Here is a 57,355-nt window from a genome sequence, read left to right as displayed (position 1 = left end):
CGACACAAGTGAGGACCGCGCCCGTCTGGTCCGGGTCGACCAGGCCCTCTCCGCCTATGTCGTCGTCCACTTCGGGCCCCAGGCCGTCACCGAGAGGACCTTCCTTGAGGCGACCGGCGGCGGCAACGAGCCGCCCACCGTGAACCCCGTGCCCACGCGAATCTCCGACACCAGCCGGCTGGCGTTCGACGTCACGGATCTGCTCCCGCTGGATTTCACGGTCGACGAAGTGCTGGACTGGGCCCGCTTCTCTCCGCGACTGGTGCCCAACGCCCAGCCGCGGACGGTGCCCGACACCTTCCGCGGCCTGCCACGCCGGCCCGACGCCACCGAGACGTCCTTGGAACTGCCCTGGCGGCTTCAGCTGTCGCCGGCCGAGAGCGGCGGCTGGGCGCACAGCGCGCGGCCCGTCACCCACGGCTCGTGGACCGAGGTCTGGGAGACCCGGCTCGGAGTCAGGAAGCGGCAGAAGGACGGCAGTGGGCGGGTGGTCGAGGCGCCGGAGGCCGAACCGTTCGTCCGGGCGGTCTGGGCGAGCGACCCGGGCTTCGCGGACTGGCTCACCACGCCGGCCTCCGTACCCTCCGGCGACACGACGGACGGGCTGCGCACCGCTCTCCAGCCCCGCGAACGCTACGACATCGTGCGGCTCTCCGGTGACTACTCCCTCCGTACGGTCGGCGGCGGCCTGCCCGCGCCCATCGAGGTGGAGCGGCTCTCCCTCAGCGCCTTGGGGGCCGGTTACGACCTGCACGCCGAATGGGACCCGGTTGCGACCGCGGACTACTCCAGCAGGGTGCGGGAGTGGACACACAAGGGTGTCCTCGGGCGGGACCACTATGTGCGTGTGGTGAGCACCGGTTTCCTGTATCCGTTCGGACACCGGGCCGCCGTACTGAGTCTGACGCAGCGCAAGTCGCAGCGCCCGAGCGCCTCGAGCGAGGCGCGCGCCGCCGTTCTGCGCACGCGTCTGATCCTCGTCGTCCGTCAGCCGGTGAAGTCGTACCAGGACGACTCCGATCTGCCCAACGCCGGCCGCGGATTCCCCTTCCGGCGGGTGCGGTTGCTGACCGCGCAGACCCCGCCCCTGGAACCGGCGACCGAGTACGTGGAAGGCGGGACGGCCGCCAAGTCCTATGTGCCGCGGGTCGGCGACAGCGCGTACGGCTTCCACCTGCGCGGCACCGACTGGGCCGGCAAGGAGGCCGACTACACCTCACCGCTGGTCTTCGTGTCGGACGAAGGAGCCCGCGACGCCGGCCACCTCCGGCGCCTGCACGAGACGTACAAGGACGACAGCCGGCTGCGTACGGCCGGGTTCGGCGGACGCCCCGTCGCCCTCGCACAGCCCGGCGCGCACCCGGGTGACACCGAACTGCCGGTCAAGTCGATGGCGTTCATGGGGGAGCCACCGCGGTCCGGAGCGGACACGGCGGCCATGGTCAACGAGGGACGGGCGCCGTTCTACCCGGCGCTGGACCGGCTGACGGCCGGCCTGCCCGTGGTGCAGGAACTCCTCGGAGACGAGCTGTCCGCGGGCACCTTCTCCTACCACGACGCCGAGGGCAGCAGCTATGTGGCGGGCGGGTTCGGCTCCCAGAACCCCGGAGAGGTGTTCCTGGCCGCCACGGAGTCCGACCAGGTGGAGGTCCGTTTCCCCGCCGACCGGTCGGGCGGCGTGGTCACCCCGGTCTTCGCGATCGCCGGCATCTCCCGACTGCGCGGCCCGGTGGCGGGCGACGCCCACGATGCCGCCCGCAACCTCTTCGACCCCCAGAAGATGTATCCGCGCTCCGAAGCCAAGGTGGCCGGCGGCCTGGAACTGAAGGACCTGCTGAAGCCGCAGAGCGAGGGGCCCAACCCCGAACAGGCCCTCGAGCTGACCGCGCGGCAGGAGACGGACGCCGACGGGCGGCCGGTCATGACCGAACTGCGGTCGAAGGCGAACCCCGAACTGCGCGCCTGGCCGTCCGGCGTGAACCTCTTCGTCCCCGCGGACCCGAAGAAGTGCCTGACCGTCGACACCCGGGTGACGTCGCGAGTGGACGCGCCGAGCGAGGTGGTCGACCGGGTCGTCAAGGGGGAGTTGAAGAACTTCACCATCAACCTGTGGGGCACCCAGGCCGCCACCCGCTTCGTCAGTCTCGACGTCGCCCGCTTCCGGTTCGTGGAGCGCAAGGACGCCAAGACGGAGGTCGACTGCGACGTCCGTACGGTCTCCTTCCACGGGGCCCTGAAGTTCGTCGAGGAGCTTTCCCGCTACTGCACCTTCCTCGGCTGGGAGCCCCCGGCCGGACCTGCCACCACCGGCGGCGGCTCGGCCCGGACAGCGTCCCTCCGGCGGGCCGCCCTGGCGCCCGCCAACGCCCTCGCGGCCGCGGACGAGCAGCCGACCGCGGGCCAGGGCGACCGATATGTCGATGTGTCGCCCCAGGGCGTCGCTCTCAACAGGAGCTTCGCCGTACCGGAGATCCGGCTGGGGGCCTTCGCGCTGACCGGGCTGGCGGTCTCCGCGGGCATCATGATCCCCTTCGACGGCAAGCCGATCCGGGTGCGTTTCGCCTTCAGCTCCCGCGAGAAGCCGTTCTCCGTCGTCCTCTCCTTCCTCGGAGGCGGCGGATTCGCCGCCGTGGAGCTCGGGCTCGGCGGCGTGGAGATGCTGGAGTTCTCCTTCGAGGTGAAGGCCTCCTACGCCTTCGCCATCGGCAGCGTCGTCAGCGGTGCGGTCGAGGCCAAGGCCGGCATCTACTTCGCCGTCGAGACCGGCGAGAACGGCGACCAGGCCTGCGAACTCACCGCCTACCTGCAGTTCTCCGGCGCGGTCAGCGTCCTCGGACTGGTCACGCTCTCACTCGTCGCCTACCTCGCCCTGAGCTACTACGACACCCCGGAGCGGCTGGTCGGCGAGGCGACCGTGTCCGTCTCGGTCGACCTGTTCTTCTTCAGCTTCTCCAACAGCTACACCGTGCGACGCGAGCTGATCAAGGGATCGGGGAGCGGCGACGGCGCCTCGGCCCGGGCCAACCGGAGTTCCGCCACTGCCCGCAGCGCACCCGCCGAACTGGCCGCCGGCGCCCAAGCCGCCGGCGTGTCCTTCGGCGACACCCTCACCCAGCAGGAATGGCTCAACCAGTACTGCGCCGCCTTCGCCCCCGTGGGAGCCTGACATGCCCTTCCAGACCATCACCTGGACCGCACTTCCCGCGGGCGCCTCCGCGGGGGCGGTCCGTCTCTCGGTGCTGATCGCGCCCCGGCTCCGGACGGACGGGGCCACACAGGCACTGTCGGCGTTCCCCGACTGGTCCGACTGGCCGAGGATCGTTACCGGGATGTCCTTCACCGTCGGCTTCCCCGATCTGGGCATCACCGGGGCGCCCGTCGAAGCGGTGCGGGTCTCCACCCCCGAGTCGGCGAGATGGCGCTCCCTGTTCACCCCCAAAACCACCGTGCGCGGGCACACCTCCGCGGGGGCGGTCCGCAGACGGATCCGCTCGTACCCCACCGCGCACCTGCTCGGCTTCATCGCCGGACGGTGGGGGAGATTCGGCGCCGTCTCACCCGACGAACACCCCCGCCGTGCCGCCCTCGTCGACAGCGGCGCCTTCGGCCCCCTCGGCTTCGAGGAGAACGACAGCGGCGTCAAACGCCGCGCGCTCCTCGCCGGAAAGCTGGAGGACCGCTTCGACACCAGCGCGAACTCCACCCCCGCCACCTGGGCCATCCCCTACGACGCGGGCGACACCGGCCCGGACGGCATCGCCCGCAGCTTCCTCCAGCTCACACGGTTCCACCGGCGCCGCCCGAAGGGCAGCGGTGCCCTGCCGCCGCTGCCGGAACCCGAGTTCGACTTCCATCAGACGGTCGCCGCCACACGGCAGTACCCGGCGCTGCAACGCATGCTGGGCCTGGTGGTGGACCTGCGCATCACCGACTCCCGGGTCCTGGCCCTGCTGCAGGGACCGGTCAGGAACGGCTGGGTCACCGTGACCCCGACCTGGAACCCGTCCCTGGGCACCCCCGCCGACGTCGACGTCAGCCCCCACACGGCGTGCCTGATCGGCGGCAACCGCTTCGAGGCCCGGCCGCGCGACACCAACACCGCGGACTGGGACCACGGTCTGCTCCGCCTGGGCGACTCCCACTCCTTCCTCACCGTCCCGGTCGACGTCGACGGAGCCGCGCTCCTGGCCGGGCAGTTCGCCGGCAATGTCGCGCGGGCCCGCAACGTCCCCGACGGGCATCCGCTGCCGGCCCTGCGCACCGCCGGAATCGCGGTCGCCCGCACGGGCCGGGCGTCCGGCCTGGCCCGCGGACTCGCCCGAGGCGAGGAGCTGAACGGCGCCGCCTTCACCGAGACCGGCGAGAAAAAGGGCGGGACCGTGCGCCTGTACCTGGACGACCTCGTCCAGGGATACCGATGGGACGTGCGGGACGCCGCCGACACCGCCTGGCGCACGCTGATGGCGCGCACCGGCCACTACCGCTTCCTCGCCGACGACCCGGACGTCGCCGTCGAAATCAGCGAGGAGGCCGTGGTCACGACCGCGCCCACCAGTTCGGGAGTCAGGGGGGACACCGATCTATACCTCCAGGAGCAACTGGTCCAGTGGACCGGATGGAGCCTGGGCGTCCTGCGTCCGGGAGCGGCGGTCGGGCCCGACGGCAGCCCCCACCGCCAGCAGCCGGTCGTCCGCGAGGACTTCCCCTTCGTCGGGGACTTCGGCGTACCGCCGGGCAGCCTGCCCCGGCTCAGGTTCGGCCACTCCTACCGGCTGCGCGCCCGCGTGGTGGACCTGGCGGGAAACAGTCGCCCCGCGGCGGCCGGTGAGCTGGAGGACACCGACGAATTGCGCTCCGCGGCCGTCGTGCACCAGCGCTTCGAACCCGTCAATCCGCCCGAGGTACTGCTGCGCAAGCCCCGCACCCAGGCCGAGGGCACCGAACGACTCGTCATCCGCAGCGCCACCGGCTCGGACACCACGGCACAGGAGTCCGTCCGCCACCTGGTGCCCCCGCGCACCTCCCAGCTGATGGCGGAGCAGCACGGCTGCTTCGACGCCGGCAGCGAAGGCCACCCGATGCGCGACCTGTACGACATGATCAGGACTCGGGACGCGGCGACCCTGGAGTCACTCGAGGCGGCGCATCCCGAACCCGCCCCGTACGAGGAGTCGTTCTACTACGACACCGACTCGCTGCCCGTGCCGTACCTGCCCGACCCCCTCGCCCGCCAGATCCTGGTGCGCGGCCTGCCCGACACCACCGCCGCCACCACCACCCTGCAGGTCGAAGCGCCCTCCGGTGAGTGGCCCACCCATCGGGCGTGGCGGATCAGGCTCACCCGCGGCAGCACCGCCGGCTGGACGCGGGACGACACCAACCGCCTCCTCGAGATCCGCCTCGCGCCGGGCGACCTCTACACGCTCCGGCTGAGCAGCCGCTTCAAGGACGCCGACGTCGACCTCATGGGCGTGTGGACGTGGATCCGTGACTGGGTGGCGCAGTCCGGGCCCGGAACGGACCTCACCGCCCTGCGGAACCTGATAGCCGGGGGCCGCCACACGATGTTCACGCCCTACCGGGAGATCACTCTCGTCCACGCCGTACGCACCCCGCTCAAGACACCCTCCCTCACCACCCTGACCGTCGACCGGGCCGGCGGCCCCTCCTCGACGTGGGCACGCGTGCGGGGCACGGTGGACATCAGCCGCAAGAGCACCGGCACGGTCGACCTGGTGGGGGAGTGGATCATGCCCGTCGACGAAGGACCGGGAGGCCCCGAGCCGGAGCCCGCCCGGACCTTCCGCGCCCCGGTGGCCACGCTCCGGGTGGAGCGGGCGCCCGGCGCCTCGCCGGGCCCCGACGACCTGCCGCTCGACGTCCACCACGAGTTCGGTGACACCCGCCACCGGCGCGTCGTCTACCGGGCCGTCGCCACCAGTTCCTTCACCGAGTACTTCAGGAACGAGACCGAGCTCACCGTGACCGACGGCCAGGCGTCCTACACCGCCGACGCCGAACCCGCCGGAATCAAGATCCGCGACAAGGCCACAGGGAACCTCCTCGAACCGGCCCCGGCGAGCGCCACCGACCCGCGGACCGCGGACGGCGACTACCTCCTGGACGCCGGCAGCAGAACCGTCCGCCGCACCGCCGGCGGCCATATGCCGGAGAACGGCACGCTGGTCATGAGCTACGTGCCACCCACGACCACCAGGACCTCGGCCGCCGTCAGCGCCCGGATCGTGCACAGCACCGCCCGGCCGGCCGCACCCCGGATCCACTCGATCGTGCCGACCTTCTCGTGGACCGAGACCGCGCAGCAGAGCGTCCGCAAGGGAGGCCTGCGGGTCTACCTCGAGCGGCCGTGGTGGTCCTCCGGCCCCGACGAGCGGCTGGGCATCGTGCTCTGGAAGGGCGACACGGCCGACCCGTCGCCCCGGCTGGAACCCTACGTGACCATGTGGGGCCGCGACCCCGCGTTCGCCACCGCGGACCTGCCGGCGACCCCCACCAACACCTCGTTCCGCGGCACGGCCAGTACGGGCTTCGACCTGCCGCTGGCAGAGGCGGGCGGTGCCCAGGTGAACGTCGTCGGATACGACGTCGCCTACGACTCCGAGCGCGGCCTGTGGTACGCCGACATCGAGGTGACCCTCCCGCGAGGCGAGCGGCACACCTCCTACTTCCCCTTCATCCGGCTGGCCTTCGCCAGGTTCCAGTCCGCCTCGATCAGCGGATGCCATCTGTCCCCGGTGGTCACGGCGGGCTTTGTGCAGATCACCCCGGACCGCACCGCCACCGTCACCGGCACCGGCTCCTCCCGGACGGTGACCGTGACAGGACGGTCGTACACCGCCACGGCCACGAGCCCCGGTCCCTCCGTCCTCCAGGTCCAGGTGGAACGGGCGACACCGGGGGTGGCCGATCCCGACCTGAAGTGGCAGCCCCTCTCCGACCCCCCGCGGATACTGACGTCCTCGGTCACCCAGGGAAACCTCGTGACGTGGACCGGCACGGTCACTCTGCCCGCCGACGCGCCCGCCGGCTCGCTGCGTCTGACGCTGCGTGAACTGGAGTCCCATCCGACGGGCCTGTCCTCCCCGACCGGCCGCAGGCGCACGGTCTACCTGGCCACGCTGCCGGTCTGACCGCAGGTTCCGACGGTCCCCGAGCCGCCCGCCAGGCGGCTCGGGGCCGCCCCGGCCATGTCACCGACAAGGAGGTTCCCCCACCATGCTGTCCCGTATCGGCCCCGCCGAGCTGCTCCTCCTCGCTCTCGTGGTCTTCCTGCTGTTCGGCGCGAAAAGGCTCCCCGAGGTCGCGCGCTCCGTCGGCAGGTCGGCCCGCATCCTCAAGAGCGAGGCCAGGGCCATGAGAACCGACGACCAGGATCCGACCGATGATCAGGAGCAGCCCGTACGGCAGGAAGCCCTGCCACCGGGCCGCACCGGCTTCGCCGACGAGCCCATGAAAGCGCGCCCCGCAGGCGACCGCCATGACCGCGGCTGATCCTGTGGCCCGGCGGAAGCGGGCCGGCACCGCACTGCTGACGCTCGCCCTGCTGCTGGGCGCGCAGCCACCCGCACGCGCCGCAGCGGAGGCCCTCGCCGCACCGTCCTGCGGCCCCGGACACGTCGACGTGAGCGACTTCCACGACGGATCCGGCGACTACTCCACGGCCTTCGCCCGGGCCCTCGCCGCCCTGCCCGGCGGGGGAGTCCTCAGCGTGCCCGCGGGATCCCACCTCTTGCGACGGCACGTGGCGGTGAACACCGACGGCATCTGCATCAAGGGTGACCCCGGCGCGAGCGTCGTCGTCGACCCCGTCGAGGGGGATCCGGACATCAACCACTACGCGGCGTTCATCGTGAACAAGCCCGCCGCCTCCGGCACCGGGCTGGACGCCGTACGCGACGTGTCGGTGCAGGATTTGAGGATCGAGGTGAGGAAGGGCGTCGACGGCCCGATCAGCCAGGGCGTCGTCCAGTACAACAACTGCCGCGACTGCGCGGTCGAGCGCTCCCAGGTGGTGTGGACGGGCCCGTCCGACATCGACCTGAAAGGGCGGAGCACCGACGGCATAGCCTTCTCCCAGGGATCCAGCGGCTGGATCTCCGAGGTCCGCGTCGACGGCATGCCCAAGGTCGGCATCCTCATGACCATGGGCGCGCACGACGTGCTCATCGACGAGGTGGAGACCGTCGGCAGCGGAGCGCGCAACGGCGCGGGCGGGTACTGGGGGGCGGGCATCGCGCTCGGCGGATCGAGCCGTGTCACCGTGCGCGGCGCGGTCTCCTCGGGCAATCGCGTGGCCGGCATTCTGGTCGGAGCGGTCGGCGGCGGTGTGCTCGGCTGGCACCCGGCGCGCGACAGTGTCATCACCGACTGCACTGTCAGCGGCAACGGTACGCGGTCGCAGGAGAGCGCCGGTCTGATCGTCAACTCCGAGGCGTACGCCACCGACCATGCCGATGTGGTGCCCGAGGAAGTCGTGGTGGACGACCTGCGGTCCTACGGCAACAACGGCCACGGGATCTACGTCAGTTCCGGCAGGCACGTCACGATCCGCGCAAGCAGCGTCAGGGACAACACCGACCACGGGATCCTCGTCGCCAACGCCACCCACGGCGAGGGGCGGATCGCCGATCTCACCACCGACGTCTCGATCCAGGGGACGTACGCGCACCACAACGGCACAGTGCTCGGGGTCCACTCCGGGTCGGTCGCCCTGCGAGCGGTGAAGGACGTCGAGGTGCGCGACAGTGTGCTCTGGGGAGACGGGCAGACGGGGAACACACTGGTGCTCATGTCCGCCCTGGCCGGGGCGCCGGGCCCGGACGCGCGTTCCTCCGGCGTCCTCCTGTCCGGGATCGACGTACGGAACACGCTGAACACCTGGGAGCACGGGGAATCGGAGTCCGGCGCGTACGACATCACGGGATCCGGTTCACCGAACGCCTATCGCGGCACCGGCCTGGCAGCACCCCCGGGCTCCCACTACACGGACAGGGCCACCGGTCACCGGTATCTGAAGACGACCGGACCGCTGGTGGCCACCGGCTGGAGCTGAGGAGGATCAGGCCACCCCAAGGGCAAGGGCCCGGGAGAACGGGTGCGCACCGGGGGCGGTCTGCCCGAGGGCCCTCCTTCACAGCCGGCCCCCCGGCGAAGGCATCCACGCCCTGTCGACAGTGAGGCGGCGCGGCTCTGCCGGAGCCGCGCCGCCTCACTGTCGTGCTGGAGGTGCCGGCGCTATGCGGCGCGCCTCTCCTTGCTCAGCCAGGTGCGGTAGCGGCGCAGCGCCCGGCGCTGCTTGCGCCGTTCGGCGAACAGGGCGACCGCCGGGTGGGTGCCGGGCGTGGGGCGGCTGCCGCGGGCCATCCGGCGCATTTGATGCCGGACCTGCGCCATGCTCGCGGCCGAGGCGAGCGCTTTGTCCGACCAGGTCACCGGCCTGAGCTGCATGTCGGCCTCGCGGCCGGTGCGCCAGCGCTCGGGCAGGTCGGGTGTGACGGCAAGGGCTGTGCCCATCCCGACTGCCGCCACGCCGCTGTCGAGAACGCGTTCGGCGGTCACACGGCGGGTGATGCCGCCGGTCAGCATCAGCGGGAGCGGGCTCGCCGCGACCAGGTCCTTCGCCAGGTCGAGGAAGTACGCCTCGCGGGCCTGGGTGGAGGCGTCGGCCGCACGGCCGGACATCGCCGGGCTCTCGTAGCTGCCGCCGGACAGTTCGACCAGGTCGACGCCGAGCGGTGCGAGCATCCCGATCACCTGGCGTGCGTCGTCGGTGTCGAAGCCACCGCGCTGGAAGTCCGCGGAATTGAGCTTGACCGCGACCGCGAAGGAGGGCGAGGTGGCAGCGCGTACGCCGCGGACCACGTCCAGCAGCATCCGGGCCCGATTCTCCAGCGAGCCGCCCCACCGGTCGGTGCGCTTGTTGACCAGAGGGGAGAGGAACTGCGAGAGCAGATAGCCGTGTGCGGCGTGCACTTCTACGCCGTCGAAGCCTGCTTGCTCGGCGCGCCGGGCGGTGACGGCGAACCGGGCGACCGTCTCCTCGATCTGTTCGGCGGTCATGGCGACGGGGCGGCCGAAGCGGCCACTGTGCCTGCCCAGGTCGACGCCGATGGCGGACGGCCCCCACACGACGCCAGGCATGTCGGAACCGATCTGGCGCCCAGGGTGGTTGATCTGCATCCAGATCGTCCCGCCTCCCGCCTTGCTGGCCTTCGCCCACTCGGCGAACGGGTCCAGCGGCGCGGCCTCGTCGAGAACGACGCCGGCGGGCCCCGTCAACGCCTCGGCGTGCACCATGACGTTGCCCGTGATCAGCAGTCCGGCACCGCCCTCCGCCCAGCGCCGGTACAGCCGGAACAACTCCTGGCCGGGCAACTGGCCCTCGACCGCCATGTTCTCTTCCATGGCTGCCTTGGCGATCCGATTGGGCAGAACCGCTCCATTCGGCAGGCGAAGCGAGCAAAAGAGTGAATTCATGTAACCGACTTCAGTGAGGGGAAATCCATGACCGGCAAGTGCTCCGTCCATCACGTCACGGCTCCGCCGGCGCGTGCCTGAGTACTCGCTGCTCAATCCCTCAGCCGCGCCCGATGCGGGCAGCGCCGACGCACCGAGCCTGAACGACAATGGCCGCCTCCGGATCGGGCCGACGGCTACTTCGCGAGGAACACCTCCGCCTCGCACTTGTCGGCCCACTCGATGTTGTGATCGAGGTTGGTCCCGTCGGGGAAGGCGAGCAGACCGTCGTCCCCGACGGTCGCCACGACGTCGTGCTTGCGAAGGCACGCCACCCAGCGATCGGCCTTCTCCCGGAACTGCGGGTCCTCCCTCGCGGACCGCATCGTCAGGGTCTCGCGCTCCTTGTGCGCGCACGCTCTCTGGGCCGCCGGGTACTTCGGGTCGCCCGACCGGAAAGCCCCTTTCCAGCTGCCGTCCTCGTTCTTGAGCATCTTGGCCCCGTGCTTCGCCAGACAGTCCTGGTACACCTGGTTGAGCCTGTCCTTCTCTTCTTCGGAGGTGTCGGGCCTGATGAGGGGCCGTTCGACCTTCGCCGGGGACGACGACGCCTCCTTCGCGTCCTCGCTCGCGTCCTCCTTCCGGGAGTCCTGCGCGCTCGCAACGCCCGTGTCCTCGGCCGTGGACTCCCGCGTACACGCCGCGAGCAGCAGCGTCGCGATGAGCGCGCCGGTCGTGGCGCACCCGCGCCTCGCGCTCGACAAACGGGTTGTACGGGCAGCTTTCATGGTGTGTGTGAACCTCTCAGGAGTGGGTGCGGGCGGTACGTGGCGGGGGTCGGGGGCGGCGGCCGGCGGCGACAGCTCATGCCGACGCCAGCGCAGCAGTCGGGGACAGCCGGGAGGCACGGACGGCCGGATACACACCGGCGACCACACCGACGAGCACCGCGCCGCAGAGCCCACTGGTCACCGCGGGAAGCGGGATGACGGGAGGCCAGCCCTTGGCCACCGCGTAACCGACGGTGCCGAGGACGCCGAGGACGACTCCGGTGAAGCCGCCGAGGCCCGACAGCGCGATCGATTCGGTGAGGAACTGGCCCCGGATCTGCCGCCGGTTGGCGCCCAGCGCACGGCGCAGGCCGATCTCGCGGCGGCGTTCCAGAACGGAGATGACCATGGTGTTGGCGACGCCGATCCCGCCGACCAGCAGCGCCACACCGGCCAGGCCGAGGAACAGGCCCGAGAACGTGGCCTCGGTGGACCGTTTCGCGGCCAGGGCGTCGGAGGGACGGGTGACCTGTACCTCGCTCGGAGACTGCGGGCTGATCGTGGCGGGGAGTACGGCGTGCACATCCTCGATGGCCGCCTCGTCCGCCCGCAGGAACATCTGAGTCGGACGGAGGTCGAAGCCGAGCTGGTCGTGCGCGGCCTCCCAGCCGACCAGGACGGAACGGTCGATCTCCGGGGCCAGTGGGACGGAACGGAGGATCCCGATGACGCCGAACCACCGGTCGTTGATCAGCACGAGCGGCGGCGGGTCCCCGGGGCGCAGGTCGGGGGAGCCGAGGCGGGCCGCCGCGACCGAGCCGAGAACGACGGTGGGAAACCGCCCGGTGGCCGTGGAGAGGTAACTGCCCGAGCGGATTTCTGCGTTGATCACTTCGAGCAGATTCGACTGGGCGGCGAGCACGGTGATCCCGGCCGTCTCGAGCCGCCCCTGCCGGTCGGAACGCCGTACCTCGGCATGGGTGTTGGCCACCGCGGCCACGGCCTTCACCGGCCCGATGCGCTCGACCATCGTGACCGACTCGGGAGGGAAGGAGGCCGGCTCGTCGCCCCTCGTCCGGTCGGCGACCGCCTGCAGCCGGTCGGTGCCCAGCGCGGTCAGTTCCGCGTTCAGGGCCTTCTGGCTGGAAGCCGGAATCCCGGTGACCACGATCATCGTGGCGATGCCGATGGAGATGCCGAGCGCGGACAGCGCCGCCCGCATCCGCCGCGTGCGGATGCCGACCAGCCCCAGGCGCAGCAGATCGACGGGGGACAGCCGGACGGGCCGGTGCAGTGATCGCGCCGCATCGCGGCGTCGGGACCGGTGTCGCCGCGAGCCCGTCGGCCGGGGGTGCGCAAAGCGGCGCAACGACAGCCACTTCATCGCGCGGTCCCGGTGCGGGAAGACCCGTCGCTGGTACGGAAAGGCCCGTCGGCGGTGTCGCGGCCGAGCCCGGTGTCGGTGACGATGCGGCCGTCCTGGATCTCCACCCGTCGCGGCAGTCGCGCGGCGATGTCCCGGTCGTGGGTGATGAGCGCGATGGTGGTGCCCTCCTGGTTGAGCTGGGTGAGCAGGTCCAGCACGGCATGTCCGTTCGCGGTGTCCAGCGCGCCCGTCGGCTCGTCCGCGAGTACGAGCGTGGGCTTGTGGACCAGGGCCCGCGCGATGGCCACCCGCTGCCGTTCACCTCCGGAGAGCTGATGGGGCCGGTGATCGGCCCGATGGGCCAGACCGACCCGCTCCAGCGCGGCGATCGCGAGCGGCCGTCGCCGCTTTCTCGCCACCCCGGCGTAGAGCAGACCGGTGGCGACGTTCTCGGTGGCGGTCAGCCCCTCCGACAGATGGAACTGCTGGAAGACGAAGCCGAGCCAGCGACCGCGCAGCACGGACAACTGCCGGTCCGGCATGCTGGTGACGTCCTCGCCGGCGATCACGACGCTGCCGCCCGTCGGCTTGTCGAGGGTGCCCATGATGTTCAGCAGAGTGGACTTGCCCGAGCCGGACGGACCGACGATGGCCAGGAGTTCGCCGTCGTGTATCTCCAGACAGACCCCGTCCAGGGCCCTGACTCCGCCGGGATACTCGACCACAACGTCGCGGACCGCCAGCACCAAAGCGGGTGCGGCCGTCACGACGACGTCACCACCTTGGTGCCCTCAGCGATCCCGTCCCCCGTGATCTCGACCATTCCCTTGGCCATCAGGCCGGTCTTCACCGCGACCACCCGGCCGTTGGCGACCCGCAGCCCCTAGCCGCCTTCGCGGAGGGCGAGCAGTGCGGTGACCGGCACCACGAGCACGTTCCTGCGCGTCTGGGAGACGAAAGCCACCTGGACCGGCCCCGAATCGAGCCTCTTCACCTTCTCCGGGTGCGTGAACGCGACCGTCACGATCACCTGCGGCGCCTGTCCGGCTCCGCCCTCCTGCTCGGCGGCGTCGGTGCCGACGCCGGCGACCTTGCCCTCCGCCGAGGCGCCGTCAGGAAGGCGTACGGTCACCGGTTCACCGCGCTTGACGGAGCCCGCGTCGGAGACGGGCACCTGCACGGTCACGGCCTTCTCGGTCGAGGTCACCTTCAGCGGCGGTCCGGCTGCCGCGTCGCCCACCTGGGCACTGGCGCTGTCCACGCGGACCGGGCCGCTGAGCACCACCACGTCACCGGGCGCGAGCACCCCGGTGGACGGTGCCCCGATGTGGGCCTGCCAGCGTTTGATCGCCCTCACCAGCGCTTCCGTGAGAACGCCGTCGCCGCTTCTGACCTTCACCCGCGTGACCGGTTCGGAGCCTCGGCCAGCTCCCGAGCCCTGCGTTCCCGCTGTGCCGGGGGAGCGGGAGTCTCCGGTCGCCGGCTCCTGGGCGGCCGGACTCCCACCCCCCGCCTTCCCTGGCGCGGGGGAGGACGAGGGCCCGGGCGAGTGCCCTGTGGAGGCAGCGTCCTCGTCCGGCGCCGCATCCTGCCCGCCGCCCGTCGCAGGCGTCCCACTGACGACCTGCCCCGGCGAAGGCTGGCTGCCGACGTCGTATCCCAGGGCCTGCAGGTTCTCGAAGATCATTCTGACGTCCCGCCCGACCGTGTTGCGGCCGTCGAGGCGCCGGTAGAGCGGCACAGTGCCGTAGAAGACCGGTACCGGACGGTCGTCGACGCGGTAGAGCTCCTTGCCCCGGGACACCGTGGCGCCCGCGGCGGCGAGCCACGTCACCAGACCCTCACCGGCCCCTTTGACGGTGTGCGGCCGGGCATAGCCGAGCGTGCCGGGCAGGGACCGGCTCTCGGACAGATCCGTCCGCACGACCTTGACCGTGCCCGCCGACGGCTCAGCCGGGGACGTCTTCGCGCTGCCGTCCTCCCCCCACGGCGCCGCCACCGCGACCGCCGCGCCGGCCAGCACCAGCACGAGCACGATGGCGACGAGCCGAACGCGGCGCCGCCTCCTTCGGACACCGCCGGCAGTGCCGTCGGGCTCCTCGTCCGTCCCGGGCGCGGGCACGGCTTGCGAACGGGTCACCGCGAGAGAGACGGTGGGCTGGTCGTCCACCCCGACGACGGGCTCCTCATCCGGCCCCGTCACCGCGCGAACTCCGTGCCGTACGGACGCAGGACCGCTGCCTCGCCGTCGGACGGGAGGCCGCCGTCGGAGACGCGGGTACGGCCCCGCATGCAGCTCTCCACCCTCATCACGGTGGCTGGAGCGATGGGCAGGAACATACGGACGACTCCTGGAGGTGCGCGGACGATGCCGCCGCGAGCGCGAGCGCGTCAACGCTGCACGGACACCGGACGTGAGCGTTGACCCGGGCTCCGGTCCCGTTGCGGCTGCATGGCCGACGATGCCGCACCGGATTCAGAGCACCTTCACGAAGATGTATTCAGATTGTCAGGACGGCGTCCGTTTGAGGCGCGCATACCTATAGTCGCCGCCATGAGCTCACGGATCCTGGTCGCGGAAGACGACGTCAGGCAGGCCCAAGTGCTGCGGATGTACCTGGAGTCGGAGGGGCACAGCGCCGTGGTCGTGCACGACGGGCGTTCGGCGATCGACGCCGCCCGGCGGCAGCGGCCCGACCTGATCGTCCTCGACGTGATGATGCCGAAGGTCGACGGACTCGACGTGTGCCGGATCCTGCGCACGGAGTCGACCGTTCCGGTCCTGATGCTGACCGCCAGATCGAGCGAGGACGACCTGCTGCTCGGTCTCGATCTCGGTGCCGACGACTACATGACCAAGCCCTACAGTCCCCGCGAGTTGATGGCAAGGGTCCGCACCCTGCTGCGGCGGGTGGAGCGCACCGCGGCACCGGACGACGGCGTGCTGAAGGTGGGTGCGATCACCGTGGACGCGCGCCGGCACGAGGTACGGGGGGCGTCCGGGGAGATCGTCCCCTGCACCCGGGGGGAGTTCACCGTGCTGTCGGCCATGGCGGCCGAACCCGGCAGGGTGTTCACTCGCAAACAGCTCCTTGAGCGCACCCGGGGCTGGGATGTCTCCTCGACCGAACGCACCGTCGACATGTTCATATTGAACCTGCGGAAGAAGCTGGAACTGAACCCGCGCCGCCCCACCCATCTCCTCACCGTCCACGGGGTCGGCTACAAGCTGACCGCCGGGCCCGAACCTGCCGGGGACTGAGGTGCGCCGCTTCGGGGTCTCGCTGCGCACCAGCCTCCTCACCCGGCTGCTCGCCGCCTCACTGCTGGTCGCGGTGTGCTCGGTCGCCGCGACCACCTGGCTCGCCGTCACCATCACGACACGGGCGATCAGCACGGAACAGGACCGTTCGTCCAGGGCGGACGCCCGCATCTACGACGCGCTGATCGACTACGCGGCCACGCACACCGACTGGGGCGGCGTACAGGAGCTGGTGCGTGAGCTTGCGGCAGGGACGGGCAGGGCGATCACTCTCACCACCCCTTCCGCCCGTACTGTCATCGCCAGTTCGGAATCGGCCGTGCGTCTCCCGGACAAGCCGTCCGCCTCGATCGATCCGCTGCGCCTGGACCCGGTCCTGTCCGGCACAAGTGCGGTCGAGCCGATCGACCCTCGTGCGGTGGGCCCGTTCCTCCTCCAGGGTGAGGACCGGGGCAGGGCGCGGAAGGCCGTGAACAAGTTCATGGACTGCCTCGAGGAGTCGGGGATCGCCGCCGAGGCCCGGCCCCTGCCCAGTGGCCGGTTCACGATCGAGTTCAAGGGGCCCCAGGACGACGTCCGGTGGAAAGTCGTCAGTGCGTGCGACCTCGACTCGCTCAAAAAGCCCCTGCCGCTGGAGGAACTGCCACTGGCCCAGATCGCCGAGCTGGCATCGGCGTGTCTGAAACAGCAGGCCAGGCCACCCGTCGAGGTGTTCGCCGACTTCTCCTGGCGCTTCACCGGCGGTGCACCGCAGAACGCGGACCGCGCCGCACAGGAGTGCGTGAACGAAGGCCGCCGCCAGCAGCTGCGGGCCTATGTCTCGCCCCCCGTGCTGCTGTTCCTCTCCGACGGCGGCCGTCCCGGTACCACGTCCATCGAGCTCTCGGCGGCCAACACCCGCCGCATCGCCGGCGCGGCGGGCATCGTCCTCGCCGTCACCTGCGCCGTGACCGTCCTGCTGGGCATGCGGCTGGTCCGTCCGCTGCGTGCCCTGATCGCGGCGGCTCAGCGACCGGCCGACGAGGAGGTGCGAGTCCCGGTGCTGACCAAGGACGAGATCGGCCGCGTCGCCGTGGCCTTCAACGACCTCGCCGAACGCAGGGAGACACTGGAGAGGCAGCGCAGGGCCATGGTCGGTGACGTGGCCCATGAACTGCGCAGTCCGCTGACCAACATCCGCAGCTGGCTGGAGGCGGCCCAGGACGGACTGACCCCCGCGGACCAGCACCTGCTCGCGCTGCTGCGGGACGAGGCGATGCAGCTCCAGCACATCATCGACGATCTGCGCGACCTCGCCGCGGCAGAAGCGGGCAGGCTCGTCCTGCACCCCGAGCCACTTCCGGTCCGCCACATCCTGGAACAGGTGGCGGCGGCGCACCTGGGCGCCGCCGGTCCAGCCGGCGTCGGCCTGCTCATCGAGGCCGACGACGAACTGGAGGTGCACGCCGACCCGGTGCGACTGCGGCAGATCGTCAGCAACCTCGTTTCCAACGCCATCCGGCACACGTCCAGCGCAGGCCGCGTCGTCCTGCGAGCCCGTGCGGACGGTGATGAACTCGTCGTGGAGGTGGCCGATTCCGGGAGCGGAATGGATCCGGCGGACCTGCCCCATGTTTTCGACCGGTTCTGGCGGGCGGACAAGTCCCGCAGCCGGCAGACCGGGGGCAGTGGTCTGGGTCTGGCCATCACCCGCAAACTGACCGAGGCCCACGGTGGGACGGTCTCGGTGGACAGCACGCCGGGCATCGGCTCCGTGTTCACCGTCCGGCTGCCCGGAAGCCGGCCCGACCCCGGGCTCCCGGGCCATGGCTGACCGGTCTGGTCGGTCTGCTGCGAGGCGCCGGACTGCCGATGGCGATCGCCTCGGGATCTTCCCGGCCCGTCATCCGCATGTGCGGAACTGGCTATTGGATCGATCTAACCCCGATGGTCCGGTTCGCAGCCAACGGGAGGCGCCGGGCCGTCGGCGCCGCATGCGGCCAGAACCCCGCGGGTCTTGCCGGTCGATGGCCGGTTCACGTTGGCGTCCTTGCGTCGGCCTCCCGGCCGGATCGACGTGTTTTCGCAGGCCAGCACCCACTCATTGATACCGGTGGGTGCCCGCGCGGGGGTCGGACACCCGTGTGCTGTGCGGCTTGCCCGGCTCTTCCGGCTCGACGCCCGAAAGGGGCACGGCGCCGTGCGCGTAAAGTTTTTCGTACAGGCCCCTTGACGTGTCGGGAGCTCGGCATTTAGATCGCTCCAACGCAGATTTAGATCGGTCTAAAGTGCCGGTCGTAAAGGAGTGAACGTCATGGTCGACCGCTTCACCTACGTGGTCGTGGGCGCCGGGGCCGCCGGGTGCGTGGTGGCGAACCGGCTCAGCGCGAACCCGGATCACCAGGTGCTTCTCCTGGAGGCCGGACCGGCGGACCGGTCTCCGTTGATCCACATGCCGGTCGGCTTCACCAAGCTCACCAGCCCGAAGGTCAACTGGCGCTTCGAGACCGTCCCCCAGCGCCACCTCGACGGCCGCCCGATGTACTACCCACAGGGGAGGACGCTGGGCGGCAGCACCTCGATCAACGCCATGATCTACATCCGGGGCCACCGGCTGGACTACGACGAGTGGCGGGACCTGGGCAACAAGGGCTGGGGGTACCAGGACGTCCTGCCGTACTTCAGGAAGTCGGAGTCCAACGAGCGGCTCGCGGACGAGTTCCACGGCACCTCGGGGCCGATGAGCGTCGTCGAGCAGCTCATGCACAATCCCCTGACCAAGGCCTTCGTACGAGCAGGCCAGGAGATCGGCCTTCCTTACAGCCATGATTTCAACGGTGCCGAACAGGACGGTGTCGGTTACTACGACGTCACCCAGCGCAACGCCCGGCGCGAGAGCACCGCCACCGCCTTCCTGCGGCCGGCCCGACGGCGCCCCAACCTCACCGTCGTCACGGAGGCGACGGCCACCCGGGTCCTGGTGAAGCACGGCCGGGCGGTGGGCGTGAGGTACCTGCGGGGCGGGAACGAACACACCGCCTACGCCGAGGGGGAGGTGATTCTCAGCGGCGGTGCCGTCAACTCGCCCCGGCTGCTCCTGCTGTCCGGCATCGGGCCGGGCGAGGAACTGAGCCGGCTGGGCATCCCGGTGGTCCACGACCTCAGGGGCGTGGGGAAGAACCTTCAGGACCACATGGACGTCTACATCACGGCGGAGACGGCCCCGGTCAGCTACAACCAGGAGGACCGCTGGGACCGCGCCCTCAGGCACGGGCTTCAGTACCTGCTGTTCCGCACCGGCCCGGTCACCGCGTGCGTGGCGGAGGCAGGCGCGTTCCTGCGCAGCAGTAAGGAGGTGCGCTCGCCCGACATCCAGATCCACTGTCTGCCGGCGTACGTCGTCGACCACGGCCGGCAGCGCATCAAGGGCCACGGGGTCACGATCAACACCTGTCACCTCCGCCCGCGCAGCACTGGAGAGGTGACGCTGCGCTCGGCCGATCCCCTCGTCCCGCCCGCCATCGACCCCAACTTCCTCGCCGACCCGTACGACTGGGACATCTCGATGGCGGCATTCGAGAAGGGCCGCGAACTGCTGGCCACCTCCGCCTTCGCGCCGCTGATCAAACGTGAGCACATGCCCGGCGCGCAGGTGCGCACCAAGCAGGAGATCCGCGCCTACATCAAGCAGTGGTCCAAGACCGACTACCACCCCGTGGGCACCTGCAAGATGGGCGGCGACGACATGGCCGTGGTGGACACGGACCTGCGCGTGCACGGGCTCGAGGGGCTGCGTGTGATAGACGCTTCCATCATGCCGACGCTGATCAGCGGCAACACCCAGGCGCCGTCCATCATGATCGGCGAGAAGGGTGCCGCGCACATCCTGGGCGAGGCATGAAGATGAGGGCCCGCGAAGTGAACGAGAGGCGGCGGGGGAATGGGCAAGGCTAGGGTCACGCTGGCGGACGTGGCGGCGGACGCGAAGGTCTCACGTGCGACCGTGTCGCTCGTGCTGAGAGAGAGCCCCCTGGTCGCGGACTCGACCCGGGCACGTGTGCGCGCGTCGATGGACCGGCTCGGATACGTCTACCACCGCGGTGCCGCCAGCCTGCGCAGCCGCCGCTCGCACACCGTGGGACTGCTCGTCACCGACGTCTCCAACCCCTTCTTCGCCGAACTGACGGTCGGTGTGGAGGCGGCTCTCGCGGACGCGGGCATCGTCGTCCTGCTCGGCCACAACTACGAGTCGACGGCCAAGCAGGCCGACCTGACCCGGGTCATGCAGGAGTACGGAGCGGACGGGCTGCTGATCACCCCGGCGCACAACACCACCGCCGCGGATCTGAGTCCCCTGGTGACGGCCAGGGTTCCGCATCTGCTGGTCGTCCGCTATGTCGACGGTCACCCCGCCCCGTACGTGGGGGCCGACAATGTGGTGGGCGCCCGTGCCGCCACCGAGCACCTGCTGGAACACGGGGCGCGCAGGATCGCCTTCCTCGGCGGGCCCGAGCGCTCCTCGGCGCGGTACGACCGGCAGCGCGGCGTGGAGGAGGCGGTGGCCGCCAGGCGGCGCACGCTCCCGGCGAGCAGTTCGGTGCCCAGCCCCGCGACCCGGCAGGGTGGATACGACGCGGCACTCGACATGCTGCGCCGCAAGGACCGCCCCGACGCCATCGTGTGCTACAGCGACGTCGTGGCCTTCGGTGTCCTCATCGCCTGCGAGGAACTCGGGATCCGCGTCGGCGAGGACGTACGGGTCACGGGCTTCGACGACATCGCGGAGTCGGCCATGCAGCACCCGGCGCTCACCACCGTGGCCATCAGGCCTCGTGAACTGGGCGAACGTGCCGCCCAGTTGCTGATCAAGCGCATAGAGCGTCCCGACGGCCCCCCGGAGAGCCACGTCAGCGTGCCCCGGCTGGTGGTGCGCGCTTCCTGCGGCTGCCGCCCCGAAGAACACAGTGAGAAGGAGACGGTATGAACAGGCCCCTGCGGTGGGTCCTGGTCGGAGCGAGCGACATCGCCGCCACCCGGATGATTCCCGCGATGCGTGCGCTCGGCCAGGAGCCGGTGGCCGTCCTCAGCGGCAGTTCCGAGCGCGGCCGGCGATTCGCCGAGCGCCATCAGGTGCCGGTGGCGGCGGGCACGCTCGAGGAGGCCCTGTCGGTGCCGGCGGACGCGGTGTACATCAGCATCACCAACGAGCTGCACCGGGACCAGGCCGTCGCCGCTGCGGCGGCGGGCCGGCACGTGCTGTGCGAGAAGCCGCTGGCGATGACCCTGGACGATGCCGCGGACATCGTCCGCGCCGCACGCGCCGCCAAGGTGGTGCTCGGCACCAACCACCATCTGCGCGCCTCGCCGGTGATTAGATCGATCCAAAAGCTGGTGGCCGACGGAGGTATCGGCCGGCCCCTGGCAGTCCGGGTCCACCATGCCGTCGAGCTCCCCGAGCGGTTGCGCGGCTGGCGGCTGAACAACCCCACGGCCGGCGGCGGAGTCGTCTTCGACATCACCGTCCACGATGCCGACGCCCTGCGCTTCGTACTCGGCCGGGAGGTGCTCGACGTCACCGCGACCGCCGTCAACCAGGGGCTGGCCGTACCCGGTGTCGAGGACGCCGCCATGACCGTACTGCGCCTGGAGGACGACGTCCTCGCCTGTGCCCACGACGCGTTCACCGTTCCGCACGCCGGCACGGCCCTGGAAGTGCACGGCACCGGCGGCTCGGTGTTCGCCACCGACGCGATGACCCAGGACCCCGACGGCGAGGTGGTGCTCCGCCGGGGCGGCACCCGCACATCCGTCGACGTCGGCCCCCGCGACGATCTCTACATCACCGGCCTGCGGGCCTTCGCCGAAGCCGTCCACGGCGACGGCACGCCGCTGGCCACGGGCGCCGACGGATTCGCGTCCCTCGCCGTCGCCCTCGCCGTCCGCGACGCGCTGCGCACCGGCACCCGCACTCCCGTGACCCCCATGAGCATCCTGCAGGAAGAGGCGTTGTGACCCGCAAACCAGTGATCAGTGCCGCGGAGGCGGCCGCTCTCGTTCCGGACGGTGCGGTGGTGTCGGTCAGCTCCTCCAGCGGCCTCGGCTGCCCCGACACGGTCCTGCGCGCCATCGGCGAGCGATTCGGCGCGACCGGCACCCCACGGCAGCTGACCACCCTGCACCCCATCGCCGCCGGCGACATGTACGGCATCAAGGGCATCGACCACCTCGCCCAACCCGGTCTGCTGGAGCGGGTGTTCGCCGGCTCCTACCCGAGCGGGCCCTCGAGCCTCGAACCACCACTGATCCGCAAACTGATCGAGGCCGGAGAGGTACAGGCCTACAACCTGCCGTCCGGCGTGCTGTTCCAGATGCATCGCAGCGCTGCGACCGGCCAGCCGGGCGTCCTGACGACCGTCGGTCTGGACACGTTCGTCGACCCGCGCCGTGAGGGCGGCCGGATGAACGCGACCACGCCGGACTTCGTGCGGGTCGAGCAGTTCGACGGACGCGAGTGGCTGTTCTATCCGGCCATCGGCGTGGACGTGGCCGTGATCCGGGCCACCACCGCGGACGAGAACGGCAACCTCACCATGGAGGACGAGGGCTCGCCCCTCGGTGCCCTGGACCAGGCGATGGCCGCCCGGGCGAGCGGCGGCCTGGTCATAGCGCAGGTCAAGCGCATAGCCGAGGCAGGCTCACTGCCGGCGCAGCAGGTGCGCGTCCCCGGCATCCTCGTGGACCGCATCGTCGTCGACACCGAGCAGATGCAGACCACCCAGACCTTGTTCGACCCGGCCCTGGCCGGTGCGCTGCGCCGCCCGCTGACTCAGGTGGAGCCGGCCGGCTTCGGGCTGGAGAAGGTGATCGCGCGGCGCGCCGCCATGGAGCTGACCCGGGACGCCGTGGTCAACCTCGGCTTCGGAATCTCGGCCCTGGTCCCGCGGGTCCTGCTGGAGGAGGGCTGCCACAGCGATGTCACCTGGGTGATCGAGCAGGGCGCGGTCGGCGGTTTCCCGCTCACCGGCTTCGCCTTCGGGTGCGCGCAGAACCCCGAGGCGATCCTCGCGTCCGCGGACCAGTTCACGTATCTGCAGAGCGGGGCGTTCGACACCTCGATGCTGTCGTTCCTGGAGATCGACGCCCAAGGCAACGTCAACGTCTCCGCGCTGCCCGGCCGCTCCCACATCACCGCAGGCGTGGGTGGTTTCGCCGACATCACCGCCAACGCCCGCCACCTCGTCTTCAGCGGATACTTCACCGCCGGCCGCAGCGACCTCGCGATCGAGGACAGCGCCCTGCGCATCCGCCGGGACGGTGCCGCGGCGAAGTTCGTCGACGCCGTCCAGCAGGTCACCTTCAGCGGCAGACGAGCACTGGCCGAGGGACGGCGCGTCACCGTCGTGACCGAGCGGTGCGTGATGAAGCTCCTGCCCGAAGGGCTGACGGTCACCGAGATCGCCCCCGGGGCCGACGTCCAGCGGGACGTGGTGGAGCGCGCCGGCTTCCCGCTGCGGGTCAGTGACCGGCTCACCGTCATGGACGCCCGGCTGTTCCGCCCCGAGCCGATCGCGCTGGACCTGGCCGCAGGAGGCCACCATGAGTGACACCCGCACAACCCCGCCCGCAGGCGCCGTCCAGCTGGAACGTCACGGTGACACGGCCGTGATCCGTCTGGCACGACCTGAGAAGCTCAACGCGCTGACACCGGCGATGCTGGAGCGGCTGTCCGGGCACATCGAAGCCGTCCACGCCGACGAAACGATTCGCGCAGTCCTGGTCACCGCGGAAGGAGACCGCGCCTTCTGCGCAGGAGCAGACCTCGGAGCCTTCGCGGACCATGACGCGCTGGCCGTGTGGCGGCACTGGGTGCACACCGGTCATGAGGCCTTCCGCCGGCTGGCCTGCCTGCGGCAGCCGACCATCGCGGTGCTCCAGGCGGGTGCATTCGGCGGCGGCCTGGAACTGGCCCTGGCTTGCGACCTGCGCGTCGCCGCCGACACCGCGACGCTGGGCCTGCCGGAGGTCGGCATCGGCACCCTGCCCGGATGGGGCGGAACGGCACGCCTCACCGCCCTCGTCGGTCCGGCCCGGGCCAAGCGCCTGATCCTCACCGGTGACCTCGTCGACGCGCCCACGGCCCTGCAATGGGGCCTGGTTGACGAGGTCGCGCCCGCCGGCGAGGTGCAGGAGACCGCCGAGCGCCTCGCCTCCGCCATCGCCCGCCGCGGCCCCGTCGCGGTACAGCTGGCCAAACAGGTGCTCAACCACGCGACACCGTCCAGCGCCGAGGCGTTCGAGGCCCTCGCCGGGGCGCTGTCCGCCGCCACCGACGACCGCGCCGAGGGCCTGGCCGCCTTTCGTGACCGGCGCACACCCCACTTCCTCGGCCGATGAACCACTGGAGATCCCTGCCATGACCACCACCGAAGCCACCGAACCGCACTGCTATCCCCTGCTCATCGGCGGCGAGCACATCCACGCGCCCGCGCAGCGACGGTTCACCCGCACCAGCCCCGCCCACGGCCGCGTCGTCGGTGAATACGCCGAGGCGACCCCGGAAGAGGTCGACCTGGCCGTGGAAACCGCCCGCAAGGCCTTCGAGGACGGCCGCTGCCGCGACCTGCCCGGCATGGAGCGCGCCCGCCTCCTGCGGCGGGTCGCCGCGCTCGTGGAGGAACACGCCGAGGAACTGGCTCGTGTGGAGGCGCTGGAGAGCGGCAAGCCCATCGCACAGGCACGCGGCGAGGTCGCCGCCACCGCGGAGCTGTGGTACTACGCGGCCACCCTGGCCCAGCACGCCTACGGCGACTCCCACAACGCCCTCGGCAGCGACTATTTGGGCCTCGCCCTGCGCGAACCGGTCGGCGTCGTCGGCATCATCACCCCCTGGAACTTCCCCCTGCTCATCGTCAGCCAGAAGCTGCCCTTCGCGCTCGCCGTAGGGTGCACGGCGGTGGTCAAGCCGAGCCAGCTGACCCCGGGGACCACCCTCATCCTCGGTGACCTGGTGACCGAGGCCGGTATCCCGGCCGGCGTCGTCAACATCGTCACCGGCAAGGGTGGCGTGGGATCCCGGCTGAGCGAGCACCCGCTCGTGGACATGGTCAGCTTCACGGGCTCCACAGAGGTGGGCAAAAAGGTCATGATCGCCGCGGCCCGGACCCTCAAGAGGGTCGAGCTCGAACTCGGCGGCAAGAACCCCCAGGTCGTCTTCCCCGACGCCGATCTCGACGCCGCCGTCGACGCCGTGGTCTTTGGAGTGCTGTTCAACCAGGGCGAGTGCTGCAACTCCGGAAGCCGGTTGCTGGTGCACCACGACATCGCCGACGCGTTCGTCGAGCGCGTGGTGGAGCACGCCCGGCGGGTGGTGGTGGGAGACCCCCTGGACGAGACCACGAAGGTCGGCGCCATCGCCAGTGACGAACAGCTGCGGGTCATCGAACAGCTCGTCGGCGAAGGCACCGAGGCCGGCGCCCGGCTGCTGCTCGGCGGACACCGCCTGGACACTCCCACGGGCCGGTTCTACGCCCCGACCGTCTTCGACCACGTCACCGCGGACATGTCGATCGCGACGACGGAGATCTTCGGGCCAGTGCTGTCCGTGCTGCGCTTCGGTTCCCTGGACGAAGCCGTCTCGATCACCAACTCCACCCCCTACGGCCTGTCGTCGGCGGTGTGGACACGGGACGTCGACACCGCCCTGGCTTACGCACGCCGCAGCCGGGCCGGGACGGTCTGGGTCAACTGCTTCATGGACGGCTTCCCCGAACTCAGCTTCGGGGGTTACGGCGAGAGCGGCATCGGCCGCGAACTCGGACGGCACGCCATCGACGCCTTCACCGAGCTGAAGAGCGTGGTGGTGCACACCGGCCCACGGCACACCCCGTGGGTCCCCGTGGAAGGGACGCACTGAACCATGACACAAACCGCCGCACACGCCGCGAGAGGCCTGAATCCGCCGGGCGCGCTGCGCGCCGCGGCCGAACGCGCCCTCGGCGTGGCCCAGGAGAAGGTGGACCGGCTGGTCACCTCGCACAACGACTACTTCCCCCTGTACACCGAGCGCGGCCGATGGCACCACGACAAGGAGGCCTGGACCAACTGGTGCGAGGGCTTCCTCGGCGGCCAGATGTGGATCTTCGCCGAGGTCACCGGTGATCCACTGTGGCGGCGCCGCGCCGAGCACTACTCCCTGCTGGTGGAGGACCGCAAACACGACCGGAACGTGCACGACCTCGGATTCGTCTTCTGGCCCACCTGGAAGCGGTGGTACGACCTGACCGGCGACGACTCCAAGAACGACGTCGTGGTGACCGCCGGGCGCACCATGGGCCTGCGCTACAACCCGGCGGGACGGTACCTGCGGTCCTTCCTCGCCCCCGACAGCCTCTTCATCGACATCATGATGAACGTCGGCATCGTCTTCCACGCCGCACAGCACAGCGGAGACGACGCCCTCCTGGACATCGCCCACCAGCACTGCCGCACCACCCGGCGTCATCTGGTCCGTGGCGACGGAAGCACGGCGCACGAGGGCATATTCGACCTGTCGACCGGCGAGTTCCTGCGCCAGAGCACCCAGCAGGGCTGGCGCGCCGACTCCTCCTGGGCCCGCGGCCAGACCTGGGCCCTGTACGGATTCGGCACCTGTTACGCGCTCACCGGCGAGCGGGACTACCTGGACACCGCGATCGCCTGTGCCGACTACTACCTCGCGCGCACCGGTGACCGGCTCGTCCCGCCGAACGACTGGGACGAACCCTACCCCCATCTGCCCTATGAGAGTTCCGCTGCCGCGATCGCGGCCAGCGGTCTGCTCCAGCTGGCGGACCTGGTGGACGACGAGCGGTCGGCACGCTACCGCGGCCACGCGTTCGCAGCCCTGGACCGCTTGTGCCAGGAGGACTTTCTGGCATCGCACGATCCGTCCTGGCAGGGCGTGCTCAAGCGCGCCTCCTACCACGAGTCCAAGGGACTCGGTGTCGATGAGAGCGTCATGTGGGGCGACTACTTCTTCACCGAAGCGCTCCACAAGATCCTGGGCGGTCCCCTGACCGCCGCGGCCGGCGCCCGGCCGACCGCCTGATCGTTTTTTCACAGGGCCGCGGATACGTCGCCGGCCACTGCCGCAATCCGCGGTGGCCCGTCCGCTCCCCTTCGGCTCTGTTCCCCTCCCCGGGTTCCCCCCACGCACCCAGACGCCCGCTGCCGTGGCGTGCCCGCGCGCCCTCAGCCGGTGAACTCCGCACCCATCCGCACGCGCAAGGAGCTCGACGACATGAGAAGAACATCCCTCTGGCTCGCGGCGCTGACCGCCGTGACCGCCCTGACCGCCACCGCCTGCGGCGGTGGATCAGCCGCCGGCGGCCACAAGACCGACAAGGTGGAGGTCTTCTCCTGGTGGACCTCCGGATCGGAGGCCGCCGCCCTCAATGCCCTGATCGACAACTTCAAGAAGGCCAACCCCGGTGTGACGGTGCGGAACGCAGCGGTCTCCGGCGGCGGCGGATCCAACGCCCAGCAGGTCCTGCAGACCCGGCTGGTCGGCGGCAACCCGCCCGACACCTGGCAGACCCACCCGGGCAAGGCGATGGGCGAGGTCCTCGACAACGGCCTGGCCCTCGACCTCACCGACGTCTACACCGCGAACAAGTGGAACTCCTCCATGCCGAAGCCGCTCATCGACGCGATGAGCCGGAACGGCAAGGTCTACGGCGTCCTCACCGGCGTCCACCGCGGCAACGTCCTGTGGTTCAACAAGAAGGTCCTCGCCGGGGCCGGGATCAGCGTCGGCGACCACCTCAGCCGGCAGGAGTTCGACTGGGCGCTGGCCAAGCTCCGCGCCAAGGGCAGGACCCCGCTGTGCCTGGGCGACAAGGACATCTTCGCCTCCGCCGAGGTCCTGGAGAACGTCCTCGTCGGCCGTCTGGGCGCCACCGGATGGGAGCGGCTGGTCGGCGGCCGGACGCACTGGTCCGACCCCGAGGTACGCGCCGCGGTGAAGGAGTACACGGGGCTGCTCGGCCGGGTCAACAGCGACCACTCCGCCCTGACCTGGGACCAGGCCGTGAAGCGGATGGCCGACGGCGGCTGCGGCTTCAACACCATGGGCGACTGGGCATACGGCGAGCTGATCAAGAACGGCCAGCACGACGGCGAGGACTTCGGGTACGTGCCCTTCCCCGGCTCGGAGGACGTCTTCGTCACCGTCGGCGATGTCTTCGTGGCCTCGGCATCCAGCGGCAACCCCGATCTGGTGAAGAGGTGGATCGCCTCGGTCGGCAGCAAGGAGAGCCAGCTGGCCTTCAACAAGGCGAAGGGTTCCACCCCCGTACGCACCGATGTCGACGTGTCGTCACTGGGCGCCTACCAGCAGGCGGCCGCCCAGGACTTCCGGCACAAGACGCTGGTCAGCACGCTGGTCCACGGCGAAGCCACGTCACCGGGCCTCCAGCAGGCCTTCTTCGACGCCGTCAACCAGCTCAACTCGAACAACGACATCGACGCCTTCGTCAAGGCTCTCGACGGCGCCGCGCAGAAGTGACGCAGCGTCAGAGCAGCGGGGTGTCCTCGGCCCACCCGGCCGAGGACACCCGACCACCGAACCACCAGCGACAGAAGAGTCCACCATGACCCACACGAGCACGGTCCCGGCACCTCAGCCAGTCCGCACCGGCCGCCTCACGAGCCACGGGCGCTGGGCCCGGCTGCGCCGCACCTGGCTCGGCCCCGCGCTCGTCGCGCCGAGCTTCATCCTGCTGGCCGTCTTCGTCTACGGCTTCATCGGCTTCACCGTCTTCATCTCCCTGACCCAGCGGTGGAACCCCTTCAACCGCGACACCACCCTGCGCGCAGACACTCTGGGCAACTACGCGGACCTGTTCTCCACCCCCCGCTTCCAGGCGGACCTGCGCAACACCGTCGTCTTCACCCTGCTGTTCCTCATCGCCTCGGTCGCCCTCGGGCTCGTCCTGGCCATCCTGGTGCACCACGTCGTCATCGGCCGGGCCTTCTTCCGCAGCGTCTTTCTGTTCCCCTACGCCCTGTCCTTCATCGTCACCGGTGTGGTCTGGCGGTGGATCTTCACCCCGCAGACCGGGGCCAACCTGCTGCTCAGGGCGAGCGGCGCCTCCGACGCCTACGCCTCCATGACCGGAAGGCCGCTGCAGCCCGACTGGATCACCGACCACCGCGTCGTCGGCGAACTCAACGGCGTACTGGAGTCGATCATCCCGGGAGGCACCTATCTGCACACTCACGTGGGCATACCCCTGGCCCTCATTCCCGTCGTGATCGCCGCCGCATGGCAACTCGGCGGGTTCGCCATGGCCATGTACCTCGCAGGCCTGGCCGCCATCCCCGACGAGGTCAGGGAGGCAGCCCTGATGGACGGCGCCGGCCCCCTCCAGACCTACCGCAAGGTGATCCTGCCGATGCTGCGGCCGGTCACCCTGACCACCGTGGTCATCCTCGGGCACGTCAGCCTCAAGATCTTCGACCTGGTGTACGCGATGGCCGGAAGCGGAGTCGGCTTCAGTACCGACGTCCCCGGCATCTTCGTCTACGAGCAGATGTTCCGCGCGCTGCACTACAACGCCGGCGCCGCGGCGAGCATCGTGATGCTGCTGCTGGTCTGCGCGGTCGTCGTGCCTTATCTCGCCCGCACCTACGCCCGAGAGGACTCCTGACATGGGCGCCGTCACCCGACTCCCGGCCCCCGTCGCGGCCGGATCGCCCGGCACCTCGACACCTGCGGCGCCCGGCGGCCGGCCACGGTCCCGGCGCCTGCCCCGCACCCGCGGCCAGTGGGCCGCCGTCGCGGCCCTGACCGTGTGCACGCTGATGTTTCTGCTGCCGGTCTACGTGATGGTCTCCGCCGGCCTGAAGTCCCCCGCGCAGGCCGACGTTTCCACCATGTGGCACCTGCCGTCCCCGCTCAGCCTCGACGGCTACCGCGAGGCATGGTCCCGGCTGTCCGGCAACTTCGCCAACAGCCTGCTGATGGTGGTGCCCGCAACCGTCATCTCCTCGCTGGTCGGCGCCCTCAACGGGTTCGTCCTTTCCAAGGTGCGTTTCCCGAAGGCCAACCTGGTCTTCACCCTCATGCTCCTGGGCATGTTCATCCCCTACCAGGCCGTGCTCATCCCGCTGGTGACGTTCCTGCAGCAGATCGGCCTCTACGGCACCATCCCCGGCCTGGTGCTCGTCCATGTCGTCTACGGCATCCCCATCGCCACCCTCATCTTCCGCAACTACTACGCCGCGGTGCCGCAGGCCATCGTCGAGGCGGCAGCCATCGACGGGGCGGGCGTGCTGCAGACGTTCTGGCGGGTGATGCTGCCGTTGTCGCTGCCCGGGTTCGTCGTCGCCGGAATCTTCCAGTTCACCAACATCTGGAACGACTTCATCTTCGGCATCGTCGTCGTACCCGACCCGGCAAGCCAGCCGGTGACCGTGGCGCTGAACAACCTCTCCGGCACCCAGTCCGTGAACTGGAACGTCGTCATGGCCGGCGCGGTCATCGCAGCCGTCCCGACCGCTCTGATCTACCTGCTGCTCGGCAAGTACTTCATCCGCGGCCTGACGGCCGGATCGGTCAAATGAGCGCCGCCGGCCTGTGGTCCCCTTCTTCCCCCTCGGTCGTCACCGCCGATGTGGGCCCGGTCGTGGACTGCGACGTACTCACCCGCCAGGGCCTGCACCCCTACGCCCTGGCGTTGGGCGTCGACCGGGGTGAGGGCGGCGCCTGTGTGCGCTGCCGCACCTGCGACGGCTTCCCCTGCCTGGCGGCCAAGAGCGACACGGAGACCTGCGGCGTGCGCCCGGCCCTTACCGGAGGCCGCGTACGGCTGCTGACCGGGACACGCGTGGTACGCCTGGACACGGATCCCGCCGGGCGCACGGTGGTGGCGCAGGCCCGGCGTGGCGGCGCCGGTCTCGAACCGCGCGCGGGCACCCTCGTCCTCCTGGGCGACATCCGGTTGCCGGGCGAACCGCAGGCGGCCAGGCTCAAGGCCGTCCGGCCGCGGCTGCCCCGTCCGCCCCTGCGCTCCATGACCGCACACAGCGTGGAGTGGTGGGTGATGTCGGAGGACCTGTCCGACCCCCTGACCATCGCCGCACAGGCGATCCGTGTGGCCCGTGGAGGAAGGGTGCTGCCATGAGCGAGATCCTGGACGAGCTGGCCCGGCGCCGCGTCGTGGCCGTGCTGCGCGCGGCCGACGCCGGCCGCTTTCCGGCCACCGCGCGTGCCCTGGCGGCCGGCGGCATCACCTGCGTCGAGGTGACGATGACGTCCCGGGGCGCCCTGGAGAGCGTGCCTGCCCTGCGCGCACAGGGACTCACCGTGGGCGTCGGCAGCGTCACCTCACCCGCCCAGGCGGCGGACGCCTGCGCGGCGGGTGCCGCGTTCGTCGTCACCCCCGCACGGATCGAGGGCGTTGCCCGCCGCTGCGCCCGGCGCGGCGTCCCCGTGGTGATGGGCTGCCTGACCCCGTCGGAAATGTTCGCGGCCGTGCGGGAGGGCGCGGCGGCCGTCAAGGTGTTCCCGGCAGCGGCCTTCGGACCGGGCTATCTGCGGCACATACGGGCACCGCTGCCGCACCTGCGGCTGATGCCGACCGGCGGCATCACCGTCGCCACGGCCGCCGACTATCTGCGGGCCGGCGCCTTCGCCGTCGGACTCGGCACCCCGCTCGTCGGCGACGCCGACACCCCGCTCGACGAGATCACCGGGCGGGCCGAGCTGCTCGTCGGCTCCTGCACCGAGCCGGAGCATCCCGCACTGCCCGGCCGACCCAGTCATCCGGATGAAAGCAGACACACATGAGCAACCGCCCACTGGTCACGCTGGGAGAGACGATGGGGCTCCTCACCACGACCGGCGAAGGCCCCCTGCGCCACCAGCGAACCCTGGAACTGGGAACCGGCGGAGCCGAGTCCAATGTCGCCATAGGAGCGGTCCGGCTGGGAGTCCCGGCCGTGTGGATCGGACGCGTGGGCGACGACGAGATCGGCAAGCTCGTCCTGGCGAGCCTGCGGGCGGAAGGCGTCGACACCAGCGCCGTCCACCTGGACGCCGAGGCACCCACCGGCCTGATGCTGAAGGTCCGCAGGACCCTCGTCGACCGGCGCGTCACCTATTACCGGCGCGGCAGCGCCGGGTCGCGTCTGTCGCCCGGGGACGTGCCGGAGTCCCTCGTCCAGGGTGCGGCGTTGCTGCACGTCACCGGCATCACCCCGGCCCTGTCGGCGTCAGCGCGCGACGCCGTCGAGCACGCGGTCGCACTCGCGCGTGAGAGTGGAGTACCCGTCTCACTCGACGTCAACTACCGTGCCGCGCTGTGGCCCCGGCACGAGGCGCGTTCCTGCCTTGCCGGACTCGCCCGGCAGGCCGATGTGCTCTTCGCCGGGGAGGACGAAGCGGCTCTGCTGGGCGCATCCGGCGACCATGTCGCCCTGGCCGTTCACCTGTCCGCGCTCGGACCCGCCGAAGTGGTGATCAAGCGCGGCGCGTCCGGCGCCTACGCCCTCGCGGCAGGCAACGTCCACGAGACGGCCGCGATACCGACCACCGTCAGCGATCCGGTCGGAGCCGGCGACGCCTTCGTGGCCGGGTACCTCGCCGAGCGCATCGCAGGCGTCCCGGTGCCGCAAAGCCTGCGCACCGCGGCGATCTGCGGAGCCGCCGCCTGTGCAGTACGCGGCGACTGGGAGGGTGCCCCCGAACGCGCCGAGCTCGACCGCCTCGCCCGCACCGACACGGAGGTCCAGCGATGAGCCCACCCGCAGCGACCTGCACACTGCTCATGCCTGGTCCGGGGGTGGACGGCGAGGTCACCCCCTGCACCAACGCCGGCGCGGGCACCCTTCTCCCGGTGCCCCACCTCCGCGGGCACCCCGGCCTTCGACGGGCGCCCGTCGAACGGATCCGCCCACTCGGCGGGCAGGAGCAACCTCCAGTTCACAGGGACGGAAGCGGCATCGGTGACCGCATGCGGACTCACTCCCACCACCGAGGGCCCCGCTCCCTGCGGCGCATCGTCAGCCGTCCTGATGAGGCTGCTCGATGGATCGAGAGTGCCGGATGCCCGCCTCGTACGTCTCCTTGAGGTGCTGCAGCGTGGCGTCGACATGGCGTGCGGCGTAGGTGGCATAGAGGATGTCGATGAGGAGGAGCTGGCCCCACTTGGAGGTGACGGACTCCCCGTACAGACCCGTTCCCGAGATGTTGGAGGTGAACAGGGCGATGTCGCTGAGCTTGGCGACGGGGCTGTCCTGGGCAGACGTGATCCCGATGGAGGCCGCGCCCGTACGCCGGGCCAGCCGGACCGCGTCGACGACCGAGGCCGTCTGTCCGGAGTCGCTGATGCAGATGAGGACGTCCTGGGGGGTGAGGATGGTGGCGAGCATGACTTGCAGGCTCTGGTCCCGGTAGAGCAGACATTTCTTGCCGGCTCGAGTGAAGCGCATGACGCCTTCTTCGGCGGCGATACTGGAGGATCCCATGCAGCAGAAGACGACCGAGGCGGCGTCGTTCAGCAGGTCGACGGCCTGGCTGATGGCGTCGCTGCTGACCCGCTCAGCGGTCTGGGTAAGGGCCTGCCGACTGCTCCGTTCAATCTTTCCCACGATGGCGGGGGCGGTGTCGCCGCGGAGGATGCCTTCGTAGACGAACTCCTCGTCCCGGTCCTCGCCGGTGGACCGGGACGCGAAGGTTGCTTCGGCGAGGCCGAGCCGGAGGGAGTGGAAGCTGTCCATTCCCAGTTCGCGGGCGAACCGGGACACCGTCGACTCGGCCACCTGGCAGCGTGAGGCGAGCTGCGAGATGGTCATCGACTGGGCCTGCTGGGGGTGGGCCAGCAGGTACTCTCCGATCTGCCGCAGGGCGGCCGGAAAGTAGGGCATCTTGCTGGTGATGAGGCGCAGCACGTTGCCGGCCTCATCTGCCGGGACAGCCATGACTTCTCCGTGGTCTCTCAGGGTCGGGCGGACAGCACCCGCAACAGATTCTCCACGGCCGCGCGGGTTGCGCGTACTACGCTCTCCTTTGTGTACCCGCCGATGTGCGGAGTCATGATCATGCGCGGGTGCCGGTGGAGCTCCCGCGGACCGGGGGGTTCTTGATCGAAGACGTCCGTGGCATAGCCGGCGAGCGTGCCGTCGTTCAGCGCGTCCTGCACGGCGTCGTCGTCGACCAGAGCCGATCTGGCGGTGTTGACCAGGTAGGCACCCGGTTTCATGGCCGTCAGAGCCTCCTTGTCGATCAGCGGACGCGCGGTCGGCGGGCAGTGCAGCGTCACCACGTCGGCCTGGGCCAGGAGATTGGCCAGGCTTGTGAACGAGAAGTCCCCGGCCGGTGCGAACGAGGGATCGGGCACCGCGTCGAAGGCCCGGACCGACATGCCCAGGCCCAGGCCGAGCCGGGCGACCTGGCGGCCGATCCGGCCGCACCCGATCACGCCCAGGGTCCGTCCGGCCACCTCTCTGCCCTCCAGCCGCTGCCACCGGCCGGCCTTGAGCGCCGCGTCCTGCGCCGGTACCTGGCGTAGTCCGGCGAGCATCAGCGTGACGGCGAGCTCGGCGACCCCCTGCGCGTTGGCGCCGGCCGCGGTCTCGACCGCTATCCCGAATTCGGCCGCGGCGTCCAGGTCGATGGCGTCGGTGCCGACCCCGTTGCGGCTGATGACCTTCAGCCCGCGCGCTGCGGACAGCACCTCCCGGCCGATCGGCTCGACGCCCGCCAGGTAACCGACGCAGGTGGGCAGGAACCGTAGCTGCTCGTCGCGGGTGGGCTGGCGCCCCGGGGCGGGGAAGAGGACCTCGTAACCTGCCGCCTCGAGGGCGGCCAGCGCGAAGTGGCCGCCCTGGGAGAGCGCGCGGGGTGTCACCGCGATCCTGCCGGTCACTGGGCCCACCTGGGGTTGTCCACCACCGCCGGGACACCGTCGCGCTCGACGACGATCTTGCGGAATCCCTTGGTCTCGATGGTGCCGTAGTCGTGGCCGGCGTGGCCGGGAAAGGCGAAGAAGGTGATGAGCTGCTCGTCCGCGGAGGTGTTGATGCTGCGATGGGCGTACCGGCCGGGCACGTAGACGGCCTTGCCGGGGGTCAGCTCTTCCCATTGCACATCGCCCTCGGGGTTCTCCATCATCATGATCCCGCGGCCGCGCAGGCAGTAGTAGATCTCCGCGGTGTCGAGCACGGAGTGGAAGTGGCCCTTGGTCATGAAGTACTCGTCACCGACCTTGCCGGGGTAGACGATGCTGGTGCCATAGGCGACTTCACCGGAGCTCTCCGGGACCCCGGCGTCGAAGAACTCGTAGACGAGGACGTCGCCGCCTTCGCCGAGCCGCTTGGCGGCCTCCTGGTCGGCGTACATGTCCGCCATCGCCGAGATCGTGCGGCGCAGGGGCGTCTTGGTCTCGGACAGTCCGTCGACCAGGCTGAAGTCGGTGACGATCGCGGGCCGGGTGGTGTTCATGCGTTCTCCTGGGAGGCGTCGCGGGCGATACGGGACAGCCGCTCGAAGGCGGGTCCGTGGGTGGGGATGTCGATGTGGAAGACCTCGGCGATGACCCGGGTCCAGCCGTGGATGAAGTACAGCCAGCCGTCGACGACGCGGACGCCGCGGGACTGCCGCTGGGCGCGGGCCTGGTCGAGGAAGACCAGTTCCCCGCGGTAGTTGAAGTCCCAGGCGAGGGAGTCACGCGGGAAGACGGCGGCGTCCGTCAGCGGCGATCCGGGCCGGTCCTTGCCCAGGCCGGTCGCGTTGACCACGACCGACTTCGGTTGCAGGGCGCGCAGTTGTTCGTCGTTGCGTTCCGGCTCGGGCGCCAGGTGGTACTCGATGGGCAGCGTGCAGCCCAGGCGCTCGTGCACGTCGCGCATCTCCCTGAGCCGGGCCTCGCGGCGGTTGGTGACGATGATGCGGGACGGCACGTCGCGGCCGGCCCGTGCGCGGTTGTGCAGGTACAGGGTGAGGGCCAGTGAGGAACCGCCGGCGCCCAGCAGGAGCAGCTCGGCGCCGGTGGCGGACCAGTAGCTGTCGGGCACGAGGGCCTCAAGGGACAGACCGCTGGTGAGCGGGTCCATGGCGTGGCCCCACAGCTGCTGCCCGCGCTTGGAGATGCTGCTGACCTCCTCCAGCAGCCGGGTTTCCTCGCCGACCCCGTCGAACAGGTCGCGGGTGGCCTTGAAGAGATTGAGCTTGTGGGTGGTGACCAGCGCGCCGAGGGACTGCGGGTCCTTCTTGATGAAGGCGACGACCTCGCGGTAGTGCTCCGGGGTGTCGTCCAGCGGCAGGTCGATGCCTTCGATGACGGCGTCCAGGTTCAGTTCGCGGGCCCAGGCCGGGAACACCTTCATGATGGACGACTTGGTGGTGGTGACGCCGACGAAGTACATCGTCGGGCGGGCTGCGGGTGCGTGACGACCCGTCATGGGGTTTTCCTCCATGGGTGTGCTGCGGGGGGCGGGGCCGGGCGGCTGCGGGCGCTCAGTGCTCCTCCCAGTCGCGGGCGCGTGCCACGGCCTTCTGCCAGCCCGCGTACAGCCGGTCGGCCCGGGCCGGGTCCATCTCCCGGTCAAAACGCCGGTCGAGGTGGAAGGCGCCGGCGAGCTCCGCGTGGTCCTTCCAGAAACCGGTGGCCAGACCGGCGAGGAAGGCCGCCCCCCGGGCCGAGGACTCGATGACGGTGGGCCGCAGGACCGGCGCGTGGAGGAGGTCGGCCTGGAACTGCATCAGGAAGTTGTTCGGGGTGGCCCCGCCGTCGACCTTGATCTCCCGTACCGGGATGCCGGAGTCGGCCTCCATGCAGCCGATGACGTCGCGGATCTGGTAGGCGATGGATTCCAGGGTGGCGCGGATGATGTGCTTGCGGTTGGTGCCCCGGGTCAGGCCGAGGATGGCCCCGCGGGCGTACTGGTCCCAGTAGGGCGCGGCGAGGCCGACGAAGGCGGGGACGACGTAGACGCCGTTGGTGTCGGGCACCTGGCGTGCGGCGTACTCGGTGTCCTCGGCGTCGTAGACGATCTGCAGTTCGTCGCGTAGCCACTGGATGGAGGCGGCGGCCACGAAGATCAGCCCCTCCAGGGCGTATTCGACGGTGCCGTCGATGCCCCAGGCGATGGTGGTGAGCATGCCGCGCCGGCTGAACACCGGCTTCCCGCCCGTGTTGAGGACCAGCGAGGCCCCGGTGCCGTACGTCGCCTTGACACTGCCGGCGGTGAAGCAGGCCTGCCCGAACAGGGCGCCCTGCTGGTCACCGACGGCGGCCGCGACCGGGATGCGGGCGCCCAGCAGTACCGACTCGTCGGTGTGTCCGTAGACCTCGCTGCTGGAGCGCACCTCGGGCAGGATCGCGCGGGGGATGCCGAGCTCGTCCAGCAGCCGCTGGTCCCAGTCCAGACGGGTGATGTCGAACAGCATGGTGCGCGAGGCGTTGGTGTAGTCGGTGACGTGCGCGGCGCCCCCGGTGAGGTTCCAGATCAGCCAGCTGTCGACGGTGCCGAACGCGAGCTCGCCGCGTTCGGCGCGTTCCCGGGCCCCGGGCACGTGGTCGAGGATCCACTTGATCTTCGTGCCCGAGAAGTAGGCGTCGATGATCAGCCCGGTGGTCTGCTGGACGTGTTCCTCCAGGCCGCGGGCCTTGAGTTCCTCGCACAGGTCGGCGGTACGGCGGTCCTGCCACACGATCGCGTTGTGGACGGGCTCGCCGGTGGTCCGGTCCCACACCACGACGGTCTCGCGCTGGTTGGTGACGCCGATCGCCGCGACGTCCCCGGCACCGCACTCGGCCTGTGACAGCACCTGCTTGGCCACGGTGACCTGGGTGTTCCAGATGTCGAGCGGGTTGTGCTCCACCCAGCCCGGGTGGGGGTAGATCTGCGGGAACTCCTGGCTGGCCTCGGCGGCGATGTCACCGGCCTTGTCGAACAGGATCGCCCGGATGCCGGTGGTGCCGGCGTCGAACGACATGACATAACGGTGGGTCATGGTGCTACCTGCCCTCTGGTGGCGCGCCGTGCGGGCCGGGGCCGGCGGCGGTCTCGAACACGTCGCCGCCGAACGCGATCATCGCCTTCATGCCGGCTCCGGAAGAGGCGTACGCGAAAGCGTCATGGATCATCTCCAGTTCGAAGACCTGGCCCACCACGGGCGACAGGTCCACGCGCCGGTCGCCGACCAGCCGCAGGCAGCGCCCGTAGTCGCCGTTGGTCGATCCGGTGGTCCCGGTCAGTGTCAGGCCTTTGTAGTGCACCTTGTTGGTGTCCACGGGCACGGCGGTCCCGGCGGCGCCGAGACCCGCGAAGTAGTTCAGCCGTCCGTGCGTGGCGAGCAGGTCCAGGGCCTGTTCCTGCACCTGCGGGTCGGACACGGCGGTGATGACCACGTCCGCGCCGCGGCCGCCGGTGTGCTCTCGCACCACGTCGGCCAGGTCCCGCTCGCGCACACTGACACACACGTCCGCGCCGAGACGGGCGGCGAGGTCCAGACGGGGCCGGCTGCGGTTGGAGATGATCACCTTCCGTGCGCCGGCGAGCTTGCCGAGCAGCACGTGGAAGGCACCGATGGGTCCCGCCCCGGCGATCACCACCACGTCCTCCGGGCCCACCCGCAGGGCCTGCTGGCCGGTGTAGCAGCAGGAGAACGGCTCGACCAGGGCCGCCTCGGCGTAGGACACCTTCTCGGGCAGTTCGAAGACGTTGCCCCGCTGCAGGGCGAAGCCCGGCACCCGCAGAAGTTCCTGGAAGCCGCCGTCGATGCTGATCCCGAACGCCTCGTAGCCGGCGCACATGTTGTTGAAGCCGTGGCGGCACATGTCGCAGCGGCCGCAGCCCACGTTCGGGGTGACGCTCACCCGCATGCCCGGGCAGAACCCGGTGACCTGCCCGCCGACCGCCACCACGTCCCCGGCCACCTCGTGGCCGAGGACCCGGGACTGGCCGGCCGGGATCTTGAAGTGACCGTGCTTGAAGATCCGCAGGTCGGTCCCGCAGATGGAGGCGGCCCGCACCCGCACCAGGATCTCGTCGGCGCCGACGGACGGCTCGGGCACCTCCTCCACGGACACCGAGCCCGGCTCGTGCAGTACGGCGGCCTTCACCGGGCACCTCCGACGACCGACGGCGACGCGAGCTCGTCACGGGCCTCCCGGGCGACGGCGAAGACGACCTTGTTGTACCAGGTGCGGCGCTCGAGCATGTCCTGGAACATTCCCGGCGCCTCCTCGAGCGCGGGCGTGTGGCTGATCAGGGGAGCCACCTGCAGATCACGTCCCAGATGGTGTACGACCATGTCCCACTCGCTGCGGCCCGCGGGGGTGATCTTGGAGTTCCAGGTGCCGTAGAGCCGCAGCTCGCGGCGCAGGACGGACGAGACCAGCGCACGCGGAATGGTCAGGTCCCCCGACAGGTCGCCCAGCAGCATGACCTGGCCCAGCGGGGCCGCCGCCGTGATGGCCTGCACCAGCGAGGAGGGCAGGCCGCTGGCCTCCACGGCGCAGTCCACGCCACGGCCCGAGGTCAGCTTGCCGACGATCTCCACGGTGTCGCCGCCGGAGGCGTCGACCACGGGAAATCCGAGGCCGGCCATGACGGCGAGCTTGCGCTCGTCGACGTCGGCGACGTAGACCTCACTGGCCCCCAGGATGCGCAGCCACTGCGCCGCCAGGGCACCGATCGGACCGGCGCCGATCACCAGCGCGGTGGCGAGCGCCGGAAGCTGGAACTTCAGCATGGCGTGCAGGGCGACGGCCGCCGGCTCCACCATCGCGGCGTGCACCAGCGGCGTATCGGGGCCCACGGGTATGAGATTGGCTTCCGGAACGTGAAGCAGTTCCGCCATGGCACCGTCACGCCGGGAGCCGTAGTAGTCGTATCCGGAGCTGACCGTGTACTCGCCGATCCGTGTCATCGGATCGGCCGGGTCGGCCAGGAGCGGGAACACGGCCATCCGGTCCCCGGGGGAGAAGCGGCTGTCCGCCGGGACCTCTTCCACGACGGCGGAGAACTCGTGGCCGAGGACGAGCGGGTAGTGGTACGCCTTGCCGCGGCCGAACCGGAGCACGTCCGAGCCGCACACACCCACGGCGCCGACCCTGACGAGCACCGACCGGTCGCCGACCGGCTCCGGGTCGGGGACGTCCGTCCAGTTCAGGACGCCCGGGGACTGCAGTACTGCTGCCTTCATCGCGGTGCCTCAGACTTCCATGCCGTAACGGTGTGCCTTGTGCGTCGGGTACAGGGCGATCTGCGGGATGGTTACCTCGGGCCCGCGGGTGGCGACGTAGAGGGTGACCTCCGCGACGTTGTCCACGTCGATGCAGCTGGCGTGGATGCCCTCGGTGAGCTCCTTTTCGTCCAGCCATCCGTCGAGGTAGGCGGGGATGTCGCCGTCGTAGAGGCCCTTGTCGATGATCTCGGTCATCGGCGTCTTGACGTGGGACGGGTTGATCACCGTCACGCCGATGTTCTTGTCCTTGCCCTCGAGGAGGATGTTCTTGCTGAAGCCCATCATTCCGTGCTTGGAGGCCCGGTAGGGGCTGTGGCCGGGACCGGAGGCGAGCCGGGCGGACGAGGACCCCATGTTGATGATCCGCCCGCCGCCGGGCTGGCCCTCCATGACGCGGAAGGCCTCGCGGCAGCACAGGAACACCGCGGTCAGGTTCGGGCCGATGGTCTTGTTCCACTCCTCCAGCGTCACCTCGGTCACCGGAGGCGACAGCGAGTCACGGCCGGCGCTGTTGACGAGCAGGTCCACCCGGCCCCACTCCCGCACGGCGTACTGGAAGAAGTTCTTCACCTGTTCCTCGTCGGTGACATCCGCCTCGACGCCCGCACAGGTGCCTCCCTGGGCCCGGACGGAGGCGACGACCTGCCTGAGCCGCTCACCGTCGATGTCGACGAGCAGGACCTTGGCCCGGTTGGCGGCGAAGATCCGGCCGACGGCCTCGCCGATGCCCGACGCGCCGCCGGTGACGATGGCGACCCTGCCGTCCAGCGCGGTGCCGGGGGCGGGTTCGTAGGTGGGGGTCATTTCTCCTCTTTCGTTCTTTCGTGAGCAGTCACAACGCGCGCCGGAGCACGCGGGAGGGAAGGGAAGGTCAGGGGGCGGCCGCAGTGCCGGGCAGCGCGGCGGCGATCTCCACGGCGCGGCGGGCATTGCCGGCGATGGCGGCGAAGTCGCCTTCGGCCAGCAGTGCCGGCGTGGCGATCCAGGTGCCGCCGCAGGCGGCGACACAGGGGCGGCTGAGGTAGTCGCCGAGGTTGCCGGGGGTCACGCCGCCGGTGGGCATGAACGACACCCGGTCGTACGGCGCGGCCATCGCGTCGAGGAGACACAGGCCGCCGGACGCCTCGGCGGGAAAGTACTTGACCAGGGACAGGCCCCGAGCGAGAGCCGCCTCGATACCGGTGGGATTGTTGACGCCCGGCACCACCGGGATGTTCAGGCGCAGGCAGTAATCCACGACGTCGGGGTTGAACCCGGGGGCGACGACGAACTGCGCGCCCGCGTCGAGAGCCCGGTCCACGGTCGCCCGGTCCAGCACGGTGCCCGCGCCGACCAGCAGGTCGGGGTGGCGCAGACGCAGCGCGGCGATGCCGTCGCGGGCCGCCTCGGAGCGGAAGGTGATCTCGGCGACAGGCAGCCCCGCCTCCAAGAGCGTCTCGCCGAGAGGAGCGGCCTGGCCGGCGTCGGGCAGCGTCACCACCGGCACGACGCGCAGCCGGCGCAGGCGCTCCAGGAGGTGTGGTGAGTTCATCGGTCCTCTCTCACGGACGGGCCGGCCTGGGTGAGGACGTAGGCGTGGCCGGGCCGGGGCACGGTCCACGACAACCGGGTGGCCCGGCGCCGCAGTTCGGCGCTGGTGTCCTCGGGGTCGGCGGTGTTGAAGTCGAACAGGCCGAAGTGGTGGCACAGCAGGTGCGGGATGCCGGCCGCCTCGCAGAGCGCGGCCGCCTCCCGCGCGGTGAAGTTGCCCGGGACACCGTTGCCGGTGCGGTAGGCGTCGCGGCCGTTGACGGGCAGCAGCGCCAGGTCGACGCGCAGGTCGCGCAGCAGCTCGGCCTGTCCGGTGTAGGGCACGCAGTCCCCCGAGTGGTACACCCGGAAGCCGCCGACGCTGACGACGTAGCCGAGGAACCGGTGGTCGCCGTGTTCGTCCCGTTCCAGCCGCTCGTGCGCGGCGGGCACTGGTTCCACGACGATGCCGTCCGCCTCGACGCGCTCGCCCGCGGTGGTGCCCGTGAGCAGATCCGCGGGAACGCCGCGCTCCAGCGCGCGGGCCCGCTCGGCCCGCGGGACGACGAACCGGGGGTGGTTGTGGAGCAGCAGCGGGCGGATGGTGCCGGGATCCATGTGATCGGTGTGGCCGTGGGTGCACAGCACTGCGGTCACCCCCCGCACGTCCTGCGGGGCCACGGGAGCGGGGTGCATCCGCTGGTGGGGGAAGAGCTTGCCCCGGTACTTCTGCGCGAGCGTGTCGGACAGGTACGGGTCGATCAGGACCAGGTGCCGGCCGTGACGCAGGGCGAACCCCGCCTGGCCCAGCCACCACAGCGTCACGTCGCCGGCGCCCGTGCCGGCGGGCGCCGCGAAGTCACCCGGCAGCGGCGAGTGCGGCGCGGGCTGCGCGAGGACCTGAACGCTCCGGCCGCCCGGGCCGGGGGGCGGCGAGGCGGGGCGGGCGGCTTCCGGGTTCGGGAGGCTGCACTGCATGGCGACGGTCTTCCTGACGTGTGGGCGGGCGGCTGGAGGGCCGGACGCGTCCGGGCGCGCGGCCGCCGGTTTCCCGGACGGCCTTTCGGGGGGCGAGTGCCGGACGGCTTCTCAGACGACGGACCGGCGGGTGCCGCCGTCGACGGAGAGCGCGGCGCCGGTGGTCGCGGAGGCCTGCGGCGAGCTGAGATAGATGATCAGGTTGGCCACCTCCTCGGTCGTGGCGGCACGGCGCAGCAGCGAGGTGGGCCGGTGCTCGCGGACGAAGTCGTCGACCTGTTCGTCGACGGACCGGCCCGTTTCGCCGCCCAGTTCGGCCACGAAGTCGGCGACACCCTCGGAGTTCGTGGGGCCGGGCAGAACGGAGTTGACGGTGACCGCGGTGCCGGCGCACACCTCCGCGAGTCCGCGGGCGACGGCCAGCTGGGCGGTCTTCGTCATCCCGTAGTGCATCATCTCCGGCGGGATCTGCAGGGCTGACTCGCTGGAGACGAACACGATCCGGCCCCACCGGCGTTCCAGCAGGCCGGGCAGGTAGAGACGGGACAGCCGGATGCCGCCGAGCACGTTGACGTCGAAGTAGCGGCGCCATTCGGCGTCGTCGATCTCCAGGAACGCTTTCGGTTCGAAGATGCCGAGGTTGTTGACAAGGATGTCGGTGGCGGGCACCTCGGCCAGGAGGGCCTCGGCACCTTCGCTGGTGCTCAGATCGGCCGCGACGGCGACGACGTCGGCGCCGGGAACGTCGTCGGTGATCCGCCGCACGGCCTTCTCCAGGCGGCCCGTGTCCCGCCCGGTGACGACGGTGCGCGCACCCGCGCGGGCCAGGCCCAGGGCGGTGGCGAAGCCGATGCCCTGGCTCGATCCGGTGACGATCGCGGTCTTGCCGCTCAGGTCGATGTGCATGAGGGATTCGCTCCTGTGAGACGTGAGGTGCGGTCAGCGTGCGCCGCGGCGCAGCAGACGGGTGGCGGCGACGGCGAGTACGAGCGCGGCGCCGTTGAAGATCGGTTCGATCCAGAAGGGAGCGCTGAGCAGGGACAGACCGGTGGTGCCGACCTGCAGCGTGATGACGGCGATCACCGTGCCCCAGACGTTGAACAGCCCGGGCTGGATGGCCGTGGCGCCGAGGAACACCGCCGCGTAGGCGGGCAGCAGCAACGGGGGTCCCACCGTCGGGTTGCCGCTGCCGAGGACGGCGGCCTGGACCAGCCCGGCCACACCGGCCAGCAGGCCCGCTCCGGTGAAGGCGAGCAGAGTCAGCCGGCGCACCGGCACACCACTGAGCCGGGCCGCGTCCGGGGAGCCGCCGATGGCGTAGAGGTAACGGCCGAGCGGCGTGCATTGCAGCAGGTACCAGACGACCACCCCGATACCGGCGGCATAGACGACCGGCAGCGGCAGGCCCAGCAGGTCGCCCTGGCCCAGCGCGGTGAGGGACGAGGGGATGCCCTCGTAGAACACGTTGCCGTTGGTGTAGGCGCCGAGAACGCCCGTCAGGACGGTGCTCATGCCGATGGTCGTGATGAAGGAGTTGATGCCGAGCCTGGTGATCAGCAGGCCGTTGACGGCCCCGACCAGGGTGCAGGCCAGCACCGCGAGGAGGGCGGCAAGGGGCAGGGCAAGGTGTTGTTTCGAGGTCAGACCGGTGACCAGGATCAGGCCGAGCCCCAGGTTGGCGGCGACGGACAGGTCGAGCTCTCCGACGATCAGCGGGAGCAGCAGGCCGATGGCGAGGATGGTGAGGACTGCCTGGAGGTCGAGGACCGTCCTGGCGTTGCTCCAGGTGGCGAAGGTGTCCGGTCTCAGCAGTGAGAACAGCACGACCAGCAGCACCAGCAGCAGCGGCAGCGTGACGCGGGTCAGGAACTCGGACAGGGGCTCGCTGCTCCCGCCCGGCAGGCGCAGGGAACGGGGCCGGCGGTGGGAGTCCTGGGAGGCGGCGGTGCCGCCGGCGGGGGAGAGGGGAGAGGTCATCGGGAAAACTCCTGTTCGCTCCCGGCGCCGGGTTCGGAGTCGAAGTGCGTGAGATGTGTGATCTCGTGGGCGGTGGTCGTCGCGGCGTCGAGTTCGTGGGTCACACGGCCGTCCCGCAGGACCAGCACCCGGTCGGCGAGCGCGAGCATCTCGTCGATCTCCGAGGAGATCAGCAGGACACCGGCGCCGCGGGCGGCCGCCTGGCCGACCAGCCGGAAGATCTCCTCGCGGGCGCCGACGTCGACACCCTGCACGGGCTCGTCGAACACGATCAGATCCGGTTCGGTGTCCAGCCACTTGGCGATGACGACCTTCTGCTGGTTGCCGCCCGACAGGTCCCGGAACAGGCGCCCCGGGGCCGCGGGGCTGACCCGGTAGGTGTCGATGAGCCGGCTGACGGTGCTGCGCTCGGCCGCCGTCGCCAGGCGCGCACCGCGCCAGAAGCGGCGCAGCGACGGCAGGGTGAGGTTCTTCGTGATGTCCATGTCCAGGACGCCGCCCTCGCGGCGCCGGTCCTCGGGGATGAACGCGATCCGCCGGCGGACCGCCTCCCGCGGTGACCTCAGCACGGCCCGGGTGCCGTTGAGACGGATTTCGCCACCGGCCGGTACCTGGGCACCGAACAGCATGCGGGCCAGCTCGCTGCGGCCGGACCCGAGCATCCCGGCCACACCGACGATCTCGCCGCGGCGGATCTGGAAGCCGACATCGCGCAGCCGGCGGCCGGACAGGCCGCTCACCTCCAGCAGCGCTTCGCCTGCCGGGCGGGCCGCACGGCGCTCCCGCCCGACCGGTTTCACGGCACGGCCGATGATGAGCCGCACCAGGTCGCCGACGTTGAGACCCGGAACGTCGACCGTGTCGACGTGCCGCCCGTCCCGCAGCACGGTGGCGCGGTCGGCGATGCGCAGGATCTCCTCCAGCTTGTGGGAGACGTACAGCACCGCGACCCCCTGCGCGGTCACCTGCCGCACCGCGTCGAACAGCCGTTCCGCCTCGGCCTCGGGGAGAGCGGCCGTCGGCTCGTCCAGGACGAGGACGCGGGCGCCGTTCTGAGCCGTGGCCAGGGCCCGGGCGATGGCGACGACGGTCTGTGAGGCGACCGGCAGCCGGCCCACCGGGGCGTTGACCGGCAGCTTCGGGTGGCCGAGCGCGGTCAGCGCCCGAATGGCCGCCGACCGGGCCGCCGACCAGTCGATACGGGCCAGCATCCGGGCGTCGTATCGGCGGCAGATCGCGAAGTTCTCCGTCACGGACAGGGTGGGAATGAGTCCGAGGTCCTGGTGGACGAAGACCAGACCGTGCTCGGCGGCCGCCGCGGTGGCGGGCGTCTGGAACACCCGGCCGTCAACCTCGATGACGGCGCCGGGGTCGGGCTCGTGGAACCCGGCCAGACACTTGATCAGGGTCGACTTGCCGCAGCCGTTCTCGCCGAGCAGCGCGTGCACCTCGCCCGCGCGCAGCTGAAGGCAGACCCCGTCGAGGGCGCGCTGTCCCGGGAACGTCTTGGACAGGTTCCGGACGGCCAGCACGGTGCGTGCGGTGGAGGCGCCGCTCACTTCAGGCCCCAGGTCTTGCGGTAGAGGGCGCCGGCGTCGAAGTCGCCTTCCCACGCCTTCCCGTTGCTCGGCACGTCCTCCTTGATGATCAGCTTGCCCCTCAGGCCCTGGTCGACGGGCTGCTGCCCCTGGAAGATCCGGTTGAGGTTGTCGACATGGGCGTAACCGGCGCGGGCGAAGGCGAAGCCGACCGCCGCCGCCTGGTACCCGCCCGTGCGGATCATCTGGGTATTGGCGACATCGGCGTCGACGGAGACTCCGAAGGCCTTGCCGGGTTGTGCGAGACCGGCCTGCTGCAGACCCTTGGCGAAGAAGTTCAGCGCGGCGTCGAAGCCGGCGAACAGGACGTTGTAGTCGGGGTGGCTGCGTACCAGCTGGACCACCCTGCCAGGCGCGACAGTGCTGATCTCGGACGCCAGATGCGAGCCTTCGGCGACCGTCCGGCAGCCCGCGCCCGCTGCCTTGCAGTCGGCGATGAACTTCTTGATGCCCCGGGTGCGGGCCTTGACCGTTTCGAACTCGTCGTCGGTCATGATCACGAACTTCGGAGGGGCGTTGAACCGCTTGCGTGCCTCCACGTAGGCGAACTCACCGAGCAGATAGCCGGCGCGTTCGTTCTCGTCCAGCGGAGGGACGACGGCCTGGTACAGGTTGCCGGCGTTGCCGCACATGTTGCAGACGACGGCGATGCCCGCCTTGCGGGCCGCCTTGAGGTCGTTCTGGACGGCGGCGGCGTCGATGGAGGTCAGCACGATGCCGTCGGCCCGGCTCGAGATCGCCCGCTGGATGGCCGCGGACATCTTGGTGACGTCGCTGGCCGGGTCGTCGATCCGCGCGGTCCAGCCGATCGCCCGCGCCGCGGCGACGGTCGAGCGGGCGGGCCGGGCACATCCCTCGACGGACATCGAACACGGGATGACGACGATGCTCTTGTCCCTGACGGGTCTGGGACCGGACGACCGGACCGGGTCGGTGACGGATGTCTGCCGGGCGGTGGCGGCAGTGACGTCGGCCCGCGCCTTGGCGGCGAACTTCGCGGCCCCGGGGGCCGACTGCCGGTTCCCGGCGGAGTCCTTGGAGGCGGAGCAGGCGGAAAGGGCCAGGGCGGCGAGAACGGCTGCGACGAGTGCGGGCCTGGATCGGTCGAGAGCGCGGCGGGCGACGGGTCGGATCACGGCGGCGGTTCCTTCGGTGCGGCGGGGAGGAGCGGCTCAACGGGTGCGGCACGGCTGTGGCCTGCTCGCGCCCGGTGCGCGACAGCGCACCGGGCGCGGGGGCGGGAGCTGTCGCGGACCCCGGCGGGGTCGAGGCTGCGGGGACGGTAGCCGGGCTGCTGCTCGGCCCTGGCTCCCGACGGGTCGTCCGGCCCCTCGGGAGCGAGCTCTCGGCGGCTGAGCCGTGGTCGGTCAGCCGCTCGCAGAAAGAAGGTCACAGATCCTTCGACGCCTGTCAATGGAATCGAGGAAATTTCTTCGAGTGGTCGATGAGGCAAGCGCAGAAAATTTCCTCCGGCGGCCCTGATCGACCTCCCGGCGGGCGTGACCGCGTGAAAGAGCCCTGGTGGGGCGGGTCCCGCGGGGTGAGTGCGGACAGAAGGAGGCGCGGCGTCGTGACGGCTCCGGCGCGGTGCGGACGGCCCCGGGCGCTCCTGCGGCCCGCGAGGAGACGTGCATGCCCCTCACTCCCGCTCGCCTGTCGCGGGCCCGCGCTCGGCAGGCGCCGCGGAGAACGCCGGACCGGCCGCCGGGCCGGCGGTGGCCGCCGCGGGTGACCTCGGGCGCTCCGGGAGTAGCGAAGAAATCTCTGTGAGCACTATTGACTGTCGAAGATATTTCTTGCGAGGCTCCACGCGCCACGCGGCTGCCGACACAGCCCGATCGCATGGCGTGAACATCAACCACATGCCCGGGTTGCAGCCGGGACGAGACATCGGAGCACGACATGTCCAGACTTCCTCGACGCGTCGGGCGCCGCGCCCTGATTGGTGCGCTCAGCGCCATGGCCTTCACTCTGGCCGCCTGTGGCGGCGGGAACTCGGCACCGGACGCGAAGAAAAAGGACGCGGACAACACCCGGACCGGCGTCATCGCGGGCCCGGCCTCGGGCGAGAAGCCCACGTATCCCAAGCCGGCCGCACTCGCCGTGGGCTCCCAGGCGAGCCTGGACAAGCTCACCTACAAGGGCGGCACGCCGACCATCGCCTATCTGCCGATGGGCACGGAGTTCAACTACCACAAGGCGCTCTACGAAGGCATCAAGACCGTTCCCGGCATGAAGAGCTTCATGCTCTCGCCGTACTCCGGCAGCGACCAGGCAGGACAGCTCGGGATGCTGCAGGACGTCACCGCGCGCGCTGACGTGGATGCCATCCTCCTGATCAGCTTCGATGAGCACTCGCTCGCGCCGCTGGTGAAGAAGGCCGTCGACGCCGGCAAGGCCGTCGTCATCATCAACTCCGACATTCCGAACTACCCCACTCCCGTCGACGGTGTCGTCGGGGTCACGCAGCGGGCGGCGAACAAGGACCTCGCCAGGTGGGCGATCCGCACGATGGGCGGCAAGGCACGCAAGGTCGGCATCCTCAACGGTGAGCCCAGCTATCTGGACACCGAGCGTGCCGGCGGCTTCCAGGACGGCATCAAGGGGACCAACTGGAAGCTCGTCGCCCACGTCAACGGCGGCTGGAGTGTCGAGAAGGGCAACACGGCTGCCATGGATCTCCTTCAGGCCCACCCCGAGATCAACGTCATCTTCGCGGCCAACGACTACATGGCCGAAGGCGCCGCCCAGGCGGTGAAGGCGCTGGGACGAAACGACGTGAAGATCCTCGGGTACGACGGTGACACCGCCGCCATCGAGAGCATCGCCAACGGTGACGGAGTGACAGCCACCACCAACACCAACCCGGTGCAGATGGGACGGATGGCCGCCCAGTTCGCGATCGACCTGCTGCACAAGAAGGCGGACGGCGGTTACGTCGACGCGCCGGCCCAGATCGTCTCCAAGGACAACGCTCTCAAGGTCCTGCGGGACCCCGCCGGCCTGTTCCCGAAGCCCTCGAAGTCGTACTGATGAGCACCCCTGATACCACTCCCGAGACCCCGAAGGCCGCAAAGACGCGTTCCGCCGGAGCCCCTCCCCTGTGGGAGCTGAGGAACATCACCAAGGTGTTCCCCGGCGTCCGCGCGAACGACGGCGTGTCCCTGACACTGCGAGAAGGCCGCATCCACGGCCTCCTCGGGGAGAACGGCTGCGGCAAGTCCACGCTGATCAAGATCCTCTCCGGGGTCTACCAGCCCGACTCGGGAGAAGTCCTGCACCGGGGCGAGGCCATGGCGCTCACCAGCGCCACGGCCGCTCGGGCCGACGGCATCGCGACGGTCTACCAGGAATTCTCCCTGATCCCACAGCTGACCGTGGCCGAGAACATCGTCATGGGACGCCACCCCCGCCGGTTCGGGCTCATCGTCGACTGGCCCGCCGTCCGCCGGCAGGCCTCGGAGATTCTAGCCCGCCTCGACCTGGCCATCGACCCCGACGCCAAGGTCGGCGACCTCTCCGTTGCCGAGCAGCAGCTCGTGGAGATCGCCAAGGCACTGTCCCAGCGGGCTGAACTCCTCATCCTCGACGAGCCGACCACTGCCCTCGGGCAGGACGAGATCGTCACCCTTCACCGCTTCCTCAGGAAGCTGCGAGACACAGGCGTCTGCATCCTCTACATCTCACACCGTCTCGACGAGGTCCTCGCCCTGGTCGACGACTTCACCATCCTCAAGGACGGCAGGGTGGCCAGCCCGGCAGGCGGCACGGACCGCGACGTCGACGCGATCGTCCAGCGGATGATCGGCGCGGACGTCCGCGACCACTATCCGAAGGAACGCCACGCGACCGACCGCGTCGTACTCGAGCTCAAGGCGGTGAGGACCGCGGCCAAGGTCGTCGACGCGTCCTTCACGCTCCGGGAAGGAGAGGTACTCGGGCTCGGCGGTGTGATCGGATCGGGCCGCACCGAGATCGCGAGAGCCATCTTCGGCGCCGACCGCGTCACAGGCGGAGAACTCGTCATCGACGGCCGTCCCCGTCGCATCAGCTCACCGGCCGACGCCATCCGCAACGGCATCGCCCTGGTGCCGGAGAACCGCAAGTACGACGGGCTCTTCCCCAACTTCTTCGCCGGCCCCAACATCACCATGGCCCGCACCCGCGGCATCATGCGCGGACCCTTCCTCGACCGTCGCCGCGAGGACCGCATCACCACCGACTACGTCGACGACCTGCAGATCACGCCCCTGGCCCGCAACAAGTACGTCACCCTCATCTCCGGCGGCAACCAGCAGAAAGTCCTCCTCGCCCGCTGGATGTTCACCGACGCGCGCATCGTCATCCTCGACGAGCCCACACAGGGCATCGACATCGGCGCCAAGCTCGCCGTCTACAACCTCATCAACGACCTGACGCGCAGCGGCAAGTCGGTGGTCCTCATCAGCTCGGTCGCCGACGAGCTGATCGCCATGAGCGACCGGGTCGCGCTCGTCAAGCACGGACGCGTCGTCGATGTCCGTCCCGCCGCCGACGTCACGCCGGGTGAGCTGATCAGCGCCGCCGAGTCCGCGCATATCGGCGAGCACACGCCAGTCCCAGAAAGGAGTGCCCGATGAGAAGGAGCAGCCTGCTCGAGTTCCTCGGACCCCTCGTCGCCCTCGGCCTCATCGTCCTGGTCGTCGCAGTCACGACCCCGACGTTCCTGTCAGCACAGAACTTCAACAACGTCGCGCTCCAGGCCGCCGTACTCGCCGTCGTCGCGCTCGGTTCCACCGCCGTCATCCTCACCGGGGGGATCGACCTCACCCCCGGATCGATGATCGCCCTGCTGACCATGTGTCTCGCCGTCATGATGAAGCTGAACGGATACCCGATCTGGGTCAGCATCCTCGGCGTCCTCGGCCTTGGCGCGCTCTTCGGCGCCGTCAACGGATTCCTGGTGGCGTTCGTCCGGATTCCGGCCTTCATCGTCACACTGGCCGGCCTGAGCGCCTACAAGGGATTCGCGCTCACCATCGGCCCAGGCGCCCCGATCTTCTCGCTGCCCGGCGGATTCGAGAACATCTTCTACGGAAGCCTTCTCGGCATTCCCCTGCCCCTGTACTACGTCCTCGCCCTGTACGCGCTCGGCACCGTCGTGCTGAACCACACGCGGTTCGGCCGCGAACTCTACGCGGTCGGCGGCAACGAGGCCGCCGCAGTGCTCACCGGGATCAAGGTCCGCCGGGTGCGCCTCATGGCCTTCCTCATCGCAGGGCTGTGCGCGGGCATCGCGGCAGTCCTGCTCGCGGCACGGCTGAATTCGGGCTCGCCGAACTACGGTGACCTCATCGAACTCCAGGCGATCGCCGCCGCGGTCGTCGGCGGTGCCAGCCTGGCCGGCGGACGGGGTCACGTCATCAACACGCTGGTCGGCGTGCTGATCATCGTGGTGGTCCAGAACGGACTCAACCTCAATGCCGTCTCGACGTCACTCCAGAGCATCTCGATCGGACTGATCATCCTGCTCGCCGTCGGCGTGGACATCTGGCGCGGTTCTCTCGTCCGCACGGTCATCACGCGCAAGTCACGCCTCGCACGCCGGAACAACACACTTCCCGAAGGGAGCACGGCATGAACACCAACCGGCTAGGCATGCACATGATGCTGTACACCAGCACCTGGTCCGAGCCCGACGCCCGGGTCGTGTTCGAACGAGCCAAGTCATTCGGCTACGACTTCGTCGAGCTGCTCATGTTCGACGCGGACACCGTCGACGTCGCACTGACCCGACGCCTCATCCAGGAGTACGACCTGCCCGTCGAGGCAACCGTGTGCGGCGCGCCTGACGCCGACCTGTCCAGCGACGACCCCGAGATCGTCAGGAGGGGAGAGGCCGCCATCGCCCGGGGAATCGAGGTGGCCGGCGACATCGGCGCGACCCTGGTCGGCGGCCCGAACTTCTCGGCCGTCCAGCGCTACCACAGCCCCCCGTCCGCCGCAGCGCGCGAGCGGATCGTCGAGTCCTATGCGCGACTCGCCGACCGCGCGGCGAGCGCCGGCCTGCGCCTCGGACTGGAAGCGCTGAACCGCTACGAGAGCAACTTCGTCAACACCCTGGCCCAAGCCGCCGACATCGTCCGCAAGGTCGGGTCGTCATCGCTGTTCGTCCATGCGGACCTCTTCCACATGAACATGGAGGAGCCGTGCCTGGCGGCGGCGGTCAAGGACGTCGGAGACGTCCTCGGCTACGTGCACGTCGCCGAGAGCAACCGTGGCGCCCTCGGCACGGGAAACACCGACTGGCCCGCCTTCTTCACCGCGCTCGCGGAAATCGGGTACGACGGCCCGATCACGTTCGAGTCGTTCTCGCCGGCAGTCCTGGGCGAGGAGATGACGGCGCTCCTCGCCCTGTGGCGAGTGCCCTGGACCGACCCGGACATCGTCGCGCGCGACGCACTGACCTTCATGCGCGACCACATCGACCGAGCACATCACAGCAAGGCCTGAGGAACAATGGATCTCGAACTGCACGGCAAACTGGCGCTGGTCAGCGCCTCCAGCGGCGGCATCGGCGAGGAGATCGCAACAGTCCTCGCCGAAGAGGGCGCAGAGGTCATCGTCAACGGACGCACCGAAGCCTCCGTCGAGAAGGCCCTCGGGCGGATCCGCGCCCGTGTTCCCGACGCCCGCCTCGCCCCCCTGGCATCCGATCTCGGAACTCAGGAGGGGACCGAACGGGCGATCCGAGACTTCCCGGTCGTGGACATCCTCGTCAACAACCTCGGCGTCTACGAACCGGTCGGCTTCCTCGACAGCTCGGACGACCAGTGGTTCCGGCTGTTCGAGATCAATGTGATGAGCGGCGTCCGCCTCAGCCGGCACTACCTCAAGCCGATGCTCGCGAAGAACGCGGGCCGGATCGTCTTCATCGCCTCCGAGGCGGCCGTGACGCCGGCGCCTGAACTGCCTCACTACAGCGCAACCAAGTCGATGGAGCTGTCCGTCTCGAGAATCCTCGCGGAGCAGACCGCCGGCACGCGAGTCACCGTGAACACGGTGATGCCCGGATCGACCAGAACCGAAGGAGTGCGCCAGTTCATCCAGGAACTCTTCCCGGACCTCTCCTACGACGACGCCGAGCGACGGTTCATGGCCGACAATCGGCCGACGTCACTGATCCAGCGGCTCATCGACCCGCGCGAGGTGGCCGACTTCGTCGCCTTCGTGTGCAGCGGCCGCAGTGGCGCGATCAACGGCAGCGCACTGCGGGCCGACGGCGGGATCGTCCGCAGCGTCTTCTGAAACGGCGTCCGGGCGCTGACATGGATGGCCGTACGCCCACCGCTGAGTCGTGACGTCGCCGGCCGCGGCATCGAGCGGCCCGCGCGCTACCGGGCGCAGATCTCCACGATGCCGGCCACGGTGCACCCTCTCGCCGCAGGCCCCCCGTCCCCGACCGGCATCCCCTGAGGGAACCGTGGCCGCCGGGGCGGGGAAGCCATGGTCGACACATAGGTGGCGTGCCTGCCGCATGTTCACACGAGACAGCGGATCGCAGCGAGCAGCGCGCGGTGGCAGTACCGCTCCGGCCTGCCACCCCGCCACGCATCCAGCCCGGCAACGGCAGCGGCGGCCGGACCTCAGCCCACTGTCCGTCATGTCCGTCGGACACCGGCGCCGCCGTTCGGGCTGGTCGGCCGCGTTGCCGTACACGTGCGCGAGGCAATCACACGATGGAGCAGCTGAGTTGGACTGCCCGGCCATCGACACGGAGGACTGCGGCACCGGGGCCTCCTGCTGCTCCATGGATTCGACACCCACGAGCTGTTCAGGAGGCCCCGTCCTCATGCCCCGGCCACGGCCAGATCGTGATGTCGTCAAGGTGAGGCCGGTTTCGGCGAGGCACCCGTTGATGAGGTTGCTGCGGTACTGGATCTGGCGGAGACCATGTCGGAGCGTGCTGATGAGGTGTTCGGGTGTCACGTGGAGGTAGAGGCGGGAGCCGGCAGTGCAGGACTGGTCCTGGCGGGTGAAGCGCATACCCGTGATCACCCCGTCGGCAGTGGCGTCGTCGGAGTCGGGGAAGACGATGAGCGGGGACTTCCCGCCCAGCTCCAGAGTGACCGGCACGATCCGGTCCGCGGCCGCCGCCAGGATGCTGCGCCCGACGCCGGTGGACCCGGTGAAGGTCAGCTTGGCGATGTCCGGGTGGGAGGCGATCCGCGCGCCCGCCACCGCGCCGGAGCCGGACAGCACGTTCAGTACGCCATCGGGCAGGATCTCCGCTGCCCACTGGGCCGGCCGCAGCGAGCAGGGCCAGTCCCGCGGTCTTCAGGACCCGCGTGTTGCCCGTGGACAGCGCCATGGCGATCTTCAGCGCGGACAGCTGAACCTGCAGGTCGCCGACAACGATCTTGGCTGTCAGTCCGCCTCGGGATCAGCCGAGGGCGTGATCATCGGGTTCGTCCCGCCGGCAGGTCCCCTTTTCGGCCCGTGGCCGCAGCATGCTGGTGGGCGCGGACGATGGTGGAGTCGATCTGGACAAGCCACTCGATGTCTCCGGCCGCATCCGCCCGGGCCTGCATCTGCTGCAGGGCCCGGGTGAAGATCCCGTCGAGGGCGTAGCGGCGGAAGGGGGTGCAGACCGTTTTCCATGGCCCGTAGCGCTCGGGCAGGTCACGCCAGGAGGTCCTGGTCCGATTCAGTGAGTTCATGACGACGTACGAGGCCACCAGGATCCACCATCCAGCGATCGTTGAAGACGGACCCCGGTTCGACGCTCCCGGGCGCTGACGTCACGCTTTAACGCGGTGGCTGAACCAGACGACTTTCCCGGTTCTGGTAGCACGCACGCCGAAGATGTCGGAGAGCGCCTCCACGAGGAGGAGCCCGCGGCCGCTTTCGGCGCTGGGGTCGGCTCGGTGCGGGCGGGGGAGTTCCTTGCTGCTGTCACCGACCTCGCAGATGAGGGTGTGTGCGCGATGCACGCTGAGCCTGAGCCACATGGGGCCGCAACCGTGCTGCACCGCATTGGTCACCAGTTCGTCGACCATGAGGACGATGTCGTCGGCGGCCTCCTCGCCCACGTTCCAGCGGGTCAGTGCGTGCCTGGAGGCGTGGCGGGCGCTGAGCACGCTGCCGGCGGTGGCAGACAGGACCAAGGTCATCTCTTGTCGCACACCGCAGTAACGAGCCGGTCGCTGCTTGGCGTGATTCCTCTGGGCGACCACCGGGGGTGCTGGGACTGCTGTCACGACTCAGAGCCTCCTTCACGGTCGGTTCACGGCCCCCGAGGCGGTCCGCAAAGGACCTGACAGGAATGTCGCACTGATTTCGATGTCCGTCAACAGTACTCGAAGGAAATTTCGGCAGGGGCATCTGGTGACATCGAAGAAAGTTTCTTCGATGTTGTTGACTGATCTCGAAGATCTGCGACTTTCGTGGGCGAGCGCCGGGCCGACCACGCCTCTGCTCGGCCAGACCCTGCCTGCGGACACCTAGATGAGGCGCAGGTACAGGCCCCTTCCGCTCTGCCGCGAACCCCCTTGGCTGGCGATCGGCCGTCCCTCACCCTGCCCGTATTTGTTGAGGAGAGGCACATTCCCATGGCACATCGATCGCCGCTACGCCGCCGAGCGCTCGCACTGTCGTCCGCGGGCTTCGGGCTCACCCTGCTGCTCACCGCATGTGGGGGCGGCGTGGGCTCTGCGCAGGGCTCCCACGGGAAGATCATCGTCGGACTGATCACCAAGACCAACGACAACCCGTTCTATATATCGAACTGCGAGCGGGAGAGGTGCTGGCCGTCATCGGCGACAACGGAGCCGGCAAGTCGACCCTCATCAAATGCCTGTCCGGTGCCGAGGTTCCCGACAGCGGGGAGATCCGCCTGTTCGGGCAACCGGTGCGTTTCCACAGCCCTCTGGACGCACGCACCCACGGCGTCGAGACCGTCTACCAGAACCTGGCGGTAGCCCCCTCCCGGGACATTCCGGCCAACCTCTTCCTGGGGCGCGAGCGTCGTAAGCCGGGCCCGCTCGGCAGTGTCCTGCGCCTGTTGGACAAGAAGTCCATGAAGCAGGAAACCCGCGAACTGCTGACGTCACTGGGCCTGCTGACCATCCAGAACTTCTCGCAGCCGGTGGAGACACTCTCCGGCGGGCAGCGTCAGGGCGTAGCAGTGGCCAGGGCCGCCTGCTTCGGCAGCAAAGTGATCATCGTGGACGAACCGACGGCGGCCCTGGGGGTGCGGGAGTCTCAACGCGTCCTCGACCTCATACGCCAGATCCGTGACCGCGGCGTCCCCGTCATACTCATCAGCCATGACATGCCGCACGTCTTCAAAGTCGCCGACCGCATCCACGTGCAGCGACTGGGCCGACGCATAGCTCTGGTGAAGACCTCCGACATGTCCATGCCGGATGCCGTCGCGCTGATGACGGGAGCGCTGGACCCGGCAGACCTCGACAGTCGCTCCATTGCCCCCAACTGACAGGTGGCGCCCGGCCGGTAGGCCCCGGCACCGCCGCGGCAAGTAGCACATCCTCCCCTCCGCTGCCTCGGCCGGAACGGCTCCCCGGCCGGGGCGCAGCCGGTTGCGGCAGCCGCCCGTAGGGTGCTGCGTCAGGCCACGAGACGAAGTTGCGGGCGCGCTGTGCAGGGGCGGCGGTCACGGAGCATGGCGTACATGACGTTCACACGGCGTCGTGCCAGGGCGATGAGAGCTTGGTGGCGCCGTTTGCCCTCGCTCCTCTTGCGGTCGTAGAAGGCCTGGGAGACCGGAACACGCTGGATCGCGCAGAAGGCGGACTGCTGGAAGACCCGCTTGAGGGCCTTGTCTCCGCCCAGGGCGCTGCGGGAGTAGCGGATCTTTCCGGACTGGGACAGGACCTGGGACAGAGCGGAGGCGGCGGCCAGGGCGTCGCCGCTGGCGAAGCGGCGGTGGTCGCCGACCATGGCGATGAACTCTGCGGTCAGGATGGCCCCCATCCCCGGCAGGCTGCGGATGAGGGCCCCGTCAGGGTGTGTCGGCGGCGGGTGAATCGTGGTTCTGGATCACTTTTGGTGCCAGAGCCACGGAGGGTCACCAACTCCGCGATCATGAACGGTCGTGACCGACGACCTCCTCCAGAACCTTTGGCTCCACCAAACCACCGACGTCGAAGTCAGCGACGTCACCATCAGCGCCAACCGCGTCACCCTCCACGCCGCCACGACCAG

At 70.1% G+C, this 57,355-nt stretch carries 47 protein-coding genes and 3 pseudogenes (1 of these 50 cut by a window edge); 25 read left to right on the top strand and 25 right to left on the bottom strand.

The genetic code is table 11. From position 1 onward, the window contains the following. From ACI2LW_RS28170 to ACI2LW_RS28155, 4 genes are all read left to right on the top strand, one after another. Positions 1-3,166 carry the 3' portion of a hypothetical protein gene (locus ACI2LW_RS28170; protein WP_404734045.1) on the top strand. It extends 53 nt beyond the left edge of the window, so 3,166 of the gene's 3,219 nt are visible here — the last part of the coding sequence; the start codon falls outside the window, past its left edge; the stop codon is at positions 3,164-3,166. Position 3,167: 1 nt separating this feature from the next. Beyond that, complete coding sequence (locus ACI2LW_RS28165) at positions 3,168-7,151, top strand: hypothetical protein (protein ID WP_404734044.1); 3,984 nt, start codon at positions 3,168-3,170, stop codon at positions 7,149-7,151. Between the two features lie 85 nt (positions 7,152-7,236). Continuing rightward, entirely contained in the window at positions 7,237-7,512 is a 276-nt protein-coding gene (gene tatA / locus ACI2LW_RS28160; RefSeq protein WP_404734043.1) for a Sec-independent protein translocase subunit TatA, read from the top strand. Next, complete coding sequence (locus ACI2LW_RS28155; protein WP_404734042.1) at positions 7,499-9,073, top strand: right-handed parallel beta-helix repeat-containing protein; 1,575 nt, start codon at positions 7,499-7,501, stop codon at positions 9,071-9,073. Before tatA ends, ACI2LW_RS28155 begins: the two co-directional genes overlap by 14 nt. A gap of 182 nt (positions 9,074-9,255) precedes the next feature. Here ACI2LW_RS28155 and ACI2LW_RS28150 read toward each other — a convergent pair whose 3' ends face one another. The 6 genes from ACI2LW_RS28150 to ACI2LW_RS28125 all read right to left on the bottom strand — a co-directional run bounded on the left by ACI2LW_RS28150 (position 9,256) and on the right by ACI2LW_RS28125 (position 14,952). Continuing rightward, complete coding sequence (locus ACI2LW_RS28150; RefSeq protein WP_404734041.1) at positions 9,256-10,497, bottom strand: NADH:flavin oxidoreductase/NADH oxidase family protein; 1,242 nt, start codon at positions 10,495-10,497, stop codon at positions 9,256-9,258. Between the two features lie 176 nt (positions 10,498-10,673). Continuing rightward, positions 10,674-11,240: a hypothetical protein gene (locus tag ACI2LW_RS28145; RefSeq protein ID WP_404734040.1), complete on the bottom strand. Its 567-nt coding sequence runs from the start codon at positions 11,238-11,240 to the stop codon at positions 10,674-10,676. Between the two features lie 100 nt (positions 11,241-11,340). Then, on the bottom strand, positions 11,341-12,630 hold the full coding sequence (locus ACI2LW_RS28140) for an ABC transporter permease (protein ID WP_404734039.1): 1,290 nt from the start codon (positions 12,628-12,630) through the stop codon (positions 11,341-11,343). Beyond that, positions 12,627-13,379 carry an ABC transporter ATP-binding protein gene (locus tag ACI2LW_RS28135; protein ID WP_404734038.1) on the bottom strand — a complete coding sequence of 251 codons (753 nt, stop codon included), beginning with the start codon at positions 13,377-13,379 and terminating at the stop codon, positions 12,627-12,629. Before ACI2LW_RS28135 ends, ACI2LW_RS28140 begins: the two co-directional genes overlap by 4 nt. Before the next feature lie 116 nt (positions 13,380-13,495). Then, on the bottom strand, positions 13,496-14,815 hold the full coding sequence (locus tag ACI2LW_RS28130) for a hypothetical protein (RefSeq protein ID WP_404734037.1): 1,320 nt from the start codon (positions 14,813-14,815) through the stop codon (positions 13,496-13,498). Further along, positions 14,812-14,952: a hypothetical protein gene (locus tag ACI2LW_RS28125; RefSeq protein WP_404734036.1), complete on the bottom strand. Its 141-nt coding sequence runs from the start codon at positions 14,950-14,952 to the stop codon at positions 14,812-14,814. Before ACI2LW_RS28125 ends, ACI2LW_RS28130 begins: the two co-directional genes overlap by 4 nt. Before the next feature lie 214 nt (positions 14,953-15,166). Between ACI2LW_RS28125 and ACI2LW_RS28120 the strand changes: the two genes are divergently transcribed. From ACI2LW_RS28120 to ACI2LW_RS28050, 15 genes are all read left to right on the top strand, one after another. Continuing rightward, on the top strand, positions 15,167-15,874 hold the full coding sequence (locus tag ACI2LW_RS28120; RefSeq protein WP_404734035.1) for a response regulator transcription factor: 708 nt from the start codon (positions 15,167-15,169) through the stop codon (positions 15,872-15,874). Position 15,875: 1 nt separating this feature from the next. After that, positions 15,876-17,687, top strand: a complete 1,812-nt coding sequence (locus ACI2LW_RS28115) for a sensor histidine kinase (RefSeq protein ID WP_404734034.1) — start codon at positions 15,876-15,878, stop codon at positions 17,685-17,687. Between the two features lie 480 nt (positions 17,688-18,167). Then, positions 18,168-19,754, top strand: coding sequence for a GMC family oxidoreductase (locus tag ACI2LW_RS28110; protein WP_404734033.1), 1,587 nt, complete (start codon positions 18,168-18,170; stop codon positions 19,752-19,754). Positions 19,755-19,793: 39 nt separating this feature from the next. Further along, positions 19,794-20,837 carry a LacI family DNA-binding transcriptional regulator gene (locus ACI2LW_RS28105; RefSeq protein ID WP_404734032.1) on the top strand — a complete coding sequence of 348 codons (1,044 nt, stop codon included), beginning with the start codon at positions 19,794-19,796 and terminating at the stop codon, positions 20,835-20,837. Beyond that, positions 20,834-21,865: a Gfo/Idh/MocA family protein gene (locus tag ACI2LW_RS28100; RefSeq protein WP_404734031.1), complete on the top strand. Its 1,032-nt coding sequence runs from the start codon at positions 20,834-20,836 to the stop codon at positions 21,863-21,865. Before ACI2LW_RS28105 ends, ACI2LW_RS28100 begins: the two co-directional genes overlap by 4 nt. Continuing rightward, positions 21,862-23,457, top strand: coding sequence for an acyl CoA:acetate/3-ketoacid CoA transferase (locus tag ACI2LW_RS28095; protein WP_404734030.1), 1,596 nt, complete (start codon positions 21,862-21,864; stop codon positions 23,455-23,457). The genes ACI2LW_RS28100 and ACI2LW_RS28095 overlap by 4 nt, the downstream gene beginning before the upstream one ends. Continuing rightward, the gene (locus ACI2LW_RS28090) at positions 23,450-24,247 is read left to right on the top strand and encodes an enoyl-CoA hydratase/isomerase family protein (RefSeq protein WP_404734029.1); all 798 of its coding nucleotides are present in this window, start codon (positions 23,450-23,452) and stop codon (positions 24,245-24,247) included. The genes ACI2LW_RS28095 and ACI2LW_RS28090 overlap by 8 nt, the downstream gene beginning before the upstream one ends. Before the next feature lie 19 nt (positions 24,248-24,266). After that, positions 24,267-25,766, top strand: coding sequence for an aldehyde dehydrogenase family protein (locus tag ACI2LW_RS28085; RefSeq protein WP_404734028.1), 1,500 nt, complete (start codon positions 24,267-24,269; stop codon positions 25,764-25,766). A 3-nt stretch (positions 25,767-25,769) separates the two neighbouring features. Next, a complete protein-coding gene (locus ACI2LW_RS28080; protein ID WP_404734027.1) occupies positions 25,770-26,939 on the top strand; it encodes a glycoside hydrolase family 88 protein in 1,170 nt (389 codons plus the stop codon). 192 nt (positions 26,940-27,131) lie between these two features. Beyond that, positions 27,132-28,397 carry an ABC transporter substrate-binding protein gene (locus ACI2LW_RS28075; protein WP_404734026.1) on the top strand — a complete coding sequence of 422 codons (1,266 nt, stop codon included), beginning with the start codon at positions 27,132-27,134 and terminating at the stop codon, positions 28,395-28,397. A gap of 85 nt (positions 28,398-28,482) precedes the next feature. Beyond that, positions 28,483-29,541 carry a carbohydrate ABC transporter permease gene (locus tag ACI2LW_RS28070; protein ID WP_404734025.1) on the top strand — a complete coding sequence of 353 codons (1,059 nt, stop codon included), beginning with the start codon at positions 28,483-28,485 and terminating at the stop codon, positions 29,539-29,541. Between the two features lies 1 nt (position 29,542). Further along, positions 29,543-30,457, top strand: a complete 915-nt coding sequence (locus ACI2LW_RS28065; protein WP_404734024.1) for a carbohydrate ABC transporter permease — start codon at positions 29,543-29,545, stop codon at positions 30,455-30,457. Further along, positions 30,454-31,017: a hypothetical protein gene (locus ACI2LW_RS28060; protein ID WP_404734023.1), complete on the top strand. Its 564-nt coding sequence runs from the start codon at positions 30,454-30,456 to the stop codon at positions 31,015-31,017. The genes ACI2LW_RS28065 and ACI2LW_RS28060 overlap by 4 nt, the downstream gene beginning before the upstream one ends. After that, the gene (locus ACI2LW_RS28055) at positions 31,014-31,682 is read left to right on the top strand and encodes a bifunctional 4-hydroxy-2-oxoglutarate aldolase/2-dehydro-3-deoxy-phosphogluconate aldolase (RefSeq protein WP_404734022.1); all 669 of its coding nucleotides are present in this window, start codon (positions 31,014-31,016) and stop codon (positions 31,680-31,682) included. The genes ACI2LW_RS28060 and ACI2LW_RS28055 overlap by 4 nt, the downstream gene beginning before the upstream one ends. Further along, positions 31,679-32,632, top strand: coding sequence for a sugar kinase (locus ACI2LW_RS28050; protein ID WP_404734021.1), 954 nt, complete (start codon positions 31,679-31,681; stop codon positions 32,630-32,632). The genes ACI2LW_RS28055 and ACI2LW_RS28050 overlap by 4 nt, the downstream gene beginning before the upstream one ends. A 98-nt stretch (positions 32,633-32,730) precedes the next feature. Here the strand turns inward: ACI2LW_RS28050 and ACI2LW_RS28045 are convergent. From ACI2LW_RS28045 to ACI2LW_RS27975, 15 genes and pseudogenes are all read right to left on the bottom strand, one after another. Then, positions 32,731-32,988, bottom strand: a pseudogene (locus ACI2LW_RS28045) (transposase); the annotation flags it as partial. Further along, on the bottom strand, positions 32,897-33,814 hold the full coding sequence (locus ACI2LW_RS28040; RefSeq protein ID WP_404734020.1) for a MurR/RpiR family transcriptional regulator: 918 nt from the start codon (positions 33,812-33,814) through the stop codon (positions 32,897-32,899). The gene ACI2LW_RS28040 and the pseudogene ACI2LW_RS28045, both read right to left, overlap by 92 nt. A gap of 17 nt (positions 33,815-33,831) precedes the next feature. Next, on the bottom strand, positions 33,832-34,761 hold the full coding sequence (locus ACI2LW_RS28035) for a phosphoglycerate dehydrogenase (protein WP_404734019.1): 930 nt from the start codon (positions 34,759-34,761) through the stop codon (positions 33,832-33,834). After that, complete coding sequence (locus tag ACI2LW_RS28030; protein ID WP_404734018.1) at positions 34,758-35,336, bottom strand: glucose-6-phosphate isomerase; 579 nt, start codon at positions 35,334-35,336, stop codon at positions 34,758-34,760. Before ACI2LW_RS28030 ends, ACI2LW_RS28035 begins: the two co-directional genes overlap by 4 nt. Beyond that, the gene (locus ACI2LW_RS28025; RefSeq protein WP_404734017.1) at positions 35,333-36,295 is read right to left on the bottom strand and encodes a shikimate dehydrogenase family protein; all 963 of its coding nucleotides are present in this window, start codon (positions 36,293-36,295) and stop codon (positions 35,333-35,335) included. The genes ACI2LW_RS28030 and ACI2LW_RS28025 overlap by 4 nt, the downstream gene beginning before the upstream one ends. Positions 36,296-36,350: 55 nt before the next feature. Further along, on the bottom strand, positions 36,351-37,850 hold the full coding sequence (glpK, locus tag ACI2LW_RS28020; protein WP_404734016.1) for a glycerol kinase GlpK: 1,500 nt from the start codon (positions 37,848-37,850) through the stop codon (positions 36,351-36,353). A gap of 4 nt (positions 37,851-37,854) precedes the next feature. Then, entirely contained in the window at positions 37,855-38,961 is a 1,107-nt protein-coding gene (locus ACI2LW_RS28015) for an alcohol dehydrogenase catalytic domain-containing protein (protein WP_404734015.1), read from the bottom strand. Next, entirely contained in the window at positions 38,958-40,046 is a 1,089-nt protein-coding gene (locus ACI2LW_RS28010; protein ID WP_404734014.1) for a galactitol-1-phosphate 5-dehydrogenase, read from the bottom strand. The genes ACI2LW_RS28015 and ACI2LW_RS28010 overlap by 4 nt, the downstream gene beginning before the upstream one ends. Positions 40,047-40,055: 9 nt before the next feature. Continuing rightward, positions 40,056-40,892: an SDR family oxidoreductase gene (locus ACI2LW_RS28005; protein ID WP_404734013.1), complete on the bottom strand. Its 837-nt coding sequence runs from the start codon at positions 40,890-40,892 to the stop codon at positions 40,056-40,058. A 67-nt stretch (positions 40,893-40,959) separates the two neighbouring features. Beyond that, positions 40,960-41,619 carry a bifunctional 4-hydroxy-2-oxoglutarate aldolase/2-dehydro-3-deoxy-phosphogluconate aldolase gene (gene eda, locus ACI2LW_RS28000; RefSeq protein ID WP_404734012.1) on the bottom strand — a complete coding sequence of 220 codons (660 nt, stop codon included), beginning with the start codon at positions 41,617-41,619 and terminating at the stop codon, positions 40,960-40,962. Continuing rightward, the gene (locus tag ACI2LW_RS27995; RefSeq protein WP_404734011.1) at positions 41,616-42,575 is read right to left on the bottom strand and encodes an MBL fold metallo-hydrolase; all 960 of its coding nucleotides are present in this window, start codon (positions 42,573-42,575) and stop codon (positions 41,616-41,618) included. Before ACI2LW_RS27995 ends, eda begins: the two co-directional genes overlap by 4 nt. Before the next feature lie 111 nt (positions 42,576-42,686). Continuing rightward, complete coding sequence (locus tag ACI2LW_RS27990) at positions 42,687-43,481, bottom strand: SDR family NAD(P)-dependent oxidoreductase (RefSeq protein ID WP_404734010.1); 795 nt, start codon at positions 43,479-43,481, stop codon at positions 42,687-42,689. A gap of 33 nt (positions 43,482-43,514) precedes the next feature. After that, complete coding sequence (locus tag ACI2LW_RS27985; protein WP_404734009.1) at positions 43,515-44,552, bottom strand: ABC transporter permease; 1,038 nt, start codon at positions 44,550-44,552, stop codon at positions 43,515-43,517. After that, entirely contained in the window at positions 44,549-46,111 is a 1,563-nt protein-coding gene (locus ACI2LW_RS27980; protein WP_404734008.1) for a sugar ABC transporter ATP-binding protein, read from the bottom strand. Before ACI2LW_RS27980 ends, ACI2LW_RS27985 begins: the two co-directional genes overlap by 4 nt. Beyond that, positions 46,108-47,286 carry a sugar ABC transporter substrate-binding protein gene (locus ACI2LW_RS27975; protein WP_404734007.1) on the bottom strand — a complete coding sequence of 393 codons (1,179 nt, stop codon included), beginning with the start codon at positions 47,284-47,286 and terminating at the stop codon, positions 46,108-46,110. Before ACI2LW_RS27975 ends, ACI2LW_RS27980 begins: the two co-directional genes overlap by 4 nt. Positions 47,287-48,109: 823 nt before the next feature. Between ACI2LW_RS27975 and ACI2LW_RS27970 the strand changes: the two genes are divergently transcribed. Genes ACI2LW_RS27970 through ACI2LW_RS27950 form a run of 5 tightly spaced genes read left to right on the top strand, consistent with a single transcriptional unit; the run spans position 48,110 to position 53,437 of the window. Then, positions 48,110-49,183, top strand: coding sequence for a sugar ABC transporter substrate-binding protein (locus tag ACI2LW_RS27970; protein WP_404734006.1), 1,074 nt, complete (start codon positions 48,110-48,112; stop codon positions 49,181-49,183). Further along, positions 49,183-50,769, top strand: a complete 1,587-nt coding sequence (locus ACI2LW_RS27965) for a sugar ABC transporter ATP-binding protein (protein WP_404734005.1) — start codon at positions 49,183-49,185, stop codon at positions 50,767-50,769. Before ACI2LW_RS27970 ends, ACI2LW_RS27965 begins: the two co-directional genes overlap by 1 nt. After that, positions 50,766-51,770 (top strand): ABC transporter permease, encoded by a 1,005-nt coding sequence (locus tag ACI2LW_RS27960; protein ID WP_404734004.1) that lies wholly within the window; start codon positions 50,766-50,768, stop codon positions 51,768-51,770. The genes ACI2LW_RS27965 and ACI2LW_RS27960 overlap by 4 nt, the downstream gene beginning before the upstream one ends. Further along, the gene (locus tag ACI2LW_RS27955) at positions 51,767-52,642 is read left to right on the top strand and encodes a sugar phosphate isomerase/epimerase family protein (protein WP_404734003.1); all 876 of its coding nucleotides are present in this window, start codon (positions 51,767-51,769) and stop codon (positions 52,640-52,642) included. Before ACI2LW_RS27960 ends, ACI2LW_RS27955 begins: the two co-directional genes overlap by 4 nt. Before the next feature lie 6 nt (positions 52,643-52,648). Beyond that, positions 52,649-53,437: an SDR family NAD(P)-dependent oxidoreductase gene (locus tag ACI2LW_RS27950; protein WP_404734002.1), complete on the top strand. Its 789-nt coding sequence runs from the start codon at positions 52,649-52,651 to the stop codon at positions 53,435-53,437. Between the two features lie 690 nt (positions 53,438-54,127). On the opposite strand, the pseudogene ACI2LW_RS27945 reads toward ACI2LW_RS27950, so the two are convergent. From ACI2LW_RS27945 to ACI2LW_RS27935, 3 genes and pseudogenes are all read right to left on the bottom strand, one after another. Next, positions 54,128-54,442 (bottom strand): annotated as a pseudogene (locus ACI2LW_RS27945) (aldehyde dehydrogenase family protein); the annotation flags it as partial. A gap of 146 nt (positions 54,443-54,588) precedes the next feature. Further along, complete coding sequence (locus tag ACI2LW_RS27940) at positions 54,589-54,849, bottom strand: transposase (protein WP_404734001.1); 261 nt, start codon at positions 54,847-54,849, stop codon at positions 54,589-54,591. An 81-nt stretch (positions 54,850-54,930) separates the two neighbouring features. Beyond that, a complete protein-coding gene (locus tag ACI2LW_RS27935; RefSeq protein ID WP_404734000.1) occupies positions 54,931-55,302 on the bottom strand; it encodes an ATP-binding protein in 372 nt (123 codons plus the stop codon). Positions 55,303-55,820: 518 nt separating this feature from the next. Between ACI2LW_RS27935 and ACI2LW_RS27930 the strand changes: the two are divergent. Further along, positions 55,821-56,585, top strand: a pseudogene (locus ACI2LW_RS27930) (ATP-binding cassette domain-containing protein); the annotation flags it as partial. 173 nt (positions 56,586-56,758) lie between these two features. Here the strand turns inward: ACI2LW_RS27930 and ACI2LW_RS27925 are convergent. Then, positions 56,759-57,142, bottom strand: coding sequence for a transposase (locus tag ACI2LW_RS27925; RefSeq protein ID WP_404734082.1), 384 nt, complete (start codon positions 57,140-57,142; stop codon positions 56,759-56,761). Between the last annotated feature and the right edge of the window lie 213 nt (positions 57,143-57,355).

The organism is Streptomyces sp. NPDC004065, from assembly GCF_044903565.1.
In the GTDB taxonomy this organism is placed as follows: domain Bacteria; phylum Actinomycetota; class Actinomycetes; order Streptomycetales; family Streptomycetaceae; genus Streptomyces.
Note: the sequence above shows the minus strand (reverse complement) of the source record. Positions and strands in the feature narration are given on the sequence as shown.

Excerpts from the sequence above, each read along its gene's own strand:
- glpK (WP_404734016.1), bottom strand. The coding sequence starts at position 37,850 with ATGACCCACCGTTATGTCATGTCGTTCGACGCCGGCACCACCGGCATC.
- ACI2LW_RS27935 (WP_404734000.1), bottom strand. The coding sequence starts at position 55,302 with ATGACCTTGGTCCTGTCTGCCACCGCCGGCAGCGTGCTCAGCGCCCGC.
- ACI2LW_RS27995 (WP_404734011.1), bottom strand. The coding sequence starts at position 42,575 with ATGCAGTGCAGCCTCCCGAACCCGGAAGCCGCCCGCCCCGCCTCGCCG.
- ACI2LW_RS28010 (WP_404734014.1), bottom strand. The coding sequence starts at position 40,046 with ATGAAGGCAGCAGTACTGCAGTCCCCGGGCGTCCTGAACTGGACGGAC.
- ACI2LW_RS27990 (WP_404734010.1), bottom strand. The coding sequence starts at position 43,481 with ATGCACATCGACCTGAGCGGCAAGACCGCGATCGTCACCGGATCGAGC.
- ACI2LW_RS28050 (WP_404734021.1), top strand. The coding sequence starts at position 31,679 with ATGAGCAACCGCCCACTGGTCACGCTGGGAGAGACGATGGGGCTCCTC.
- ACI2LW_RS28075 (WP_404734026.1), top strand. The coding sequence starts at position 27,132 with ATGAGAAGAACATCCCTCTGGCTCGCGGCGCTGACCGCCGTGACCGCC.
- ACI2LW_RS28030 (WP_404734018.1), bottom strand. The coding sequence starts at position 35,336 with ATGAACACCACCCGGCCCGCGATCGTCACCGACTTCAGCCTGGTCGAC.
- ACI2LW_RS28165 (WP_404734044.1), top strand. The coding sequence starts at position 3,168 with ATGCCCTTCCAGACCATCACCTGGACCGCACTTCCCGCGGGCGCCTCC.
- ACI2LW_RS28085 (WP_404734028.1), top strand. The coding sequence starts at position 24,267 with ATGACCACCACCGAAGCCACCGAACCGCACTGCTATCCCCTGCTCATC.
- ACI2LW_RS28090 (WP_404734029.1), top strand. The coding sequence starts at position 23,450 with ATGAGTGACACCCGCACAACCCCGCCCGCAGGCGCCGTCCAGCTGGAA.
- ACI2LW_RS28105 (WP_404734032.1), top strand. The coding sequence starts at position 19,794 with ATGGGCAAGGCTAGGGTCACGCTGGCGGACGTGGCGGCGGACGCGAAG.
- ACI2LW_RS28155 (WP_404734042.1), top strand. The coding sequence starts at position 7,499 with ATGACCGCGGCTGATCCTGTGGCCCGGCGGAAGCGGGCCGGCACCGCA.
- ACI2LW_RS27950 (WP_404734002.1), top strand. The coding sequence starts at position 52,649 with ATGGATCTCGAACTGCACGGCAAACTGGCGCTGGTCAGCGCCTCCAGC.
- ACI2LW_RS28040 (WP_404734020.1), bottom strand. The coding sequence starts at position 33,814 with ATGGCTGTCCCGGCAGATGAGGCCGGCAACGTGCTGCGCCTCATCACC.
- ACI2LW_RS28005 (WP_404734013.1), bottom strand. The coding sequence starts at position 40,892 with ATGACCCCCACCTACGAACCCGCCCCCGGCACCGCGCTGGACGGCAGG.
- ACI2LW_RS27965 (WP_404734005.1), top strand. The coding sequence starts at position 49,183 with ATGAGCACCCCTGATACCACTCCCGAGACCCCGAAGGCCGCAAAGACG.
- ACI2LW_RS28110 (WP_404734033.1), top strand. The coding sequence starts at position 18,168 with ATGGTCGACCGCTTCACCTACGTGGTCGTGGGCGCCGGGGCCGCCGGG.
- ACI2LW_RS28150 (WP_404734041.1), bottom strand. The coding sequence starts at position 10,497 with ATGAATTCACTCTTTTGCTCGCTTCGCCTGCCGAATGGAGCGGTTCTG.
- ACI2LW_RS28100 (WP_404734031.1), top strand. The coding sequence starts at position 20,834 with ATGAACAGGCCCCTGCGGTGGGTCCTGGTCGGAGCGAGCGACATCGCC.
- ACI2LW_RS27955 (WP_404734003.1), top strand. The coding sequence starts at position 51,767 with ATGAACACCAACCGGCTAGGCATGCACATGATGCTGTACACCAGCACC.
- ACI2LW_RS28055 (WP_404734022.1), top strand. The coding sequence starts at position 31,014 with ATGAGCGAGATCCTGGACGAGCTGGCCCGGCGCCGCGTCGTGGCCGTG.
- ACI2LW_RS28140 (WP_404734039.1), bottom strand. The coding sequence starts at position 12,630 with ATGAAGTGGCTGTCGTTGCGCCGCTTTGCGCACCCCCGGCCGACGGGC.
- eda (WP_404734012.1), bottom strand. The coding sequence starts at position 41,619 with ATGAACTCACCACACCTCCTGGAGCGCCTGCGCCGGCTGCGCGTCGTG.
- ACI2LW_RS28080 (WP_404734027.1), top strand. The coding sequence starts at position 25,770 with ATGACACAAACCGCCGCACACGCCGCGAGAGGCCTGAATCCGCCGGGC.
- ACI2LW_RS28120 (WP_404734035.1), top strand. The coding sequence starts at position 15,167 with ATGAGCTCACGGATCCTGGTCGCGGAAGACGACGTCAGGCAGGCCCAA.
- ACI2LW_RS27960 (WP_404734004.1), top strand. The coding sequence starts at position 50,766 with ATGAGAAGGAGCAGCCTGCTCGAGTTCCTCGGACCCCTCGTCGCCCTC.
- ACI2LW_RS28060 (WP_404734023.1), top strand. The coding sequence starts at position 30,454 with ATGAGCGCCGCCGGCCTGTGGTCCCCTTCTTCCCCCTCGGTCGTCACC.
- tatA (WP_404734043.1), top strand. The coding sequence starts at position 7,237 with ATGCTGTCCCGTATCGGCCCCGCCGAGCTGCTCCTCCTCGCTCTCGTG.
- ACI2LW_RS28065 (WP_404734024.1), top strand. The coding sequence starts at position 29,543 with ATGGGCGCCGTCACCCGACTCCCGGCCCCCGTCGCGGCCGGATCGCCC.
- ACI2LW_RS27970 (WP_404734006.1), top strand. The coding sequence starts at position 48,110 with ATGGCCTTCACTCTGGCCGCCTGTGGCGGCGGGAACTCGGCACCGGAC.
- ACI2LW_RS27985 (WP_404734009.1), bottom strand. The coding sequence starts at position 44,552 with ATGACCTCTCCCCTCTCCCCCGCCGGCGGCACCGCCGCCTCCCAGGAC.
- ACI2LW_RS28025 (WP_404734017.1), bottom strand. The coding sequence starts at position 36,295 with ATGACGGGTCGTCACGCACCCGCAGCCCGCCCGACGATGTACTTCGTC.
- ACI2LW_RS28070 (WP_404734025.1), top strand. The coding sequence starts at position 28,483 with ATGACCCACACGAGCACGGTCCCGGCACCTCAGCCAGTCCGCACCGGC.
- ACI2LW_RS28125 (WP_404734036.1), bottom strand. The coding sequence starts at position 14,952 with ATGTTCCTGCCCATCGCTCCAGCCACCGTGATGAGGGTGGAGAGCTGC.
- ACI2LW_RS27940 (WP_404734001.1), bottom strand. The coding sequence starts at position 54,849 with ATGAACTCACTGAATCGGACCAGGACCTCCTGGCGTGACCTGCCCGAG.